Source organism: Legionella maceachernii (assembly GCF_900167045.1).
GTDB lineage: Bacteria > Pseudomonadota > Gammaproteobacteria > Legionellales > Legionellaceae > Tatlockia > Tatlockia maceachernii.
The window spans coordinates 84,249-141,919 of the sequence record NZ_FUXJ01000003.1; the positions used below are offsets into that span (position 1 = coordinate 84,249).

The following is a 57,671-nucleotide window of genomic DNA, read 5'->3' on the forward strand; positions in this document are numbered from 1 at the left end:
CGAACAAGCGATCATGATTATCCTGAATGTCTTTTTGCGTCCAGCGATGATGATTATCGGATATATCGCTGCAATAGCGCTGTCTTATGTGTCGGTATGGATTATTAATGCTGGGTTTGCCAACGCAGCAGCCTTTATTCAAGGTACCGCGTCAGGAACGCAATGGAATTATAGCGCCCAAAACAATATGCAATCCCCTTCAAGTTGGTGGCAAGATACGAAATCTGCTGGTCAAGGGGTAGCTAATTCTGTGCCTACCAGTGGTAATAATTGGACGGGAGGCACTACATCAACAGGTGGGGCTGCTGGTCAATCGGCTGCACAGGCTGCTGCGCAAGCTGCAGCTAATAACTTTAGCTCGATGAATACGGGTTACAGTGGCTGGGCAGGCATTTATGGCTTTTTCTTCGCGGTTCTAATCTACACAACAATGTACCTTATTGTCGTGCAGAAAGCTTTCACCTTGATCACTATTTTGCCCGACAGGGTGTTACGTTGGATTGGAGGACAGCCTGAAAGTTATGGCGGTGAGGCTGCTCAATGGGGTGAAAAAGCAGAAGGTAAGGTAGAGGCAGGTGGTAAGGAAACAAGTAAGGCAGCCTCTTCTAGGGATTCACAATTGCAAGGTTATGCTGAAAAAGGCGTTGCAAAACTTAAAGGCGGCTCATCTAAAGGTAAAACCGATGTTGGGCTTGGACCTGATGCTGGTGCAAGTTAAGATTAGCAAAGTGAAAGAAGGCCTGGATACACAGGCCTTTCTTTTAGATGGGGTAGTCCCAAGCCTCTAATAGCGCAATGCCTTTCGTGCTTAGGTACCTCGCCGTTAATTGGGTAGAAGTGATTCCAGCTCTTTTCGTATTTTTTTAAATGAGGTGGTAGGTAAATAACGCTTTAAAACTCTTCCCTGCTGATCAACTAGAATTTTAGTAAAATTCCAAGGAATGAATTTCAAAGGCTTTTTTTCGATATGTTTAGCAAGATAAGCATACAAGGGTGCTTGATTTTTCCCTTTTACATCAATTTTGGCAAATAATGGAAAAGTAATATGAAAGCAACTTTCTGCAAAATGTTGAATTTCTTTATTGGAACCAGGTTCTTGATGTAAAAATTGATCACAAGGGAAACCCAATATGGTCAATCCTCGTTCTTTAAATTCACGGTAAAGGATTTCAAGTTCACTGTATTGAGGAGTAAAGCCACATCGGCTTGCTACATTCACGATAAGCAATACCTTTCCTCTATAAAGTTCTAGGGTGGTGTTTTGTCCATCAATAGTGGTTACTTCGGTGGTATAAAACGCTTGAGGATTTTTATTCATATTTTTCCTGATCAATAAGGTTTAACATCGATAGAACTTCAGCATATCTTGCAATCCGTAAAAAGCGAAGATGACGCTGTTGAATGAAACTACCGGTCCACGGCAGGTAGGCAAATCAAGTCTCCTAGTGCTCAAAATTAGAGGGGGGTTAAGCGGTGAAAAATTATTTTTTCTTCTCATTTTCTGATAAATAGTTATTAACATAGGTGGGTAAATGAGTTTGATTCGCTTCATTGCCGTAGTACAAAGGTAATGAATGAAGTAATTCGGGAGTACAGTAGGTGTGTTGTCTGGGAAAATATTCGAAAAGTAATTGCACTTTTCCGGCCATTTCCTCTCCAGCGATTTCTTTAATGAATTCAAAGGCTAAATCAATGCCGCTTGAGATACCCCCTGCTAGCCAAATCTTGTCATTCTTAACAATACGTTCCTCCACAATGTGTATATCCGGAAGTAAAACGGCTTCAGGGAGGGCGCGCCAATAAGTGGTGATGGATTGATGATTAAGAAGACCTGCTTTGTGAAGAAGGAACATACCTGTACACACTGAGAGAATATACTCAGCATTTTGCGCTTGCTGTTGTAGAAAAGAAATCATTCGTTTATTTTCAATTTCTTTAAGCCTTCCGGTTCCTCCCGGGACAAGCAGGTAATCAATTTGAGGCGAATTGGTAAAAAGATAATGCGTTTTTAAGCTAATGTCATTCATGCACTGGACATAATTCCCTTGCTCAGAAATGAGGAACATTTCAATAGGCGCTTTTAATGTATTTCGCCAACAAGCAAAGACCTCCCAAGGACCAATAATATCCATTGCTTGCGCATTCTCATAAACAACCACACCCAGTGTTTTCATCCATTTCTGCCTTTAGAGGTTCCATAAAAAATGCTTGCGTTGGGTCAGTTCACCCTAGTTAACTTGAACTATTTTTCTGCAAGCGGAATTTTTCACGCGATCAGTTTTTACGCTGTAATAATTGCCTTTTTCAATATCCGCACAAATCAATTCTGGACTGAGTGAATTTAAGCACCCTGCTAAATGACGTCCCTCGCATTCTGGAAAAATACCTTCCCGATGAATAGCCGTATATTTTTCGTCCTCCCATCGCTCAACAGATGAGGTGTAGTAAGTGGTAAAATTACTAAGGAGTTCACTTTTATCCAATGTAAAGAGTTTAATTGCTGAATTATTATGGTGAATTCGGCTAATAGAAGGGGTCGAAAAAGCATAGATCGTTTGTACTTGATCGAGGTTAAGCTTTCGTATTTCGTCCATATGCGAATGAGAGGTAAGTAAGGTAATCTGTTGGTAATTTGCTTGATTGCGCTTTAAGATCTGTACAAATCGATTTAAATAAGTTTCTTCCCAGTAAGGGTTTCCCTGATAGTCTTTTCCGGGCGGCATGTGCATGGCAATAAGAAGCTGTTTTGCTTGATGGTGTAACAATTGGCCTTGAAGCCAAGATAATTGTGCTGAGGCCTCTTCTGCTTGATTAGGGTATTTATGCTGATGTGCGGAAAAATCGGCAAATTGTATTGAATTTAACGCGATGAACAGGATGTCGTGATTGTCAAGGATAACATAACTGGAATAATATCCTCCATCGTACATGTGATCTTTGTTAATGAGTAGATTTTCACAATAGGCGCAAGCTCCATTCCAATTTTCTGCAAGATTCAGGGGCGAATAGCCATTATCTGAAAAAGGTTGATAGTTACCCAATAAAGAGTCGTTATTGCCCACCACATAAAATAGAGGTTTAGCCGTGGTATTGGCTTGATATAAGCTTTGAAAAACTCTCTTTTCATAAATCTCTTTTTCAGAGGCTGGGTAATTACCATGCGTTGGCATATCACCTAAATGAATGACAAAATCCACTTTTTTCGTCAGTTGGCTAAACTTGTTCATTGCCAGTTGCAATAAATGATCATCGGTGTCATAGCCTTCGCCTGAGGGATTTTGGCTACTGTAATGAATATCAGAAATGGTTAAAAAATGAGTGGATGCATAGTTAGTATGGACTATGAAAAGAAGGCCTATTATACGAAAAATGAAAGAGAGCATAGGAACTTATCAGAATTTAAGGGGGCAAAAAAATCCTAAACGATTTATTGTATTTAAGCAAGGAAGATGCTTGGCTAGCTATTACGTGCGGCTACCTGCTCTGACAAAAAATTTTTAATCCCTTGAATTAATAATCTATACTTTATAAGGCAAATTTAGGGATAAGGAAGCCACCATGAAACAGCAATCGCTTCTCGACTACCAAACATTAGCAGCGGATAGCTTTAAAGCAATGGCAGCACTCTATCAAACCATCGTCAATTCTGGATTAGAACAACGGTTACTCAGCCTAATATTTTTACGTGCCTCTCAGATTAATGGTTGTGCGTATTGCTGTGATATGCATTCGCAGGAGGCGCTAAAAAGAGGAGAAAATGAACGACGTCTACACACATTGACTGCCTGGCGCGAAACGGCTCTTTTCAGTGAGCGAGAACGAGCTGCTTTGGCATGGACAGAGTCAGTCACTTTGGTGCATCAAACTCATGTTCCCGAACACGAATTTAAAGCATTGGAGGCCCATTTTTCTTCTAAGGAAATTGCGTATCTTACTTTTGCTATTGGCTTAATTAATGCCTATAACCGCCTGGCAATTAGTTTTCATAACGTGGTGGAATGAGGTTATCGTTGGTACTCTTTAGTGCCAGCGATAATCAGTTTATAAACACGCTCAGAAATAACGCCTTGTTCGAATTTATTTTTAGCATCAACCGTCATAAGCTGCCCACGTTGCCGTACTAATTTTCGTGTCATTGAAGTGACTTCATTGGGATCGCCTTCTAGCAAAGCATCGCGTACTTCTTCATCAAACACAAGGTATTCACGCAAGGCAACGCGTTTGCCATCCACCGTGGGGACTAATTTCTGCCAAATACAAAGTCGAATTGTCTCCAAAATATCAATAGTCCGGCCAAGTCGCTCTTCACCCGCAAATGAAGTCACTAAACGGCGCATCGTCTCAGCCACTCCCGAAGTGTGTAGAGTGGTGTAAACGGGATGGCCTGTTAATGCGGCTTCGAGTGCAGCGCTGATCGTCTCAGCATCTCGACATTCTCCAACCATGATTAAGCGGGGTTTTCGACGAAGCGCATTACGCACCCCATCGGCAAAGTCTGGCAAATGGCGGGGAATTTCTGATTGACTTACGACTGCTGAAATGGTTTCAATTTCATCGTAAACGAATTCAATGGGTGACTCGTAGGTTAAGACTTTGCGATGCGAGTCTTCGGTCTCAATCAGTTCGCGAATGATGGAAGCTAAAAGGGTAGATTTACCAGAGCCGGTTGCACCTGTAATAAAGACAATTCCTTCCTGGGGTGCAATAGCTTCGAGAATATTTTGCGGTAAATTCATTGTCTCTAACCGGGGAGGCGTCGTAGGAATGGTTCTTAAGGTAATTTGTATCGCATCATGGCCTTCAACCAAGCAGGCAGTGGCGTTCACGCGATAGCGATAACGTACGCCACGATTCGGGCGGAATTCATAGTGGGTATCGATATCCTTACCTGAAAGCAACTGGGTAGTGGCATTAGGTCCGTAAATTGAATTAATCAAATCCCCAAGCTCAGTATTTGAAAGCCGGCGGTTGGTGATTTGCAACAATCTTCCATAGACCTCGGCATAGATAGGCTCGCCTGTCTGAATGGTGATATCAGAGGCACTGAGATTCTCTGCGTGCTGTAGCATTTTATCCATGAAAACAGGAGAAAAACGCGTCGGCTCGTCTGGCATTAAATTAGTGTTAGTCATATCAAATTAATATTTGTCACGATCAGTTGTGTTTACAGGCGCTATGACCGGCTGCCATGCTTTGCTAGTAATTATAATTTTAGTGTTTTGTGCTAATTTTTCCATGTTTTTGAACTTTTCTAGTGCATTTTCGTCTTTAGCAACCGGAGCAATCCATTCTTTAGCATTAACATTAAGCAGAGGAAGGGCAGTAATTCGTAACACTCTGTCGTCAATATGCAATTCATTGGTATCCCCTGTGACTCCTAAATCAGTGTGAGAAACATAGGGAGGAGAAACCATGTTCATCGCGAGTAATTTTCGATATAAAATCATTCCAGTATAGTCTTCTTTGATACGGGCAATGCTCTCTTCGAGGATAGTGGCTGCTTGTTCAATACCGTTTTTCCAACCTTTTTCAACGTAATAATCCCAAACCTGTTTTTCTCTTCTTGTTTTAGGAAGTAAAGCCGCATTGGGGTATTCAGGTTGTTGGTAATCCATCCATAAATATTGTCGCCAGTTGGGAGCAGTGGTGACGAAGCGTGCCTGTTTAGCGATTTTATAGGTGCGATTAGAAATACGAATAGTTTGTGTATCGGCTAAATTAAAGGCATTACGCCCCTCAAGCAATACGGGGGGCAAAATATTATGCTCGAGCAAGAGCGCATTAAAATCATATATGGCGTCGAGTCTACGTGCTAACCGAGTTAATTGATCATCAATCATTCTGGCGCGCCAGGCTAGCCCGGATTGCGCCCCTATGCTCAGGGCCGTTTCTTTTAAAGCGGTTTCCCTAATTTTGTTATTTCTTTTCTTTTTACGCGTCTTTTTCTTCTTATGCTGGACATTTCCCATGGCTTGTAATCCAGCGAGTGAGGCAGTGTTGCCCGGGAGCTGATCAGTATTGTTGCGACTACAGGCAACTAATAATAAGGCCAAGCAAATGATAAAGAGGTTACGAATAAATTTTGGCATAGCGTAATTCAACAACTTGACTATTTGGATAAACATGGATGTTGGCTTTCTTTCCAGCTTGATAGTCAATATCACGCAAGATTTCAGCTAAGCTTTCATCCTTAACATTAAGATCAATTAAAACAGGGACCGCAGGCTCTTTTCCTAAAACACGAAAACGAAAATGTGCCGCTTTGGCGATTCGTGCGGTTAATTCTTCAATGGGACCAGACCAATCGACCGAAGCTCTGGCTTGCAAATTATAAGCATTGGGAATGGTCAAAACGTTGTCTCGTTTAGGAGGAGTAATCACTTTTTCCACTTTGGCCATTTCTAACATGGAATCGCTTACCGATACGGCAGCTTCTGCAAGTTTAATCGTTGCATCATCGCTAGGCGCATTCATTGGCGGTTTCTTAAAAATCTTTATGCCACCACATCCATTGAGCATAATTACCGCAAAAATAAGTATGAAAAACTTGTTGATCATCTTATGAGCTTGAAATCGAGAAGTACTGCACTGATTGAAACAGGAGCATGGTTTATTGTCAAGCAGAATAAGGTTTAGAGATAACTGACCTGGGACAAAACAAAAAAATAACGGTCATCATTCAGTGATTTTTTCATAAAGCCCGTAATGAACATTCCCGGCTTGTTTTGCTTTTTTCTCTCGCCAAACAAGAGGATCGAGATGCGGTTTTTCGGCGGATTCAAGATAAACTAAACCGCCATGGACCAACAAATTGGAATGCGCTAAGAAATTGAGGCATTGGGGTAGGTAGTTTGATGTAAAAGGAGGATCAAGGAAAACAAGGTCAAAACGCTCTGTTGTTTGTTGAAAATAATCCTCTGCCTTAGCATGAACGACCCATAGGCAATGGGTGTTGAATGATAAGGCTATTTGTTTAAGGTTATTGTAGACTTGAGAAGAAGATTCAACGAGTACCACTCGCTTTGCTCCGCGTGAAAACGCTTCAAAACCGAGGGCTCCACTGCCAGCAAATGCATCGAGGCAGCGGGCATCGCGAATGTCGTGCATGAGCCAATTAAATAAAGTTTCTTTGACACGATCGGGGGTTGGCCTTAGCCCATCGATTGGAGGGAAATGCAATTTTTTCCCTCGATATTGGCCGCCAATGATACGAACTGTTTGCTTCACATTTTACCTACTGCGATAACGAGCATCTTGTTGGGATGAATATTTCTTTGCAGCGCCTGTTTTATTTGCGTGGTGGTGACGGCATTAATACGCGCGACATAGGTATTCAAATAATCGTTGGGTAAATGATAGAAGGCAATGCGTAGCAGCATGTTTGCGATGCTGGCACTGCTTGATAAGGATAAGGGAAAACTACCCATTAAATATTGTTTAGCATCAGCAAGTTCTTTTTCAGTCGGCCCTTCCTTGAGGTAAGTGGCTAAGATGTCTTGCGTTACTTTTAATGCAGTAGCCGCTTCTTTGTTTTCAGTGGATAAGCTAATGATAAAAGGGCCGTTACCTGGCATAGGCATGAATTGGCTTGTAACACCATAGGTTAACCCCCGTTTTTCTCTTACTTCATGGGAAAGTATGGAAACTAAAGCCCCTCCACCCAAAATATAATTGCCTACAGTGAGTGGAAAATAATCGGGATCATGATGATCAATGCCAATTTCGCTTAGCCGAAGCATCGTTTGTGAAGAAGGAAAATCAATGGTTATATTTTCCCCTGTTTTAAGTGCTGGGGCTTTAGGGATTGTGGATGCAGGCTGTCCTTTGGGCAATCCTGTTGTTATTTGCTCAGCAAATTGATGGGCTGTCGCCGAATCAATTGCGCCAACAATGACGACTACCGCATTTTTTCCAACAAAATATTGTTTGTAAAAATTTCGTACATCTGTCGTACTCATTGCGAGCACAGTGTTTTTAGTACCGCTAATGGGGTGGGCATAAGGATGATTTAAGTAGAGTTTTTCAAAAAGAATTTGATTAGCAACATCCTCAGGAGATTCTTGTGTTTGAGCAATCGCTAATAGTTGTTGGCTTTTTTCTCGCTCGAATGCTTCTTTGGGGAAATCAGGCTTAGTGATAATTGCGGTGAAAATGCCCAATGCCTTTTTCATCGCGTCAGGGTTGGTGAGTGTTTTGAGATTTAAAACAGCCATATCGCGGCTGTTCTCACTGATAAACTGAGCTCCTGTATCGGCCAAATGTTCTGCAATTTGCGTGGCATCCATTCCTGCATTGCCTTGATTGATCAGATTGGTAGTCAAGGTGCTAAGCCCGAACTGGTTACCATCGTAAGCAGAGCCTGCTGCAAAGGCAATACTGATATTTAGCATAGGGACTTCATCGGCTCGATAAAAAACAACGCGCGCTCCGTTAGTCGTTTGCCATTGTTCTGTTTGAAAGGTATTTGCATAGAGCGGTTGCGCTAGAGCAAATGCGAGCCCTGCTACTAGAATGTGTTTTAAAACGCGTAATTGGGATGATAACTTCATTCTTGTTCCTCAGGCGGTAAAGGAATTAATTGTGCTTCAGTCATTGCATCATCTTTGAAATAACGTTGGGCAACTTGTTGCACTTGCTCAGGGGTAACGTTGTTAATGAAAGTAGTGTAAGTGTCAGCTCCTTTCCAGCCAAGACCAATGGTCTCCAACAAACCCAGCTCCATGGCTTGGCCAAAAATAGAGTCTTTTTCATAGGTCTTTTGTGCAATGAGTTGTGTTTTAATCCGCTGCAATTCAGCGGGTTTGACGAGCTCAGTCTGTAGTTGCTTAATCTCTTTTAGGATAGCCGTTTTCACATCATCCAGCGTATGAGATTGCGAAGGGGTACCTAAAAAAATAAATTGCGTGGGGTAGCGAGTATACAGATTGTAATAAGTATTTGCATCGCTAGCGACATGTGTACCACGAATAAGATTTTTAGCAAATCGTGCACTTTCACCCGCACTTAGAATACTTGCGATCACCTCTAACGCGTAAGGTTCCCAAGCCGTTTTTGCTGTTTTTGTGCTAGGGACAGAATAGCCAAACATCATTAAAGGGAGTTGGGCGGGGGCATAAATTTGTACTGTTTTAGGACCTAATGCAGGTGGTTCAACTTGAGGTTTGCGTTCATAGTGGGTTTGTTTGCTGATGGGACCAAAATACTGTTTGGCTAACTGATAGACGTTATCTGGATTAACATCACCCACTACAACCAAGGTGGCATTATTGGGAGCATAGAATCGCTGATACCAAGATTTTACGTCTTGAATAGTCATTTGGTGTAAATCGCTCATCCAACCAATCACTGGATGATGATACGGTGCTGTTAAATGAGCAGCGGCCAAGTAACGCTCAAAAGCAAGTGCTTGCGGGTTGTCATCGGTGCGTAGGCGCCGCTCTTCACGTATGACTTTAATTTCTTTTGCAAATTCGGCTTCGTTTAACAGTAGATTTTGCATGCGGTCTGCTTCCAATTCGAAACTAATCGGCAATTGATCAGCCGCTGTCTTTTCAAAATAAGCCGTATAATCATAATTAGTAAAGGCATTTTCTTGACCGCCAACAGCAGCAATGGTCTTTGAAAAGGCGCCTAGAGGGTATTTTTCAGTCCCTTTAAACATAATATGCTCTAAGGCATGAGAAATACCCGTTATGCCACCAGGTTCATCAGCAGATCCTACGTTATACCACACCATGGATACGGCAACAGGGGCACGATGATCTTCCTTTACCAGCACTTTTAAGCCATTATCCAAGGTAAATTCTTTTACTTGGCTGTATGATGCGCAAGAGAAGACGGCTAGAAACAGGAACAGGTATTTTCGGTGAAAAATAGAGAAGTGACGTTTTCGTTCAAAAAACGCACGAAACTTCCCTGTCGCTCGCGAAAGCCTTCCAGGGCTTTCGGGGTTTTTGGCCAAAAACCTAACTTCTCTATTTTTCATTGAGGGGTTCTGAATGAATAATAGAATGCGCACAGATTAACTCCAAAGCAAAAAAAGTGATAGAATTCCATATTTCCTTCGTTTTGTATACCTTATGATTAAATGGTTTAAAAGAAATCAGGGTGAGAGCACCCCAGAAGAACCGCCTGTTGAGGTTTCACCCGTACTTACTGAAGAGCAGCATTATGAGGATAAATTGGCTCATGCTCCCAGTTCTCCTAGCGATGAAGCGCCAAAACAAGGCTTCTTTGCGCGTATTAAACGCGGATTGACTAAAACACGTCAACAATTTGGCGATGGAATTGGTCGATTATTGCTTGGGAAAAAAGAGATTGATGCTTCTTTACTGGAAGAGCTAGAGCTTATCTTGCTGGGTGCAGACTTAGGCGTTGAGACGTCGCAGTCCATTTTAAAGCAGCTGAGTGAGGGGTTGGCAAGAAAACAATTGGCTGATGGCAATGCTGTTTTTCAAGAGCTGAAAAAGCGTTTGGAGACCATCTTATTAACCAGCGAAAAGCCTTTGGAACTAGAGACCCCCGATAAATCACCGTTTGTTATCTTATTCGTGGGTGTGAACGGAGCCGGTAAAACAACCTCCATTGGTAAAATGGCTAAACAATTTCAGCAACAAGGCAAGAAGGTGATGCTGGCAGCTGGAGATACTTTTCGTGCCGCTGCTGTTGAGCAACTGCAAGTTTGGGGTGAGCGTAATCAGATACCCGTCATTGCTCAACATACAGGAGCAGACAGTGCCTCAGTGATTTACGATGCTTTGCAAGCAGCGAAGGCAAGAAATATTGACATTTTAATTGCCGATACTGCTGGTCGCTTGCATACTCAAGGCAACTTAATGGAAGAGTTGAAAAAGGTGAAGCGAGTGCTGCATAAGCTCGATGCCAGTGCGCCACACGAAACCATGTTAATTTTAGATGCAAGCATAGGACAAAATGCACTTAATCAAGCGCGTCAGTTTCATCAAGCTATTGGGGTTACAGGTATTACCATGACAAAGCTTGATGGAACTGCAAAAGGTGGAATTTTGTTTGCTATCGCGAATGAATTAGGGATACCATTTCGTTACTTAGGTGTCGGTGAAGGAATTGACGATTTGCGTCCCTTTGATGCCCAGCAATTTGTCAGAGCAATTTTTAATGATGATTAGATTTGACCAAGTGAGTAAACGCTATCCAGGAGGCTTCGAAGCATTAAGCCAGGTTAATTTTTGCTTACAAAAAGGAGAAATGGTCTTTTTAACAGGTCATTCCGGGGCAGGCAAAACAACTTTCCTAAAATTAATTGCTATGCTTGAGCTTCCCTCTTCCGGTCAACTGATAGTCAATAATGTCCGTTTAAATCAATTAAAAAAACACGACATTGCTGTTCACCGAAGCAGCTTAGGCATTACATTCCAATCGCCTCACTTATTAAATGATAGAACGGTGTTTGATAATGTTGCATTACCCCTGCAGATTCAAGGGATGACCCCAGTAATGCTCGCTAAGCGAGTCCATGCTGCACTTGATATGGTGGGTTTATTAGCGAAAGAAAAAATGCTGCCTGCGCATTTATCGGCGGGTGAACAGCAACGGGTAGGCATTGCTCGTGCAGTAGTGCATAAACCTTCCTTATTATTGGCTGATGAACCTACGGGTAATTTAGATCCTAGCCTTTCAACTGAAATCATGAAGCTTTTTGAGCAATTTAACCAAGTCGGAGTGAGTATCCTTATTGCTACTCATGATCTTGCCTTAATCGCTCGCATGAAACACCGTATTGTGATGTTAAAGGGAGGCCGGGTATGTTAAATAATCTGCGCGCTTTGCTTTCTTATCATTTGCAAGCAGCCAGCAGTAGCCTTAATCTTCTCTGTCGCCAACCTCTAGCCACAACAATGACTGTGGTAGTGATTGCTATTGCATTGACTCTGCCTACACTGTTTTGGGTCTTTACTGATAATCTTGCTCAATTAACTGGCAGCTGGCAGCGGGGTGGTCATATTTCGTTGTACCTTAAATCGCCTCTTTCAGCAGAAGAGGAGTCAGCATTATTAGAGCGTGTGCAGGCCACGGCAGGGGTTGGTCATGCCAGCCTAAAATCTGCCGTCGATGGACTTGCTGAATTACAACAGCAAGAGGGGATGCATGATATCATGCGCTATTTACCCGAAAACCCGCTACCGGCTGTTATTGATGTGGTCCCCTCCCTTTCTATGAATTCACCGGCGCAGATGGAGCAATTATTTCTTCGTTTGAAAAATTTTTCTCAAGTAGAACAGGCTAAGCTTGATATGCAATGGATCAATCGATTACATGCCATTTTAAGTTTTATCAGTAAAACTGCGCATGCTCTTATTGCTTTACTGGCTTCTGCCGTAGTGCTTATTGTGGGTAATACCTTGCGGCTAGCAATTCATAATCGTCACGAAGAGATTCAAGTTTTAAAATTAATTGGTGCGACAGACCCATACATTGCTCGGCCTTTCTTGTATTCGGGAATATGGTATAGCTTAGCAGGTGCAATTCTTGCCGTGCTTTTTGTTAACATCTTTATGCTAAGTCTTGCCGTCGCAGTAAAACAATTAGCATCTGCGTATCAGATGCATTACCCTATAACCAGTTTATCTGTTAAACAGGCTTATTTACTGGTGTTTATCTCTACTTTGTTGGGTTGGCTAGGAGCTAGATTATCTGTAAAAAGACAACTTGCTTCTATTGAACCCTATAACTGATCTATAATAAATTGATCAGTTATTAATGTGCTATGGTTTTTACTTATTACGGAGGTAATAGCATGAATCAGCAGTTACAGCTGGCGTCATTAAATTTGCCCATAGGCAGTTTAGATGCTTACATCCATCGGGTTAATCAGATTCCGATGCTCTCTGCTGAAGAAGAATATGAATGCGCAGAGCGCTTTCATAATCAAGGTGATTTGGAGGCGGCTCGTCGCTTAGTCCTTGCGCATTTACGCTATGTTGTGCGCGTAGCGCGAGGTTACTTAGGCTATGGTTTGCCGCTGAATGATTTAATTCAAGAAGGCAATATCGGTTTAATGAAGGCAGTAAAACGCTTCGATCCCACAATGGGGGTGCGATTAGTTTCTTTTGCCGTCCATTGGATAAAAGCGGAAATCCATGAATTCGTCCTAAAAAACTGGCGAATTGTCAAAGTGGCTACGACAAAAACGCAACGCAAGCTATTCTTTAACCTTCGTCAAATGAAAAATCGCTTAGGCTGGTTTAATACGGAGGAAGTCAATGCAGTGGCCCGCGATTTAGGCGTAAGCCCTGAGGATGTATTGATCATGGAGCAACGACTGAATGCCATGGACACTTCTTTTGACGCGCCTGTCTCAGATGATGAGGACGAAAGCTTTAAAGCGCCTGTTCATTATTTACATGATACCAATAGTGATCCTGCCCATTTAATTGAACAAGAGACAAGCGATGAACATGGCCGTGAGCAATTATTCTCGGCTTTGGAGCGTCTCGATGAACGCAGTCAGGATATTTTGCAGCAACGTTGGTTGGCAGACGAAAAAGCGACTTTACACGATTTAGCAGATAAATACGGTGTTTCTGCAGAACGGGTACGTCAATTAGAAAAAAATGCCATGAAAAAACTTCGCCAGTACATGGAAGCGGTTGCATAAGAATAAAAACTGACTAAAAAAGGTTAGGGTCTGTCAACAGACCCTAACCTACTCTCCAAAAAAGCAATGTCACTGATTACCAATACCCATATCGAAACCAAAAATGAGTAGGTCTGTTGTGCACGACTACGTAGTTACGCGGTGGAGCCCAGCGGTGAAATTTGGGGTATCGCCATGGATTTCCATAATAATGGTTGACTCTCACTTCCTGAACGACAGGATAAGTGTGGTGATAAGCAAAGGACGAACTGGAGAATAGGGCAGATAAGCCTAAAGTACCGCACAAAAGCCATTTCTTAGTTCTCATTGTTACATCTCCTCGATTGCAATTAATATCAGACTAGTCTAGGAAATGAATGTAATAGGAATATAACAAGAGCAACAATAATTGTAACAAGCTTGTTACATGTTGGAGTCCAAATGATTTAGCCCAATAAACGAGTGAGTTTGAGTTTCGTTGCTTCATCAGCAAAAGAGGATTTAATTGCCATTGAGGTGAAATCACTCATTTTGCTATCAGAGTATTGATAAGTTTGCTGTACTCTTTTGTATTCTTCGGCCAGATTGGTATGAAAAAAAGGCGGATCATCTGAACCTAAACTTACCGAGATACCTGAGGCCATCAGTTGAGTTAAGGGGTGCTCCAACATATCTTTAAATAGCCCCAAGGCAATATTGCTGGATGGACAAATTTCGAGTGCAATACCGCGCTCTTTTAATTGGGTGAGTGTTTCTACCGAATGCATTGCTTGGACACCATGGCCGATACGCTTGATGGGGAGATGCTTGATTGCTTCAAGCATCCCACTAGCTGGAGCAAATTCACCCGCGTGAACGGTACAGAGAAGACCTCCTTCAGCGGCAATTTTAAAAGCTTTTTGAAATAGTTTGGGTGGATAATTGATTTCATCTCCTCCTAGACCGAAACCCACAATATATGGCATTGTTTCTTTAATCGCTTGTTTTGCAACTTTAGTCACTGCCTCCGCGCCGAAATGACGGACAGCAACAATTATAATTCGACCTATGATATTAAATTGCGCTTCGGCATCATCAATTGCTTGTTGAATCGCTTGTAAATGCTCAGTGGAGGGAATGCCACTTGAACGTTCAGCGTGATCTGGAGAGTACATCATTTCCACATAAATTGTATTTTGTAAGGCATTCTCTTTAAGGTAATCAAAGGTAATGTCGTAATAATCACGTGGTTGTTTTATCACTGCGGCCACTTCATCGAATGCTTTAAGAAAGCCAAGAAAATCGGGATAAGAATAACTTTGGCCATCAGAAGCAATTAACGCTTTTGGAAAAGAAATCTGATTTCGTTTAGCCAATTTTTGGGCTAAATCTGGCTTAATAGTTCCCTCTAGATGGACGTGTAGCTCAGCTTTCTTTATTGTCATGATGCCCTTCCTAGATGCTATAATTCCAATATAATGAAGATGGCATCTTCCGCTAAAAACCGATAAAATTGCCATCTTGTATTTAGTATATGCTATTTAGGATAGATCATGCGTAATAACGATATCGATAAGGCTTATGTGAGCCCATACGACCAATTCCTTTTCGAGTTTGATGCTAAACATGAAAAGTCAGCGTCTCAAGAACAGGAAATTAAAAAGCATGCACGCATTTCCTATCTTCGTGATCATGCTCAATCAAAAGATGCTAAAGGCGAAATCTGGGAGTCTTTTTAGTCGCGCTGGAATTAAATATGCGTCCTGGGCCGTCTATGGGCAGCAGTTCCTTGCATCGTTGGGTCACCTGGTGGGTAAGAACCGCATTACTCATAAAAACAATGATCAATGAATTTGGGAAAAACAAACAATGTCTTCAGAAATGGTTCACACAAACCAAGCATTACAAGATATTGTAGCGACAGATGGCGTTTGTTTTGGTTGTGGCGCCACAAACAAACAAGGATTGCAAATTAAAAGCCATTGGGATATCGATGGTGAGCATGTGATTATGAAATATACGCCAGATGAACGTTATGTTGGCTGGCCATCACTGGTTTATGGTGGTTTAATCAGCTGCCTTATCGATTGTCATTCGAATTGGACCGCCATGGCAAATCATTATCGGGCTGAAAATCGAGAGCCAGGGACTTTACCGCGTATTGATTGCGTAACAGGCTCATTAGGAATCAAGTATATTAAGCCAACACCTATGGGTGTGCCGCTGTTCCTTAAAGCACGCGTCGAAGGAGAAATTGGGCGTAAAACACGAATCCTTTGTGAGGTTTATGCAAACGATGTATTGACTGTTTTGGGAGACTCTATTTTTGTTAAAGTCGATATTGGTCATTTAGCAAAAAGTGCGTACTCAATTTAATCATTACCTATTCAAAGAGCAGAACTTGACTTTTAATGCCCTATTTAGCGCAGGAATTTTACTTATCTTAAAAAGCGATGAAACCTCTGTGCTGACTCAAGAGGCTGATAAAGCCCTTTATCAGCCTAAAAAATAGGGTAGAAACCGCATTGTCCATGTGCAACAAATAGACATTATTAGCCAATAAGATAATGCAACACTTTAAAAGCCAAGATCGTTAATAACGAGGCCACCGGTAGTGTTAATATCCAGGACATGAAAATATTTCGAATGACGCGCAGGTTCAACGCACCAATACCACGCGCTAATCCGACGCCTAATACCGCTCCCACGAGGGTCTGGGTTGCTGAGACAGGAATACCTGTGCTAGTAGCCACTACCACTGTTGTTGCTGCAGCCAAAGTGGCGGCAAAAGCGCGGCTTGGGGTTAAGGCAGTAATGGAGCTACCTACGGTTTCAATGACCCTTCTGCCGTAAATTAAAAAGCCTGCTATTACCCCTATACAACCCAATAAAATAATCCATGCCGGATAACTGGCGGCACCAATGGGTTGGTTGGCATGTATGACCAAACTATGAACAATCGTAAGCGGGCCCACTGCCAAGGCAACATCGTTTGAACCATGGGCAAAAACCATGGCACAGGCAGTTAATGCCATCAATACCGCAAAATACTTTTCAACCTGAATGAAGCGCTCTCGCCGTCTAATCCTTGGCATTTCTGGAATACGTCGGATAAAACTCATACCAATAATGGTGATAGAAATGCTTGTTGCTAAAGTTACTGCTAAATCTTGCTTCAAATTCAAGTGAATATGAAAATGATTCAACCCTTTAAATACAGTAATAAAAGAGAGAATAGTACCGACTAAAAAGAGATAGATTGGTACGTATAATTTGGCTTTTTCAAGAGGGTCACTTTTAATGAAGATGACTTGTTGAATGCTGACAAAAAGAGCGTAAGCTGTGATTCCCGCAATAAGTGGAGAGGTTATCCAGCCTATAGCGATGTGAGAGACCTGTTGCCAGTGAATGGCATTCGGGCCTAAAACAACAGAACCAAAACCTACCATTGAGCCTACCAACGCATTGGTAATGGAAACCGGCACTCCTAAGTAGCTTGCGAGATTCATCCACACTGTACAAGCCACCAAAACGCCCAGCATGCCTTCAATCAAAATTAAGGGCTGGTTGGATAATTCGCTGCTATTGATAATGCCATCTCGCATTGTCTCGGTAACACCGCTTCCACCAAGAAAAGCACCCGCAAATTCAAAAACAATGGCAATGATCATCGCCTGTTGAACAGTAATCGCTTTTGAGCCCATTGTTGTGCTCATGACATTAGCCAAGTCATTTGCACCCACTCCCCAAGTCATGAAGAAGCAGAAACCAATAGCGATAAAAAGCAAAATAAGAGAATAATCCATGGGAATTTACTACCTAGCAATGAGAATTTGCAGCCGACCGCCCACTGTTTGGGCATGATCGGCCAAGTCACCAATCCATTGAACTAGCTTGTAGAGAAAAACTATTTCAATTGCAGGTAAATCCTTTTCCAGCTCAAAAATACGATGTCTAATGTCAGCTAGCTTCTCGTCACTGTCGTGTTCTATTTCATCAAGAGTCATGATCATTTCTTCAACGATTTTCACTTCATTACCGCGAAAACCACTTTCGAGCAACTCATCTAGCTCATTAATCGCTTTACACGCTTGTTTAGAAGCATCTAAGCAACGGTGTAAAAAGGGAATAAAAACAGAAGCCAGATTATCGGGAATGATCATTCGCCTACTTACGATAAGACCAGCGATGTCTTGCGCTTTGTTAGCAATACGATCTTGAGCGCTTAATAACTCGAGCAAATCAGTACGAGAGACTGGAAGGAAAAGCCCGGTGGGCAAATGCAATCGGAGATCACGCTTAATTACATCCGCTTCTTTCTCAAGAGCGGATATCTTCTTCTTTATACTTTCAGCCGTTTGCCAATCTTGATTGAGTACGGCTTCAAAAAAAGGATCCAGTTGTTTGGCACATTGGTGTGCTTTACGCATGTGTTGTTCAATGGGCCTAATAGGCGATGGCCCGAACATATTAAATATGCTACCCATTATAAATACACATCGGTAAGAAGATTTCGGCGATTATAACTAAACTTTGATCAGAACAAAACAATTTCTGCTACACTTGAAAAGGAGTTTGTATTCCGAGGTCTGAGCAGGAGAAGCATATTTATTATGAAGAAAAGGATCTTCCTCTGGATGTTTATTGCCATTACTGCGTTTGCACAACCGACCATGATGACTAAAGTCATGCAACTGAATTATCAAAATGCGGATCATATCATTCAACTCATTCAACCTCTGCTTGAAGAGGGTGAGCAAATTAGTGGTTCAGGCCAAACGTTAGTCGTAAAAGTCTCTCCAGATACAATGACGCAATTGCGTGCGGTACTTCATAAACTTGATCAGCCTCCTGTTACTTTTCAAATCAGCATTTACCAAGGTGATCCCGATTGGTTAAGTCAAAATGGCGATAATGCCATTACTATTACTACTCCTTCTCATTCGGATCAGTTGCAACATCAAACAGTAACAGTAATGAATGGGGAATCCGCTTTTGTAAGCACTGGCGAGGATCAACCTGTCTTGAGCTCTGCCGGTATTGGTTTTTGGGGGGCGGGCGTATCTTATGATAGGCGATTAAAGCAAAATGGCTTATTGGTAGAGCCTACTTTACACAGGCAGCAAGTGAAGCTTAAAGTCCGTCGTATCCGTGAACAAAATAGTCCTGTGGTTAACCAACAGTTTGACAGCCAACAAATGGTGACTACGGTGATGGTGCCTTTAAACAAATGGATGCCATTATTCAGTCCACAAGGGAGCGAGCCTGTGGATTCGTCAACAATAATTATCCGAGCAGGTAACCAATTTATCCAAAACTCCACCCTCTATATTAAAGTAAATCCCGTACAACAACCGGTTTCTAATAATAATTGAGCATTGACAGAGGTACTCTATGGCAAAGGAAAAAGATAAACTTGTTGAGCAAAGTGAATCAGAATCTGTGACCTCCGCATTCTCAGTGGAGAGGGATCTGGCTAATTTGCTCACGGGCACACAAAAATTAAGCGATTTATTTAATTTTCTTGACCGTTTTTTTCAAAGCAATCTTGCGAAAGTAACTGCTGGCATAAGCCCTGCTGCATTAATCAGTGCTTATGGCTCTTGGCTTTCTCAATTAGCCATAAGCCCGGGACGACTATTAGAATTGGCGCTTTACCCAATTGTCCACTCTCAAGATTGCACGAATAAAATTTACTGTGAGGAGCGAGCAAGCGATGGTAAAGATGTGCGCTTTCATACGGAGAATTGGCAATATTTACCCTGGCGCTTTTTAGCAGAAAGTTTTTTACAAACGGAAGACTGGTGGAAAAGAGCCACCTCAAAATTGCCTGGAGTACCTGTACCTGCTTCACGTGTCGTTGCCTTTTGTACGAGGCAAATTTTAGATGCTTTATCGCCTTCAAATTTTGTGCTCACAAATCCTGATTTATTGAATGAGACAATAAAATCTCATGGCTTTAATCTCATCCATGGGACCAAGCTCGCTATGGAAGATATACTCGGAAAGCTAGCCGGTGTTCCTCCTGCCGGTGTAGAAAATTTTATTCCTGGTAAACAGGTGGCGATTACACCGGGTAAAGTAATTTTTAAAAATCGACTTATTGAGCTGATTCAATATGAACCTCAGACGAAAACGGTTTACAAAGAACCTGTATTGATGTTACCTGCTTGGATTATGAAATATTATATTCTTGATCTTTCTCCTCACAATTCCCTGGTGAAATGGCTTGTTGAACAGGGGCATACGGTGTTTATCATCTCATGGCTTAATCCAACCTCAAAAGATCGTAATTTAAGCATGGATGACTATTATCGACTCGGTGCTATGGCAGCTATTGATAAGGTTTCTTCCCTGTTGCCAAGAAGAAAAATACATTTGATGGGATATTGCCTTGGAGGAACGTTAGCGATTATTACGGCAGCAGCCATGGCGAGAAATAAGGATAACCGCTTAAAAAGCCTCTCCTTATTAGCAGCTCAAGGGGATTTTACCAATGCCGGCGAGTTGATGTTATTTATTACTCAAGGAGAAATCGCCTTTCTTAAAAACATGATGTGGGAGCAAGGTTATTTGGATACCAAGCAAATGGCCGGCTCATTCCAAATGCTTCGTTCTTACGACCTCATTTGGTCTAAAATGATTCATGATTACATGAACGGTCAGCAAAGAGGGATGATTGATTTACTGGCTTGGAATGCGGATGCGACACGTATGCCGAGTAGAATGCATAGCGAATACCTTGAAAAGCTTTTTTTGCATAATGATCTTGCGGGAGGACGCTATAAGGTTGAAGGAAGGACGATTGCTCCCGAAAATATTCACCTTCCAGCTTTTGTAGTCAGTACAGAAAAAGATCACGTTGCTCCTTGGAAGTCGGTGTATAAACTCCATTTAATGTTAAATAGCGTCATGACTTTTGTTTTAACAAATGGCGGCCATAACGCGGGAATTGTGAGTGAGCCCGGGCACAAAGGACGCGGTTATCGCATTCATACACGAAAAAAAGAAGAACCTTATGTTGATCCTGAAACTTGGTTTGAAATTGCGCAAACAAAAAAGGGATCATGGTGGTTTTCTTGGCATAAATGGCTAGTTAAACAATCTTCTCCTAAACGTGTGGCTCCACCTAAGCTGGATCCTTCCTTACCTCCTGCGCCTGGAACTTATGTATTGCAAAAGTAATTCTAATCATCAACAGTTTATGCATGAGTAAATTTAAAGGGATGGGTTTCTCATTGCTTGACATTACTCCTTGATAGAAAAACAATAGCCCCTCAGATCACTTGCTGAGGATAAATAATGCAAATAGCCAGTATTAAAGGACGTGAAATCCTTGATTCACGAGGTAATCCAACAGTAGAAGCCGATGTTATTTTAACGAATGGGGAAATGGGGAGAGCCAGTGTTCCCTCAGGTGCTTCGACGGGAAGCCGTGAAGCTTGCGAGCTGCGTGATAAAGACATGTCCCGTTATGCTGGAAAGGGAGTACGCCAAGCAGTTGAACACATTAACCATGAGATTAACCAAGCCCTCACAGGATTTTCAGTTAAAGACCAACAGCAAATCGATGAGTGCCTATGCCGTTTAGACGGTAGCGAAAATAAATCTCGTTTAGGAGCGAATGCGCTTCTTGCTGTTTCTCTAGCCAGTGCTCGTGCTCAAGCGAATGCGGCGAGATTGCCGTTATTCCAGGCTCTCAATCAGGGCGAGTCTATGTCAATGCCCGTGCCCATGATGAATGTACTCAATGGCGGTGCGCATGCTGATAATAATGTGGATATTCAAGAGTTCATGTTAATGCCGGTAGGGGCTCCCGATTTTTCGACGGCATTGCAAATGGGGGCGGAAATTTTTCATGTGCTGAAATCAGTGCTCAAAAAACAAGGATTAAGCACAGCAGTAGGTGATGAAGGGGGTTTTGCACCGGATTTAAAATCCAATCGCCATGCTTTGGATATGTTAGCGGAGGCAGTAGAGCAATCGGATTATAAATTAGGTCAAGACGTGGTGTTTGCCTTGGACGTCGCCGCTTCTGAGTTATTTCGTGATGATTTTTATCACCTCTCTTCTGAAAATAAAAAGCTCAGTAGCAGTGAGTTAATTGATTATTATAGTGATTTACTCTCCAGCTATCCTATTGTTAGTATCGAAGACGGTTTGGATGAGCACGATTGGCAAGGCTGGCAACAGCTAACTGCTCGTTTTGGTGCTAAATTGCAACTAGTGGGCGATGATTTATTTGTAACGAATGCGCGTATTTTACAAGAAGGCATTACCCAGAAAATGGCAAACGCCATCCTAATCAAACCGAATCAAATTGGCACCTTAACGGAGACCCGACAAGCAATTGCGCTTGCTCATAATAATGGTTATCGCTGTGTCATGTCTCATCGTTCTGGAGAAACAGAGGATGCGTTCATTGCCGATTTAGCGGTAGCAACTGGATGCGGCCAAATAAAAACAGGGTCTTTGTGCCGTACCGATCGTATCGCTAAATATAATCAGTTATTGCGTATTAATGAATCAGCTTCTATTGCTTATGCAGGACGTAAGGTTTTAATAGGTCAATAAGATATCGACTAGGTGAAATCAAAGTGTTAAAGAGGTATATTACACTTTGATTTCGTATGTTACTGTATAGCATGATCTTTTTTCGGGTTTTATATGCGCTCCATTCTTATCATCCTGGTATTAGCCCTCATTGGCTTACAATATAAATTGTGGCTTGGTGATGGGGGAATATTCCAGTGGATTGAGCTTGAGAAAAAATTGACTGTTCAGGAGAGTGAAAATGAAAAGCTCTTGGCCCGTAATCGCGCTATTGAGGCCGACATTATTGAGCTTAAAAGTGGTGATCAGGCTTTAGAAGAGCAAGCGCGTTATGAGTTAGGAATGATAAAAAGCGATGAGGTTTATTATCAATTTATTGATAACTGAACTAAGAGCCTATTCATTACCAAAATAAATTTTATATAAATTAACATAGGAATTATCTTCTTCCATTGTTTGTAATTGCTGATTAATTCGTTGAATCAAAGATGCCTTAGCCGGCAGGGCCATAATGCCTATGCCATCTCCGTAAGTCAATGGAGTACTCAATGTTTGAAATTGATTACCTCCATTTTGCACCCAATAATTGGCTGCTGAGCGATGAATAAATGCCGCGGAAATATCCCCATCATTTACGGCTGTGATTAAATCTTCCATGTCATTAAATTGTACGACTTGAAATAGATCACTAAAGTTATGTATTAAAAAATTGTAAATAGCGCTTCCTTCCAGTTCTCCCTTAATCACACCGACTTTTTTATTTTTTAAATCTTCAATCGAGTGGATATTACTGCTTTTTAAAGTCAGGAATTGACCTTTACTGAGCATATAAGGCAGGCTAAAAGTATATTTTGTTAGTCGTTCTGGAGAGATTGCAATCCCGGCGATAGCGATATCGACTTTTCCCATGTCTATAGAGGTAAATAATTGGTTGTAATTCATGGGATAAAATTCACAGGTTTCTTGTAAACGTTGGCAGATTGTTCGTATTAAATCAATATCGAATCCATCACCTGTCGACATGACAAAAGGGGGATAGAAAAATACAGTACCTACTTTGATGTTCGCATAAACAGGCGTGTGAAGAGAAAAAGAAAGGAGCAATCCTAATAAATGAATGTTAACTTTCATTCTATCAATCCCTTGCATTCACTGCAAAGTGGCTTGCGAGACCTCAAGATACAGTGAGATATTACTGCTTTTGTTTTAAACTTTAGACAGTTCTTTGAGTTTTGTAAAATCGCTCAGTAAGATAAAAGTACTCTAAATGGCAATAAACTCTTTAGGCAGGGTAGCAGGTGGATTGTCCCATAGACTGACCACATATCCTCCGCCTCCGGAACCCGTTGGCTTAACTGCCAAAGCCCCTAAATCAAGTAACATTTGCATATGTTGTTGTAAGGTCTCGCTAATGAGGCCCCATTCTTTAAAGCAGTGAGCAGCTTGCTGCATCGCTGCAGCCAATTCACTCAAAGAATGGGGTGTGTTTTTTTCTAAAGCAAATTTTGCTTTGATGGCGCTTTCATGCATCATTTGATCGATTAAAGCCGCCTTAATAGGATCTGCTTGCCATAATTGGCGAACTTGGTGAATGCAATGTGAAGTGATTCCGATTTGTCCACAAGAAGATAAAAACCAATGAGGAGACCAGGTAGGCTTTAGAGGGGTTATCTGACCTTGCTGAAAATACATACCTGTCTTAGCAGCTACACCTGCAATATCGAGACCGCTGCTTTTGCCATGAAATAAATCCTCTAAATTCTTAGCAAATGAAAAAACGGATTCATTTCCCAAGACATTTTGTGCTTCGAACCATCGTGCCACCGCCACACACAGGGCTGCAGATGCGCCTAAGCCCACGCCAATAGGGATATCATTGTAAAGATGAAAGTGCCCGCTTAAGCCATTGAGCGATTTCCCTAGCAATTGTTGGCCTTGCTCCAATACGCTCCAGAATAATAGGTGCATGTCTGAACCATGGGTGCCTTCATAATCTGCACTTAATTCGGAGCCTAAATTGCGATAGCTTAAATGTAGTTTTTTTTCTTCAATAGGAAAAACGAGAGCTCCGTGTTTGCGAAGAACAGCGTGCTCACCCGCAAGAATCCATTTGCCATAAGTCGTTGTTTGAAAATCATAGGACATCATAATTGCCAATTAAATAATCTTGTTTAAATCGAAGTGCCAATTCTGCTTGTTCAGGGCGGTAGAGTAAATGGATATTAGGACCGGCATCCATGGTGATAATGGGCCCATCGCCTTCGCGACCCCATAAGTTATGTAAAACTTGCAGTGCTTCTTCTACTTTTTCATTGATATAGGTAAAAGGTGGGACGCTGGTTGCAAATAAATTATGCATATCATGAAACTCGAGCCAGCAAATATGGTAAGCACTTGGCCAATCTTTTTCTTTCAGGGCTCTTAGCAGATTTTTTAGATTTTCAGATGCCCGTTGGCTACGGCCTTGATAATGACTTGAGTTTTTTACTCGTCTATGGGCTTCACTGGAGGGCACATGCTTTTCTAAATGACTGATCACAATGACTTCATGATGCAATTGCGTATAAGGAAGATCTATTGCTTTAACTGTTTCATCTTGCCAAAGTGCCCAGGGAGAGAAAAAAGAACGACACGATGAACCCGAACCTAACATACTTAGCCGTGCCTGCTCCTCAATTGCAGGAAGAGGTTGAGAAGTCAGTTCACTAAGAGCCAGTGCTGCGCACTTGGTCAAGGCGGCAAAACTAGATGCCGAACTGGCTAGGCCACTGCTTGTCGGGAAATTATTGCTCGAACGGACAACAAAAGATCCTGAGTAATTAAAATAAGCCTTGATGCGAGCTAAATGTTGAAGAAAACGCTCCTGAGCCTGAGAGGATAACACAAAGGGAGGAGCTCCTGGGATTTCTAAAGGCTCCCAAAAATCTTTTTTTCCTGCATGACTTTCAAGCAAGACGCTAGTTAAAAGATTATTTAACGTATAAGACAAGGATGGATTATCCGGACTATTGTTTTTATCATCTTTTTTACCCATATATTTTATAAGGGCAATATTAGCGGGTGCTTGGGCAAACCATTGCATGCCGACTTCTCCTTCTCAACTGATTCATTTCCACATTCCGCGGACAAATTCTAGAAACGTTCGTCAATAGGATCCCATACAAGGCATGGGACGCATAAAGGAAGGCTTACTAATGTCCGGGGGCATCATTCCAAAGAATTTTATGCAATTGTAATTGAAAGCGCACGGGCAATTTATCGTTTACTATCCAGTCAGCAAGTGTGGTTGGATTTAATTCATTCCAGCTAGGAGAAAAAAGTATTTGTGCGCGCCCTGATAAACGGTATTCTTTCATCATTTGGCAAGCCCATTCGTAATCTCCTCGACTACACAATACAAACTTGATTTGATCGCTTTGTTTCAGGTGATCCAAATTGGATAATAAATTTTTTGCACTTTCACCTGAGTCCGGTGTTTTTAAATCCATCACAACCATGACGCGTTTATCCACCTGAGAAATATCACGCGCTCCACTTGTTTCTAATGAAACTTGATAGCCTTTATCACACAACTGTTGTAAAAGAGGGATACAGCCTGGTTGTGCGAGAGGCTCTCCTCCGGTTACACAGACATATGAACATTCATAAGCCGCAATTTTAGTTAAAACGTCGCTGACCTGAGTGAGTTCTCCGCCATTAAAAGCATAGGCTGTATCGCAATATTGGCAGCGTAGTGGACAGCCTGTTAAACGAATAAAAACCGTGGGAAGACCCACGGTAGTTGATTCGCCTTGTAAAGAATGAAAAATTTCAGTAATACGTAGTTGGTTACTAACTTGCTTCATGAGACGCCTAAAGACTCCAATTTTGTTGCTGCTAATTGTGCAGTAGGTGTATCAGGATAGTTTTTTAACACCTGTTGAAGACGAAGCCTTGCTTCCCTTTCTTTCCCTGAGGCTGCAAGTGCATAACCGATTTTTAGGGTACTTGCTGCTGCTTTACTGGACGAAGGAAATTGCTTTAACACCGTTTCAAAATGGTCGATTGCTTTCGGGTAATTATTTTTAACCATGTAAAGTTCACCCAGCCAATACTGAGCATTTGCTGTGTAACCCCCTTGAGGGTATTGGGCTATGAATGCTTGCATGGCAACGAGAGCATCGTCAAAGCGCTTATTTTTCACCAATTCGTAAGCTGCTAGATAACTTATTTGCTCATTTGCGGGATTACTGTGCGAAGAATTAACTACCCCTGCAGTAATTTGTTTTTCTTGTGGTTGCGATGCAGGTTGGGTCGAAGAGACCGCAGGTACCGCAGGAGTTGCTGCTGCCGCTACTTTAGGTCCTAGAGTTAATTCTTGAGGTTGCTCCATCGGTGTGGATTGTGCGGATTGAATGGGCTTCGTCGCATCAGGGCGGAGGCGTGCATCCAAATCTTTATAGAAAGCTAATTGTTGCTGTTGCAGTGATTTTAAATCGTGCGCTTGGACTTCTAATTGGCCGCGTAACTCTTGAATATCTTGTTGTAAACCTTGTAGTTTATTGAGTAATTCAGCGTTATCGTTCGTGTGATCGCTATCATGATTATCGTGCGCAAGCGCAACTTCATCACCGGTATCAGTGTATTCATCAAGTTGTGCTTTGGCAACAGGCTGCTCTACAGCAGCCTGTTGATCGTCAAGGATAGCAAAATTTTCACTGTCATCAACTACAGGCGCTTCAGCAAAACCTTGCAAAGGAAAAACGCAGGTAATGCATAGGCTGAGTAGAAGTCGATGGAGCTTAATCATCGTGTTGCCTCATAAGTTAACTCAACACGACGATTCATTTTATGCGCTTCTTCGTCGTGACCAGTGTAAAGAGGGCGCTCCTTACCATAGCTCACTACACGAATTTGTTCTCGAGAAACGCCTGCCATGCGCAGTAAATTAGCCACTGTGTTAGCACGACGTTCACCCAGAGCAACGTTGTATTCGCGGCTACCTCGTTCATCCGTATGGCCTGCCAGTAGAACACGTGCGCCTGGATGTGATTGTAAATAGTCTGCTTGTGCCATTAGCGAGGGCTTGTATTTGGGCGCAAATGAAGCATCGTCATAAGCGAAGAGATAACGTTGATTGTGTGGTGCTTGCGTAGTGTAGGATTCACCAGGAGCTTGACCCGCAAATTGAGTAAATTGACCTAAACCGTGAGCGGAAGCCCCACCTTCACCATAACCAACGTCAGCGTTACCATGGTGCTTGGAACAGGATGCAAGCAGCACGACGCCTGCAACAACAAGTCCTAGCTTAAACGATCTGGCTTTCATCCGTTTTTCTCCTTCTTATTCATAATTACAAATCGATATAAAGAGCCACAATAGGAAATCAACCCACTCCGCTCAAAAATGTTCCCATTTTTTGCATACGTAATGGCGGCTAAGTCTGAACGGTTTATGCAAATAAATTGCCCTTCCTATTTTGAGCTATTACCCAATGGCGGCTCATTGTACAATTGTTTTATCCATTTCGCCATTATCCCAATGCGAATAAGTCAAACTCTGTTAGCTGCGATGAGAGTCAAGTTTGACCTGTGATACCACAAAAGTAGTTGCCTCAGCCGTAAAGTTTTTTGCGGCGATATTTGCAGCAGTTACACCACCATAAGGCGTATCGGTTGGGCATTTTACCTGTTGGCTAATTAATCGCGAAGCAACAACACGGTTATCATTGACATTCGACAAGACCACTTTAACAACCAAATCGACATGGCTGGGTTTTGTTAAAAAATTTTGTTGCAATTCAATAAGTTGGGTATCTAAACGATAATCAGTAGACTCCGAATGAGGGCTGGAGGTTACTGCATAAAAATAGCCGCTATGCTGTAAGCTTTGCGCAATGAGGGGTAACAACATTGCCGCTGGCGGGTCAACCCATGCATTGTTAACGAATGAACTTAGCTCAAAGGGTTTGTTAACGTATAACATGTCTTCATTGCCATAACCAGCGACCGCTTCTGGCGTAGCAACAAAAATGGATAATTTTGAAGGAGAAGAAGCCAGTCGTTTGTTACTGTATTCGCCTAGTTTGTATTCATTAGAAACAGGTGTTTTAATTGGGGAGCAACCTGCTAAAAACAAAAGCAGAACCCAGATAGTCAATTTATTCACAATTATTCTCCTGGTCCTGGTCGTGGGGGCGTAGTGCCTCGGATAATCACTGCAGGATTTTGCCGCATTTGTTTACTTATTTTCTCAAGATTAGCTGCGATAACATCCAGACGACGCACTAAAGTAATCACAGGAGGAACAGTCTGTTGAGAGATTTTGTCAATTGCTGTCTTGCCTGATTCCATAGTTGTAGAGACTTTATCGCCGGCAGTAGCGAGTGAAGTAGCCATCTTACTGAATTTTTTCAGGCCTGATTTAAGATCGGTCACAATTTCGGGAAAGTCATCACTCACATCTGCTGAATTATGGAGAAAAATTTCTGCACTCTTTATGGAGTGGTTAATGCTTGAACCGTTTTTAGCAAGAACATCGGTAAATGATCTTATATTCGCAAGTGTTCTATGTAAATTGTCTACATTTTCTTTGCTAAAGACCTGGCTGATTTTTAGGCTCACCTTGTTAACGTTAACAGAAACCTCTTTAAGGACTTTATCCAGCTGATTAAATAGAGAGGGTTTTGCGGGAATAATAGGGTATGGCTGATTAGGTGCAGCTCTTAATGGCGTCAGATCGGAGGATGTTGCTGATAGTCCTACATAAGTATTGCCAGTAATTCCTTGTGAAATCAAGGTGGCCATGGTACTTACTGTGATGGGGGTTCCTTCTTCAATATTCAGAAGAATTTCAACTTGTCGTGGGTCCTGGCGATTGAGCTCAATTTTGCTAACAAAACCCACTTTAACGCCGTTGTACTTAACAGGAGATTGTTCACTTAAACCTGATACGGCTTCACGCATAAATACGGCATAGGTATAGTACTTCTTTTGGTTGAAGCCAACGGACAGCCACAGTCCTGCAGCCACTAACGCGCCTGCAAGAATCAATACTGCTAAGCCAACCATTGTGTAATTGGTTTTTGCTTCCAAAAAAAGTGCTCCCGTTATTTTTATTTTTTCCACAGAATATAACCAAGATACTCTAAAGTATTCTGGGTATATACCAGTTTAAAGTCTACTGAAATAATCAGCAATCAATGGATGCGGATTTTTTATAAGTTCATCAAAAGGGGCGGCGCATAATATTTTCCCCTCTCCAATAAAGGCAATTCGATCTGCTATTTTTAATGACTCTAAATCATGACTTACCATCACAATGGTAAGGTTTAGCGCATCTCGTAAGAAGAGTATGAGCTGATCGAATTGCCTTGCACTGCGTGGGTCAAGTCCGGTGGTCGGCTCATCTAAAAACAGTAATTCAGGATCCATTGCTAATGCACGTGCTGCTGCGGCTCGTCGTTGCATACCTCCACTTAATTCAGCAGGGTATTTTCCTGCCGATTCTTTAGGTAGGCCGACTAAAGCAATTTTAAGCATGGCGAGTTCTTCCATGAAGCTTTTTTTCAATGCAGTAAATTCGTGCATCGGAAACATGATGTTTTCGAGTACATTCATTGCAGAAAAAAGCGCACTATGTTGAAACATCATACCCCAACGCCGGCGAAGCGCGTTAGCTTGATGTGCACTGAGATTTTGTATGTCTTCCCCAAAAATTTTTAAAGAACCCGCAGTTGGTTTTAAAAGCATCAGCAAGCTGCGAAGAATAGTTGTCTTACCGCTGCCGCTTCCGCCAATAATGGCAACAATCTCGTTTTTTTCCACAGTGAGATTAACATCAGAATGCACCCATTGCCCACCCAGGTAATTTTTTAATCCGGAAATTTCAATGACTGGTTCACTCATTAAATACCCATCCAGCTGTACACAACCGAATATATGGCATCGGCAACAATAATTAAAAATAAAGCCTGGACTACGCTTTTAGTGGTCTGAGGACCAATGGTATCACCGCTTGGTTGAACTCTGAAACCCTGAAAGCAACCAACCAGTGCAATGAGAATAGCAAAGGCCGGTGCCTTGTATAAGCCCAAAAGTAATTGATCCAACCCCACGGAATCTTTAAGGCGCGCTAAAAAGTCGAGATACCCCACATTAAGCATCCATTTAGACATTAAGAGGGCGCCGATAATGCTAAAAACATCTGACCAGAAGATGATCAGTGGAAAGATAAGTAATAAACCAATGACCTTCGGCATGACCAGTAGCTCAGTGGGAGAAAGTCCCATGGTTAAAAGGGCATCGACTTCTTCGTTTATTTTCATGCTACCCAATTGGGCAGTGAAGGCAGAGCTGGTTCTTCCAGCAACAATAATGGCAGTAATTAGTGGCGAGAATTCGCGGAATATAGCCATCCCTGATAAGTAAGCGATAAAAATATTGGCGCCGTACGTTTGCAATTGTAAACCCATTTGGTAGGCAAGCACGACACCAATAAGAAAAGACAGAAGCGCAATAATGGGTAAGGCTTGAATACCAGCTGAATGAATATTAGACACAATGCTTGGAAATTGGAATCGTCGCCAATAGCCTATTGCCTCGACAAATTTAGTGCTTAAATCCCCAATTAAAATAATCAAACCATCCATTTGTCTTATTTTATGAATGGTTTCTTCACCAATTCGATCAAGTATATTGCGCTGCTTGATTGGAGGAGGTCTATATTCCAGTACTTCTTTTTTTTCATCGACGAGGTTTAATAAAGCTTGCTGCTCCTCAGAGAAATGAATTAATTCAATTTCTTTATCTTGGTCTTTTAATAGTGCAATACAATGCATCAATGCTAAAGCACCGGAGCTATCAAATCGAGTAATAGAAGCACCGCTAATTTTTACTGTTTTTTCGGCGGGAATTGAAGTGAGATCAATTTGATTTAGCAAATCATTCAGTTTTAAAACAGACCAAGGTCCTTCACATTGATAGCAGTGATTTTCCTTATCAAAAATAAAATGCGTTTGCGTTTTTGCTTTAAGCATGGTCACTCAATTGAGCGGAAAAGCTTAGCATAATACGAATGAGTAGTTTACACAAAGGCCTAGAGTTACTTGAAGTTATTTTTGCAAAAATAAGTAGGTCATCCTTCGCGCAGCGAAGGAACTCCTTACTCTTGTAACCACTCTCTTCGGGGATTCGTCCATTCCGAACAACACTTCATGAACAACACTTCCGTCTAGTTGAAAAAATTAATATGTGTTAAAATCCAGGCCATTTTTCCTGATGCAGTAGACGGGTATGCAAGACGACTATAGCCAATTTGAAAAGCGCAAACAGGATCATATTGAGTTGGCTTTGATGAAAGCAAATCAAGCGAGCGAATTAAATGTTTTGGATAATTTAACATTAATCCATGAAGCACTTCCTGATCTTGATTTTGTAGAAATTACACTTACAAGCCACCGTTTTGGCAAACAAGTGGCTAAGCCTTTTTTTGTGAGCTCAATGACCGCTGGGCATCGTGGTTCGGTCAACATTAATCGTAATCTTGTCGAAGCCTGTGCAAAGAATGATTGGGCAATGGGTGTTGGTTCTCAGCGACGTGAGCTCACTGATAATCAAGCAGCTAGCGAATGGGCTAGTTTGCGTCGTGACTTCCCTCAAGTTAATCTTTTCAGTAACTTAGGAATCGCTCAGTTAATCCATACTCCTTTGGTACAAATTGAAGGCCTCACTGAGGCTTTACAAGCTGAGGCGCTGATTATTCATTGCAATCCCCTACAAGAAGCGATTCAACCTGAGGGTACTCCCCAATTTAAAGGTTGTTGGGATGCATTAGCTAATTTAGTCAAAAACCTGGCTGTACCTGTGATTGTGAAAGAAACAGGTTGTGGTTTTTCCTTAGAAACGTTAAAGCGTTTAAATGACATTGGTGTGGCAGCAGTGGATGTAAGTGGTCTCGGTGGTACCCATTGGGGAAGAATCGAAGGACATCGTGCCAGTGAGGGCAGTATCAAACAGAAAACAGCGGTTACTTTTCGCAATTGGGGTATTGATTCGGTGCAAACGGTTATTCAGGCTGCATCTTTAAACCCACGCTTTGAAATTTGGGGATCAGGCGGTGTCCGTAATGGTTTGGACGCAGCAAAATTAATTGCACTTGGGGCGACATCCGTGGGTTTTGCGAAACCAATGCTGGATGCGGCATTGGAGAGCGCTTCATCCGTCAATGAGCTTATGCAGTTAATCGAATATGAATTAAAGGTTGCTATGTTTTGTACTGGTAGCCGCGTACTCAGTGAGCTGAAGGAGAAGGCATGCCGTTAAGCAATCAAGCAGGTCAGTTATTTCAGGGGTTTTCTAAATTAACTCGTGAGGAAAGATTTCAACGTCTATTGGAGCTAGGCGCTTTGACTACGGAAGATGTCTATTATTTAAGCAACGGTGGTGTACAAGACACTGTTCTCGCGGATAAACTCATAGAGAATGTCATTGGCTATTTTCAACTTCCCTTAGGCGTCGCCACTAATTTTTCAATCGATGGTAGAGATTATGTGATTCCTTTAGCAGTGGAAGAAACATCAATCATCGCCGCCCTGTCAAAAACAGCCAAATGGATTAGGCAACAGGGTGAGATCACTACGCAAGTCGAGGGTGAATGCATTATTGGCCAAATACAATTAGCAAAAGTAAATGACTTACCGCGTTTTGAAGCCATTTTCCACGAAAATAAGCAGTTTTTAATAGAAAAAGCAAATGAAGAAGTCGCTGCTAGCATGGTAAAACGAGGTGGAGGCGTCGTTGATCTCCAGCTTCGTCGTCTTAAACGAGAAGACGAAGGTGAAATGATTGTTATTCATCTAATGATGAATAGTTGTGATGCCATGGGAGCGAACATCATCAACCAGGCTTTAGAATATTTAAAAGAACCTTTGGAGAAATTAACGGGTGAGCAAGTCACCATGTGTATTTTATCCAATTTAAATGATCAAAAATTAACAACAGCTAAAGTTGCCATTTATGATGTTGAGCCAGAGCTTGGTGAGCGTATTCAGGAAGCGTCGTTATTTGCTGAAATGGATCCCTATCGGGCAGCTACACACAATAAAGGGGTTATGAATGGCATCGATCCTGTTCTCATTGCTACGGGTAATGATTGGCGTGCTGTTGAGGCAGGTGTTCACGCCTATGCAACGCGCAACGGCCGTTATCAGGCAATTACTTGCTGGCGGTACGCGCAAGGTACCTTAACGGGTCATCTTACTGCCCCTATTATTGTTGGCACCGTCGGGGGAGTAACTGCTTTGCACCCGACGGCGAAACTGTGTTTACGCATGATGGGGATTGAATCGGCTAATCATTTATCCCGGGTAATTGCTGCTGTTGGCCTGGTACAGAATTTAGGTGCGCTTAGAGCCTTGTGTACTGAGGGCATCATCCAGGGGCATATGAAATTGCATATCGATAATCTGTTATTAGTTGCTGGAGCAACAGATAGCGAAATGCCCGTGTTAAAAGAGCAGTTGCAAAGATGGTTAACCACAAATAAGCGAATCAGCGTAAATAACGCATGTGCTCTCCTTACTGAAATTCGACAAGTACAGACTGCAACATGAAATGGCGTATCCCGGCAAAAACATTTTTACTCGGTGAATATGCAGCGGTAGCGGGAGGCCCTGCTATCCTTTTAACCACGTCGCCTTGCTTCGAGTTATCTCTTACTAATGATAATAGAATCCAGGGAATTCATCCGGATTCACCCGCAGGGCTTTGGTGGGCACATCATCGCCTTCCAGCACAAGGCGTGGTCTGGTGTGACCCTTATCAAGGTAAAGGCGGTCTTGGTGCGTCCAGTGCCCAATTTCTTGGTGCTTATTTGGCAAGCTGTCGCTCACTCCATATCGAACCTAGTCATAGGGCTTTATTGGATGCTTATTATCAGTGTGCTTGGCGAGGAGATGGATTAAAGCCCAGTGGTTATGATGTATTAGCTCAATCACAAAATCGTTGTGTCTATATTAATCGCGAACAGAAAACCATACAGTCTTATGATTGGCTTTTTAAGGATATTTCGTTTTTACTCTTGCATAGCGGTCAGAAGCTAGCCACTCATTATCATTTGAGAAGCATGAGTCTTCCACCTAAAATGAATCAATTATCAGCGACCGTAGAACTTGCTCAAGCCGCATTTGAACAAGCCAATAGCGAAGAATTGGTCAAGGCGGTAAACACTTATCAGCAGCAGTTAGCCGATTTGCATTTGGTGGCTCCGCATAGCTTAGAGTATATTGAAATTTTCAGATCCCAACCTGAGGTGTTAGCAGCGAAAGGGTGTGGCGCTTTAGGTGCTGATGTTTTATTGTTAATAGTGCCTAGTAATTATTTAAAATTAAAAGCAAAAAGTCTTGCCGTTGAAGGGTGGACCATTTTAGCCACGAGCGAGAATCTGTATACTGGGCGTGCTTTAATGAAAAATAAACCATATAAAACACTTGAAATTTTGCCTTAATCCGGTATGATTCCAGCCTCTTTAGGGCCGTTAGCTCAGGTGGTAGAGCAGGAGGCTTTTAACCTCTGTGTCATAGGTTCGAATCCTATACGGCCCACCATTTTGACCAACACTTTGTAATAGCTCAGCTTAACTGTTGGATTTGAAAAATCAGCTGAGCAATAAAATGTTTTGTCAAAATAAAGCGTTAAAAAAATGTTCTATAAGGGCCGTTAGCTCAGGTGGTAGAGCAGGAGGCTTTTAACCTCTGTGTCATAGGTTCGAATCCTATACGGCCCACCATTCGTGACAGAATATTTCTTAAAATATCACCATAATGCGCTCGTAGCTCAGCTGGATAGAGTACTTGGCTTCGAACCAAGGTGTCGGGGGTTCGAGTCCCTCCGAGCGCGCCATTTAACTGTTTTAAATCAATGAGTTATGTAATATTTTTATATCTCTCAATTGTATATTTTTAGTCACTGTGACTAAAACGTGCCTTAAAGTCGGGTCTTTCCCATTTCCGGGGGCATCTTTAATCAGCCACAGAGCACCCTAACACGCGTTCTATAATTTTCAAAGTTTTTAAATCCATAGGCTCTACGTTGAATGAGTTTCATTTTTCGATGAAAGCCTTCAGTTATTCCATTATTTTTAGTAAACCGCAGCATTCTAGCGACTTCCTCTCTCCATTTAAACAAGGTATTTCCCAAGGTTTGTAACGGTTGAAAAGGGCTTTGTCGCAGGTCATTAATCATTTCCAGGAAACGAGGTAATAATCGTTTGCACTCTTTAGCGGTGCAATGCTTTTTGGACAATAGCTGATGTAATTCTTGTTTAAAATCATAAATTGCGGCAATAGCTGGCTGATGCTCAAGATAGTTATTACGCAGAGCCACTCGTTTAGCAGTTAAGTTCTCTGAGTTGGTTTTAAGCGCTGCTAATAAACCTCGCTGATATTCTAGAGTGGGGTCAATTTGATGATAGGTTTGTAAGGTAAACTGATTAATAAGCCTTATCACATGGAACCTATCCGCTACGATGTGGGCATTGGGAAAGTGTTGTTTCACGAGTGCTCGATAGCTCGTGCTTAAATCAATACAAACGACTTTCACTCGCTCTTTGCCCTCTAAGTTTTTAAAATAGTCCTTTAAGTCTGCCGAAGAGCGCCCTTTAACAATATCGTATACTTTATGTTTTTTAAGGTCGCAAAGTGTCGTGGCATAGCCTTGTTTACGGCTAAAGGAATGCTCATCTATCCCAAGGACAATCGGGCAAGGTGTATTTTTTAGTTCGCCTTCTTGTTCGCGATAATGTTGCTGATACCAACGTTCAATCGTTGCTTTACCTTTGTTGTATTGCAAAGCCAAATCTTTCTGCGATATTCCACGAGTATGGTCGTGGAAAACCGCAGCCTGCAAACGCCAGGTCGAGCGTTGATACTTTTTTATTCCGGGAAATTGCTGGTTCCCATAACGCTTACAGCGATTGCAATACACTTTATACGCTTTAAAGTGTAACTCGCTTCGACGATGGCCAATTAATTCATGTGCTACACGTCTTATGTACGATGCTTTTTTACGAACCTCCTTACTTGCGCAATGGCTACAAAGTGCTTTGCGATTATAAGATAACTCCAAAATTTAGGGCTGATAACCACTTATTTTTTGATAGTAAATCCAGGTAAATTTAGGATAAGATCATTTTTCGGCACTTTAATCTCCTTTTGAATGCGAAATCAAAGGGTTAGTCTATACTAACTCGATTAAAGTGCCCCTTTTTTGAGAATGAACCATGTATTTTAATGTTGCAATATATGTTAATTTTGATAAAATTGGACTTTTTATGAGTTACGGTATTTATGTCGGGTAAAGGTAAGCGTAGTGCGGATTCATTAGAGGAATCTGTTAAGACAAGTCATCCACCTCAAGGAAGAAAAAATTTAGCAGCACAAAGTGAGACTGCATCCTCCTCATCCAAATCTGATAATAATTCCGGCTTAGATGAAAGACCCAAGGCAACAAAATGTCCACGAAATGGAAGGCCTCCAGCTACCAAAACACCGCAAAAAGCGCCCCGTTACAGCGTTGCGAGTTTGCCGAATTCTCTCTTTTTTTCTTCCTTGAGTGAAGAGTTACAATCCTCTTCAACGACTAGTTCTTTGGTAAGAAGTAGCAGCTCAACAACTATACCGCCACAAGAAGCAACCGCTCCATCGAAAAGAACTCATCTGGTTACTGAAGAGGTAGTATGTAGCGCAAAAAGTATTTTGGATAATAAATATGCAAACAAGGAAAAAACAAAACACTCCTGGAATGTAGACGGGGCATTATTAATTAGTGGTTTTATCAATAGCTTACATCGTAAACCGAGGAGCAAACTGTATTTAATACCTCACGCTGGAAATAGATTTCGTATTTTTGGTGAACTATCAGATGTAAATGCATTTACAACTCAATTAAACGACTGGGTAAATGACTATTTTAAGATGGGTAGAAAGCTATTCTATGTTGAAGATAATCGTATATCCACAAAGATATTCATCAAGGAAAAAGATTTTAAAGACCTAGCTTATCGCTTAGAAATTGCTACGCTATTTAATTTATTTGATTCTAATGCATTTCTTACTCTATTTGCTATGCGGATAATAAATAATAAAAATGTCGAGAAAAATTTTTCCTATTTATTTCATTTCATATTTGATCAAAATTGGGAAAAAGCAATTAAAAAAAACTATAAAAATATAAATGTTCACTTAACAGAAGAGCGGGAAAAATTTTCCTATTGTTTTTTTATTCATGATAGCTATGAAAATTGGAAAGAAGCCCATACCAAGTTTTATGGAAAAAATAAAATTAATCATACCGAGTTTCGCTATTTTGCGCAGTTATATCAACGCTTAGAAACGGTATTAAAGCTACCTAAAGTGGATTTTTGTCGCTTAGAAAATGAGATGATAGATGCTATTCCCGTGTTTGCTCCATAAATGAATTAAAAAAAGATAAAGATCATGCCTCACAATTCTCGATCTCATTTTCTCGAACTTAAATTTTCCGATGAGCCCGAAGAAAACGGAAAATATCGCGTTTATTCTGAAAATTTTCAAATTAATGATGTTGCCTCACGCGTGTTTGGGTTACCGGATAATTGTTTTGAAGTAGAGGGATTAAGTTATTATAGTCTTACAGGTATCTGGATTTCAGAGAAGAATAAAAAAAAGTATGATGAAGTTAAGCAATTATCGTTAATTATACCTGGATTTTTTGATCGTCAGCCTGTATACATGCGTCGTTTTGTGAAGGTTCTGGGTAACCAAGGCCAAGAATGGTTTTTAAGTTTTCATTTTCGTGAATTACCGCAAGTGGGTTCAGTTAATAGTTGGATCAAAGAGTTTTCTGACTCTCAGATAAAGCTAATATTTCAAGAATCTCGAGAATATCGTTGTTTATTTTTGAGTAAAGCAAATTATGAGCTTTTCAGCAAATACATCAATGAAAAATTGTCTTTTCTACCTGAGTTGCTCAGTCTTGATGACTTAATTACTACCGTAACAAAATACCCTTATAGGTTAAGCCAAGAAATACTACCGAAATTGATGGAGCTCAAAGAGGGTAAGCGGGTATTTGATCCGGTCAAGAAAGTTTATACTCCGTTATCTGCTGCTTGGCTGGTCTTTGAGAAGCATTCTGAGGATAAATATTTTGTCGATAAGCATTGTGATAATCCAGTATATAGAATTAAAAGTATTAAAAGAAAATTTAGTAAATGGGGGATCAACCTAACTACCTTACGTCTGGAAGATTATACCGATGAAAATAATAATGTTAGAACTGCCATTTTTGTAAGCAAAAAAGAAAAACGTATTATTAAAGATAAGTCAGAAGAAGTTGATTTATTTGGCTTAGAAAAAGCATCCAATTATGCATCTCGTTTTTTTGTTAAACACAATTCTGGTGGCAAAACTCAATATATTAGTTTCCTCTTAGGCAACCAGGAAGTTCAAAACTGTAAACCGTTTCTCAGAAAGATAGTAATGCCTGAAATCAATATTGAGGATAACTCATTTATTTATTCAGAAGAGCAATATGCACGCTATGTGAATTATTTTGCAGATAAAGATCAAAGAGTGCGTGAGCCGGTTTCTATTCGCGAATTTGCAAAACTAATTCAAGTTAAACATAGTCGCTCAATCCCTCATCCAGTAAGTAAACTATTAAAAGGTTCTCTATCCTTAGAAAGTAATTTTCAACATGGCAGCCGATCTAAAAAAAGATACTTAGCGCTACTAGAAGCAAAGCAAGATTTGGCTTCAGCACTTAATCAATCAGCTACACCCAGTACAGCGCCAATTGCTATTGAAGAGGTGAAGCAAAAAGCAGCTTTACTGCCATCTCCCGCGCTTAATAAAACAGATTTCGCACAGAATAAAAAGTTAAAGACGGATACTTCGTCGCGAGTTAAAAGTAAACGTCTAATAGAAAGCCCTCCCGATTCACCTGTATTCAAGCAGCAAATTTCAATGCCATCAGCACAGCAGATGAATCCACCTGCTCTTCGACAGCCAAGAAAAAGGTTTATAGAGTCTCCTCCCTCATCTCCTGAATTCCAACATAATGCTAATGGCGAGTTTTCACAAGTCGATCAGTCAAATGAATTAGCCGTGGCTGCTAGATTATTAACAACCTTTTCTGGATCATTTCATAACACCTCCAATAAGCGATTTAAGCAAGAACTAGAAATACAATCTTCTTCGGAACCATTTGTTCCTCGGCCAATTAAACAAGAAATATTTAAATTGAATACCGATAATATAATAGCTCAAATGCGAAAATTACTTTTGCCTTATATAAAAGATAAAACCGCTAAGAGAAATTGTGGAAATGTGACTTACCAATGCATTCTTACCTTAGAAAAGCTAATTAAGGGAGAATCGGTTGAGAAGCTTAGTATTAGTCGGAGGGACACCGGCAAAGATCAATCAACACAAAGCATTCAATATCTCACTGCGATTAAGCAAGAGCAAACGAATCATTTACGTATTAATGCAGTCGCTATGAGATGTACTAAAGGATTACATTCGGCTTTGCCATTTTTTCAGGAATATGAAGTTTGCGATATTGATAACCCTAAAGAGGATGCAAAAACCGAAATTCATATTGATCCGGATCAAGTGCCGTTTCAACGCGTTCGATATGATCAAGTGAATACTGAATTAAAAGATAAAGCCGCGCAAAATCAAATGGCATTGATTGGTCAATTAGATTTTATCGATTGCTATAATAGTAAAGAAGGGCATGTTATTGCCTTTTTAGCGACGGCCGAAAATGTTTTTTATTTCGAAATTGATCGATTATATAGTACGGATCCTATTTTAACTGACATTGGAGCGGAATATTTGTTTGATGATCTAAATGGTGAATACCTGACTGAGTGCCATTATATAATTCATAATCGATTCAAAGTCGAACTTGAAAATCAACCCACTATATCTTTTGCATGTCGTTAAGCCTTTAAGAACTCCCTTTCACGCTAGTTTGAATGTTTGGGATAGGCGTAAATTGCGAAACCCTTGGTCTATTAGTTTTAAGATACCATTTTATTAGTGAACAAATTATTCAATTACGATTCAATTAGTTGAATTTTTATTTTGCATTTTCGGACCAGATGCGGCGCGTAATGAACTTGTTGAGAAAAACTTTGAGAAGCTTACTTTTACAAAAGCATCTAATGTGGTTTTAAGTTTATCAATATCAATTAGATCAGCCATCAAATTACTCCGCTAATTAGTTTTTTATCTAACAAAAAGAAAAGCAAACTTACTTTTGTTCTACAACCGGTTTTCCATTTACTTTTTGTAATAGTTTCTACGATTTTAGGTGAAAGGTTTAAGCTTTTTGCTATTGATTTCATGCTTTTTCCTTCTAGCATGAGTAGCAAAAACGTTGTTTCTCTAAGGAAAGATGTATTTTTTGTTCATAGTGCTGAATAACCAATTATCTTGGGAGAATTTCTTCTCTGAAACGACTTAACTTTTCGGTAAACAATCCGCATGGCTACTACAAAAAGTTAATTTTTCTTTTAATATTATCAGATTATTACAGCATAAGTCATGAATAAATTTCTTTGCTTGCATTCTAAAATAAATAACGAACCTCTTTAGTAACTGAATATGATTGATATAAAAATTTTTCATCCCATGATTATCAAGATCTGCTCCAAAAGAGACGATCTCAATGTAGTCGCCAAAATGAAGAGATAAACTGATCCCATTGCCAATCCCTAGTTTATAAAGTTTATTGAGCAATGTATCTTGACGGCTAGTTGGCCATAGATTTATCGAGATTTTTCCCTGCATACCATTCCTTATGATACTTCTGAAATAGGAACCTAACTCTTGGAGTGGTCACTGTTTTAGCTTACATTTATAAGCAATCTAGTTCTTGTTCAAAATCATTGTTATCAATAGTGTCCTTATTATCTAAAACCCCATAACTGAGGTTCTATTAGAAACTATATCAGTCTCCTCGCTGTTACTTGGATTAGTTTTAAATAAAAGAGGGGAATAAAGATTTATAGTTGTTTTTTCATTCGTAACTTCTTGTCGATCACTTTTAATGAATAAATCTTTCTGCTCTTTGTAATCTAATTTTAAATCCCCTGTGTACTTGAGCCGAAATCTGGGATTTGTATCTAATGTGTCAAAAATATACTCATATAATTCTTTATCACCACAGAGCTGGCATCTTTCCATCTTAGAATCATCCAAGATGGTATTCCTAGGAGCCTCAAACGAAACGACATATCCCGAATAGGATTGAGATGATTTGGGTATAGGCTGAATAGATGCATAACGATATGGTAACTCGCATTCCTTATTATCCTTTCTTCTAATCATAAATTGATCTAAAGAGCCACCTATATCATAGGGACGAATTAAAAAAGGTACTTCTAACTCAATAAGCAAATGTGCCATATCTTCAGGAACATATTCTGAAGGTTTCTTATTATTGCGTAGATAATAGCAGGCATCAGCTAATAAAATTCCTGTAAAAGGTTTTAAAAGATTGTAGGCTTGTAACAAAGTTCCTATACCGTCTACTAAATGAATGAAAGTCCATCGAGATAAAATTATATCTATTTCCTGAATCAAGTTGAGGTTTCTTAAATTAAATTCATCAATCAAATTTTCTATTTGAAAGCGGCCAAATTTATATAGGTTACATATACCTATTTTTTCTATTTCTGGGCCTTCATAACTTTCCCCGCGGATACCAATAATATTAATTTCGATATCTTTTGAAATTTCTTGGGATTCGTTAATTTCCCTAGTTAAATGAGAGCAAAGTGAAAAATCCCCAGCACCAATATCTAAAATATAGAACAGTTTCCTTTCACGATTATTTTCTATAATCTTTTTTATTAGCAAAAACTCATCTACACCACATAAATCGTAATTAGATTTTCCGGAATATACCCACAAGTCATTAGAGTGCTTTGCTAAATTATCCCATGCTTCTTTTATCTTGGTTTTTATTTCTTGAGGCCTATCTTTCCATTCTAATTTAGTTTTCATATAGTTTCACATTAAATTGGATATTATATTTGTAAAAAATTAATAAATTATTAAGGAAAAAAATTAAAAAGAATAGACATTATAACTCAGAGTAAACGCGTGTTTTAAATCATGAACTCTCAAAGAATAAGAAAGACAACCAAGAAATAATTTTGGACTTTTAATAATAGCCTTATTCGGAGTAAGGTCCAGAAGCTATTTAATGATGCCTATCTATAGCTGATTCTTAATTCCCACATTTTCGTGGTGCATCGAACTGTTACTTCAAGTATATTTTTTTGAAATTAGCAGCTCAAAGAGTGATTCGGGTGCTCGATAATATCGCTTTAATTAGAGGTTATCCAATGAAATTTCGCCTGGATAACAGTCGTGAATTTATTTCCTTGGCACTAGCAGAATTGGCTGAACTTCATGAAATAATCTTAGAATTTATTTAGCCTGGAAAACTAACCAAAAACTCATTCATCGAGTGATTTAATCGGACTTATCGAGAAGAACTATTAGATTTTTATTTGTTTAGAAACATTAATGCTTTATCCGCTGATCAGGTGGGGCTTTATACTGCGGTTGTGGTGGGGGCATTATCGGCGGTTGGAATGGAGGCATTAGTGCGCTGATTAACAGCATATTTTTGTTAATAAAGTAATTATCGATCATTACATGAAACTAGGACAAGCCTAGTTGAGTTCATATTTAGATGGTAACTTATTGATTTTAAATTTATTTGCCATCTATTTGTTATCTAAGAGCATAATACGCACTTGCAAAGAGTCAATGGAATTGACGTGATGTACAGCGAACAGCCGCCAGCTAATGGAGAATTCGGGTAACTTATTGGGGTTAGCAATAGATTTTGAGATATAATGCGGGCTTATTACTAGTTTCGTAAGGATAATTTTATGTGGTCACTCCTGCTAGAGTATGAGTTTTCAGCAACTGATTCCCAATTCATTAAACGCATCGAAACTATACAACCCCAATTATGTATTGATACATTGTATATTAATGGAAAAGAGGATAGCACTTATAACAAACTACCAATCACTCAGTTACAAACAGTCTTAGATAAAAGAAAAGAGATAATGGAGCCAGCAGAGTTTGAGAAAGCAAAAATAAAGATATCATCAAGGATGCCTGCATTTCGCACAATTCAAAATATTTTACCAAGATTTCAATCACAGGTTGATAACATTTCAGAAGAGGACCAAAAAAGATTAGAGAAAGATGTTGGTTTTCTAGTCGATAATCTAGTAGATTCAACTTTTGCTTCTGCGTGGTCTCCTGATAATAGATACTTACCTAACGTTCATAGTAAGGAAGATCTTTGGAAGGTAATCCATTTAGCACATGCAAAAATGCAAGTATATGCAAAAAATGACATCCCTCCCTTTTTTTCAGTCTGTGATTCTCCATCTCGGAAAGAAATCACCATCTATTCGATACTCTATACCTTCCATCTTACTTATGATGATAAGAAACAAAATCTAATCGGGAAAGGTGAATACCCTGGGCTGCATTTAGAATCAGGTCTTCATACTAATTATGGCTGTGTTGTCATTAGAGATGAACTCAAGACTGCCTTTGAGAAATGGAAACAGAATGGTCAACATGGGACCCTTATATTCTCTTCTCACGCGGGTTCACCGCAGACAGAGGCTCAACCTAAAATTGCCGAAACAATAACGCAATTCTCACCACTCTATGCCACAGCAATTAAATCAGAAGATCCTGCAGATCTATCTAAATTATCTACTAAAGGGCTTTCATTTTAAGTCTCTAAGCAAGGCCAAAACCGATGATGAGCCCTTTAAAAAGGCTTTTATTTAGTTATTTAGGGGTCTGACCCAAAAATTAAATTAATAAACAATGGATTAATATAAAAAGCACTTTATTATTCACCTTTAAAATCTATTTTCAAGCTATAAAATAAGGATTACAAAATCCTAATAGTCTTAACTTGTTTTTTAAAAACGGATCAATAATAATTCCCGTTTCAAGTCCTTAATTTTTATTTTTGTCTATAACTAGTGGACCGGTTTAATTGGGGAGCATTACAGCATAGATGATCGAGTTTCTGTAGGATTTTTATGAATATATTTTTAGATAACTTGCACCGAGCAGGCAAGAAAGTTATTTATGAGCGCCAATGCATGCTAACGAATTGACCCCGGCTGGCACACGCAAGTTTTTCGCTCACCTACATGCCCAATAAAAATATTTTTTAAACAAAAAAGGACATTTTAATTTTGATTGGACACTTTAAAATCTTTTTGAAAAAAAATTAGAAATAGTTACAATAGAATTTTTATAATTTATTCTTAAAATGCACAAATTAGCTTCATATAGACTGGCCATTCCTCTAATTTTGAATGTATTCTGCATATCAACAGCCTCGGCTGCTAGCGATGTGTGTGAGGATAATTCTCTTCATCAACGTACCATTTATAATTATTCTACACAAAAGTGGTTTATTAATGGAAAAGGGAATTCAATACCTGGGGCAGGTTATAGTTCAGTTTGGTTTACTCCTTGTAATGAAAAAACAAGTTTTGGTTGTACTATTCATCCTAAGAGTCAAATAAGCATTTCATATGCGGGTGTCGGCGGATTGGTCCCTCGTCCTCCTTCAGGATACATTACGCTCACGGATATGAATGGAATTGCTCTTGATTTTAGGTTTGGATGTCATAATAGGGAAATTTATCTTAGCGGCTCTGTTGCTTCTACGGTGATGTTACTTAATCAGCCTAAGGGTGGAGATATGAGCATCAATTCTGGGTCTTGGAATTGATTTCTGATTTTTAATCGCTGTCTTTCCATCGAGGATTATCTATCATGTTCTGCTGCTTTGGAGATCTATGTGTTGAGGCAGAAATTCGGACGAGCGCGAAATCATCGAGTATGATCGGTGAGTGCTTCGAAGGCTGAAAATGGTAATTCATAATGAAAGTGATTATAAAATCACTTTAGCACGCGTTGATTCTCTTTGTGGGCCAAGGATGGGAGCTTATGAAGTATTGCGTAATATACTGTCGGGATTTTGTCGGTCTCAGTCCTGCTTTGTTATGCTTTGTCGTGCCTTTGTAGGGGGCGACTACATTGTTTAATAATAAAATCAATAAGTTAATTTTTAATGGCCGGACTGCGAACCAAGGTGTCGGCGGGTCGAGTCCTTCCAAGCACGCCATTTAATTCAGGCATAAAAAGGCGAAATTTAGATTTGCAATTCTTTTAATTGAAAATGATCATCATCGTCAAATATTGAAGATGATAAATCGTTTACCCCTTAACTGTCATACTCTCCACTAAAATAATCCCCCGCTTATTAACACAAACAAGCAGGGGTAGGGGGAAGGGATTCTAAATCTTAGACAGTCGATAATTGAGCTCGATAGTGTATTTTTATCGTATGTCGGAAGATATTGATATGAAACTGGTGCTCGAGCTCATTATCTAATGCATTAAGGGAAAAAAAGAAGGCAAAAAAGACGAGTGGTTCAGCAACATAACCATCACAATTTAGAAGACCAGGCATAAATGACGAGGCTACAAACAACGCTGATTGACCTAAAATTAATAACAAAGTAAAGTAATCGACCTTTGTGCTTATATTAAGGCAGCTAAACAGGCCTGTCCATAGAAAAGCTCCATTACGGCTCTATCATAATCGAGAGCAAATAATCGACGCAGCCATTCTTACCACCCACAGCAAGAAAGGCAAAGGGCCTAGCAGCAAACATTTTATTGTCATCAATGGCATCAAGACAGAAGTGTTCAACAAAAACCAATTAAAGCGGCGGCAGCTTCTATCGCAACAACCGGAAGAAGAGGAGAGGGGTGTTAAACGTGCTCGCCTACAAATCACTGTGAAGGAGAGTGCATTGACAGAATACTATGATCATCTTGCTGAGTTAGAGGGCTTTAGCACCAACCAAAGCATTGATGCCCTGCCGCAAGTTTGGCAAACGCAATTGACACCGGAAGCGGCACAATCCGATGAGTCTGTTAACCACGTTTGCCTGCAAACCACAGGGCAGCGAAGTGCTTTAACAAGCTCCTATGATCGAATCCTTGCTGAGTTAGAGGATGGCCTTAGCAGCACCCAAAGTACTGATGCCTTGCCGGAAGTGCGGCAAACACGATTGACGCAAGACGTTGCGCAGGCTAATTCACTGGATTGGGTACACGCTCTTTCAACCCCCAAATCAGCACGCAAACCCTAGGGAGCTTCCTGCCGGAGAAAGTCGCTTGTTGCAGCAAGACGATTTGCTGAGCTGTCGTTTGGTAGAAGCCTATGATGTCCTTGAACGAATTTTGTTCGATAATAGCGAATCCGATAACGATGCGAGTTTTACTTGCTAACGTTAGCCTTGCGTTTGAGTAATGAGTTAAGTCTCAAAAAATAGATCTTAATCTGGGCAGTCGCGTATGATAATACGTTTCTTATTCGCGTTTCGGAAAAAATAGCAGCATACCATCAAAAATTTAGAACGTAGGCATAAAAGGATAGATTATAAAAAATACTAATTGATCTAAAATTATTGATTAAGTAAAATAATCGGCCTTTAATGCTTGTATTAAGGGGTTGCTAACTATGCCTGTCAATAGAAAAGTTCCATTACGGCTCTTTCATAATGGAGAAGAAATAATCAACGCGGTCATTCTTGCCACCCACAGCAAAGAGGGCACAGGACCTAGCACCAAACATTTTGTAGTCATCAATGGCGTTAAAACTGAGGTGATGACAATAGAGCAACGCTCCAAAAACCGCTTATTCCATCAGGGAAAGGAAATCACTGATGCGACCATTCTTGCCACCCACCGCAAGGAGGGCAAAGGCCCTGGTAGCAAGCATTTTGTAGTTATCAATGGCATTAAAACGGAGGTTATCACTGCAGCTCAACGCACCCAAAACCGTTTATTTTACCAGGACAGGGAAATTACTGATGCAGCTATTCTTGCCACTCACAGCAAGGAAAGCAAAGGGTCTAGCAGCAAACATTTTGTAGTCATCAATGGCGTTAAAACGGAGGTTATCACTGCAGCTCAACGTACTCAAAACCGCTTATCCAACAAGGGTAAGAAAATCCTTGTGCGGCCATTCTTGCCACCTACAGCAAAGAGGGAAAGGGAAACAACACCAAACATTTTGTAGTCATCAATGGCGTTAAAACGGAGGTTATGAATGCCAATCAACGCACTAAAAACCGTTTATTTCATCAGGGCAAAGAAATCACTGATGCAGCCATTCTTGCCACCCACAGCAAGGAAGGCAAAGCGAACAGCACCAAACATTTTGTTGTCATCAATGGCATCAAGACAGAAGTGTTCAACAGAAACCAATTAAAGCGACGGCAGCCTGCATTACAACAACCGGAAGAAGAGGAGAGGGGTGTTAAACGTGCTTGCCTGCAAACCATTGGGGAAGAAAATGCATTAACAGAATACTATAATCATCTTGCTGAGTTAGAGAGCTTTAGCACCAACCAAAGCACTGATAATTTGCAGCAAGCTGGGGAAATACAATTGATGCAGGAAGTTCCGCAGTCTAATGGAAGTGTTAACTCCGCTTGCGTGAAAACCACAGGACAGAGAAGTACATTAGCATACTCCTATGATCGAATTCTTGCTGAGTTAGAGGGTGGCTTTAGCAGCACCCAAAGTACTGATGCCCTGCCGGAAGCGCGGCAAACACGATTGATGCAAGATGTTGCGCAGGCTAATTCATTGGGTTGTTCTGGATACACGCTCTTTCAACCACCAAATCAGCACGCAAACCCTATGGGGCTTCCTGCCGGAGAAAGTCGCTTGTTGCAGCAAGGCGATTTGCTGAGTCGTCAGTTGGTAGCAGCCTATGATGTGCTTGAGCAAGTTTTGTTCGGTGATAGCGAATCCGATAACGATGCGAGTTTCACTTGTTAACAGCTGTATTTTTGAAGAGTAAAATAGCCATAGAAATCACTCTACTTATTTACTTGAAAAAAATTAAAAGATAAAAAACTTCTATCACACTGGGATAACTGATAATGAATTTATGGTGATATATTGGTGGAAGCCATCCTAATTTTTGGGGTGAGTCAAAGAAGTTAATTTGTCGGCTTTCGCTAGCCCCCAATTTCTTTAAATATTGCTAGAAGTGTTATCACAATCAGGTTTGCTAAACGCATGATGTTTTTTGTTCCTGATCCAGGTAATCTGAATCCATAGCGCTTATTTTTTATGTTCTTAAAGCACCTTTTTCTAATCTTTTTTCGTGAACCGAATTAGATCACGAACTGATGCATGTCCATTCTTTGTTTTTTATAATCCTAGCTCAGGACCTGACCTTGTTATTCGCTACAAGCAATTTCCATAGCTCGACTTTGAAATTTATTTCGTGACATAATGCCAACTTGTAGTTTTTTCATTTTTATCTTCGTTCATATTTAAAGAGCTAGCTAGAACTTTTATCTATTTCTCAATCCTCTTTTAATGTGAAAGTATACGACATAAGGTTATTAGGAAAAATATTCTTAAATTCAGAATGTTTTAATTAAATCGATATCATTTTTTTCAAATAACCGCTGTAAAAATCACGTCATCCAAAACCTAGCATTTTGAAGGTATGAAGCAGATTATTAACGACGAGAAATCTTTTTATTTTTATAGGTTTTTTTAAGTTTATAAAAAAAAGGGATAAAAAGGGGTATAAGAAGCAATCCCATGATAACTTTAGCTGGATTTGGAGAATATCTCCATTGATAGTAATTTAGGTTAGGCTCTCCTTGAGGATTAAAAGCTTCATAGTAAAGCATTGTTACGAGGGCGGTGAATTCTGAATAAATATAATCCCAATTTTTCCATAAAATAATTAACGAAATGCAGACTAAGATCCCAATTAAAAACAAAATAGTATTTGTATGTTTTAATAACCCAGGATCTAATGTCTTGAGACTAGAGAAAACATACATAAAACCTCCTAGCATAATGATTAAAGAAAGACAGAAGAGTAACTGAATGATCGAATTTCTTAACAAACCAATGTAACCAATCTGATTAGGATCAATCTGGCCAATAACATCTTGTGATGGAGTAATGATGAATAAAGGAATAATGCGAATAAGCACAAAAACTAGAATTAAAAAAACTAAAATTAATTGTTTCTTTTTCATAAAAACTCTCACAATTAGAGATAATTAAAGTATAAGCAAAATAGGGAATTTTTTGATGTTAAATATGAGAGAAGTGATAGGGGTAATTTTAATTGATTATACGTAATCGCTCATAAAAATACTTTATTAACTTGTAGTAGGCCCCTGTAATAAATCATGTTTTTTTTGATGTTTGGTTGCTTCTCTGAGGGTTAATGATGAAAACTGATTTTTATGTATTTTAACAAACTCATATACCCTTATAGGATCATATTTTGCATAATCGCGTAATGACCATCCTATGGCTTTACGAATAAAAAAATTTTTATTATTTGCATTTTGTAATGCAAAAGCAAAAAGACGTTTAACATCAGTCAGTTCCTTCCAACCTAGCTGATGCAATAGAGCAATTCTTCTAATCCATAAATTCTCTGATGTTATTGCATGCTCCAATATTTGCTGAAATTCATCTGTAGATGAGCGATGGCATTTCAATATTTTACTAACAACCGCTGCCAGCCCATCTATCGAATCCCACCAAGCTTTTTGTATGGCAATATCAAAAAGTTGAGGAATATCATTCAATGTAAATTTTGTATTATTCTTCATCATCAAATCGATTGCAATATATTGAAATTCTCGATAAGGGATCTCCCACAATGAATTAACTAAATTTAAGAGTTGAGATGCGTTGTAATCACTAGTGATTTTAATGAATTCATTTGATAGTTTGCGTCTCATAGGAGTTTGGATACCTAAAAAATCGAACTGATTGAGCATGTAAGCAGACATTTTGAAGGCTAATTCTTTATTCGCTAATTCCAAAAAAGTTTGTTTTAAATTAAGTAAATTTTTATCCATTTTATTGCTCAGGCACCGACAATTGATTCAGTTTTATTTTGATTAAAATATAAGTGACTTTTCTATCTTTTATGTTTATCAAATAAGATGAAGCACCAGCAGATGTCATCCCATGAACCCATTCCTTAAACCTAGTTTCACCTTGCCGATGAAGTCACTTTTTTTCGCAGTAATGGAAGACATCATAGGGCCAAGAACTGGTGGTTCAGATTCAATAAAACGGGTTTTGTAGGCGTAGTTAATTTGCGCATAATAACCATCTGCCCACGTCACTTAACTCATTACATTCGCATCTCGTAATGTATAGAATGTTTTAGAAAAGGCCGTTTCTCATTGTTTGCTTTTTTTAGGAATGGATCTAACACACTATCTTGGCAGGTATTCTATAAAATAGAAATACATTGAGAAAAATTTTCAATAGGAAGAGGATTGCCAAGCATACAGCACGAAGCTCCAAATATAGCAATTGTTTCTTTTATCTAAGGCTTAATTTGCTTCAAAGACCATTAAGAACAAGGCCGCGCATGGTGTGTAAAGCCGAAACAACACATAACCTTATACGTGAACGAAATAAATTCAATGTCAAGACTACTGGAGAGCTGCTTGACATCGAAAGAGTTGAGGGCATTTCAAAGAGGCTGCTGGAAAAGCGCTTTACCGAAAGTAACTCGTTGGTTGCCTACCGTATGGATAGAGTAAAGCACTTTTTAGAATCTTCAGAAAGTAGAGCGTCTAGTTGCTACTTTTTAGCGAAAAATGGGCAGGTACTGAGTGTTACGCCGTCTGGTATATTTGCTGGGTTATAGACTGAAATATTATAATCACTGTTCGCTTGATTGTCGGAAAATAAATTGGAGGCGATACAAGCATGAGCTAGATTCATAATCAGGGGGGTTCCGATGCCGCCACCAACTAATAGTGCTCCCCCTCGACTGTATTCTTCCAGCGGACTACTCAAGGCAATATTCTGTGTGAAAGTATTGCCAAAAATCTGAGCGTTTCCTAAAAACTCAACAGCAATTGCGCCCCCTCCAGGCGCCATAGAGATAACTGAAGATGCGTTATGACTAAAGGTATTGGCTATAAAGTTAAAGAAAGCGAGAGGAGGAAAGATTCCCCCTGGAACACCCACAATGGTATTATTTAAAAATCGGTTATTTGAAATTTGCGCTAGTGTGGGTATGGCAGAATTAAATATGGCATTTCCAAAATTAGAAGAAAAAATTGCCCCACCTTGCACTTGCGCTTTATTGGCCACAAAAGTAGAGTTTGTTATTTTTGTGGCTATTGAGTCCAGGTAAATGGCTCCCCCAACACCGCCAATATTGTTAGTAAATTCACAATTGCTGATCATGGCTTGCGAGCCTGAATTGGGGAGGATTCCAAACACATTAATGCCTCCCCCTCCAAATGCCGCAGCAAAATTAGTTATGAACGTGGATAGAGTAACATTTAAAAAATGAGGGTTGCCATCGTTAAAAGGGATATGGAAAAAAATAGCGCCTCCACCAAAACCGGTAGAAGCAGTTGAGTTTTCTGCAAAAGTGGAATTGTATACGGATAAATTGGAATTGATAATACCAATAGCACCACCGCTAGCATCGGGAACAGGGCCTACCACGTTATTGTTGAAGTAACAGGACAATACATTAATATCACCAGCATCCTTACTTCGAATAGCGCCTCCATTACGAGAGGAAGAGTTTTGATCAAATTGGCTTAAACTAATAGAGTATGAAGCGCCCATCAGATTTTCCAAAGCACCGCCACTCCCGCCAGGGAATAGTGCTGTATTATTTGTAAATCTGGATTTGGTAATAGAAATGAAGGAGTTAGGATCGATTGCTGCGACAGCGCCCCCTCCCGATGCTAATACAAGCAACCCTCCCTCCAAGATCTCTGACACTGTTGCAGTCGAACCATCACTGCTATTCTGATCAAAAAGCATTCCATTGAGTTCGATGGTTGAGCCATAACGCGCCAAAAGACCTCCTCCAGCAGCATGCTCATAGGACAAACTCTGGAGCACATTGTGAGCGCCTAAAATGCCATTATCTGGACCGTTTGCATAACCTCCTCTAACAATCAGATTATCAAGTCTAACATTCTTAACTCCTGTGCCGGGAAAGAGATCACTTCCGGCCGTAAGCACATGCCAAACCCGATCATTGTTACTGTTAGGTATATAGGGAGTCAGACAGCTGGAGGTCATATCCCCACATAAAATGGTTGGGTAAAGTACACCGTTTCTTTCTTCACGGCTAATTTCATTGCCGGAAAAACCCCCGAAGATGGCCGTGTCACTCGGTAAATTAAATGTTCTTAGCTTAGGGGTATTCACCCCATAAGCACCACCAATAACCCCCTGCGGCGCATAGACTTGAGAAGGCTTATACACGCCGGTTGCGACCCAGATTTCCACAGGATGTGGATAGATTGCAGCCGCTTCCAGTGCAGAATCTAAATTATTAAACGCATTTAACCAACTGCTGCCATTACCATTCTCTGGTCTATTACCATTCACATAAAGTGTTGTTGCATAGTCATTAATAATGGGCAAACTCGGTTGAGAACACTGTGAGAGGTTATCTTGATTGCAAACCGCAGTGTTGGGTAGTTTATCTACAAATCCGCTACCTGCCGCTTGCACTAAGGTGAGGAAGCCAAAAATAATTAAACTAAGACTTAATCGAGGCAGTAAATTCAATAATTGCATTATTTTCCCTAGAGAATAGTTAGCTTCCCGCTTATTTTTGGTTTTTACAGAATGACAAAGTTTGTTAAATCTAACCATAGAATGTTGTATGTCAGCAAGTTTATGTTTTACAGTAGAGTAGAATGACAGTTTTCAGCCTTATTAACAGATTACTGGAGTCATTAAAGAAAAAGGAGGCATGGATATTTTAGGAAAGAAAGAAAAATCTTTCTCGATTATCTGTGAAATCAATGTGATACTAGTTACTGATGTTGATTCAACATCAAAGATGCATTTATTAACTAAACTTTAATTAAAAATGATGCAATGAAATGAGTTAAGAATTGTAAGCGAGGCTCTTATGTTTTTTGGTATTTTAAATCTATCACTTTGGGGATATATTTTAGCAACCCTTTTTCTAACTCAAATCACCATTGCGTCAGTCACGCTTTATCTACACCGTTACCAAACCCATAGAGCTTTACACTTGCATCCGGTGGTAAGTCATTTTTTTCGATTCTGGATTTGGTTAACAACTGGGATGATGACAAAAGTATGGGTTGCTATTCATCGGAAACATCATGCAATGACAGATGTTGAAGGGGATCCGCATAGTCCTCAAGTCTTTAGTATAAAAAAGGTTTTTTGGCAGGTTCCTGAATTATATCGCGAAGCAGCAAAAGACAAAGAGATGATAGAAAAATACTCTCATGGCACTCCAAATGATTGGATTGAACGCAATCTGTACTCTCGCTGTTCTGACAAAGGTATACTGCTAATGTTTCTAATTAATTTACTGCTGTTTGGATGTCCTGGAATTACTATTTGGGCAATACAAATGATTTGGATTCCGTTGTCAGCAGGTGTGGTAAATGGTGTAGGTCATTATTGGGGATATCGTAATTTTGAATGTGCGGATAGGTCAACTAATGTATTTCCTTTGGGTTTTTTAATAGGTGGCGAAGAGCTTCATAATAATCATCACACCTATGCTTCTTCTGCTAAGTTTTCTGTCAAATGGTGGGAATTTGATTTGGGCTGGTTTTATATCCGTTGCCTAACCTTTTTAAGACTTGCAAAAGTAAAAAAATTACCACCCAAATTGGTCAGAGACAATACCAAACTGAATGTTGACTTAAACACCATAAAAGCCGTTATTAATAACCGCTTTCAAATTATGTCCGATTACTATAAAAGAGTAACTGTCCCTGTTTTGAAAAATGAAAAGCGCAACCCAAAAAATAAAAAAGAATGGCATTTATTCAAGTATGCTAAACGGGTATTACGTCAAGAAAGCTCAAATGCTAGCATCCATTTGCCAGCCTTACTCAACCGTTTTGAACAATTACAACTTGTTTATAGTTATCGCCAATCATTACAACAAATTTGGCTAAAGAAAGTGTCTTCTCAAAATGAGTTAATTGACTCTTTAAGTCAATGGTGCAAAAACGCAGAAGAATCAGGACTTGATGTATTGCATCAATTTTCTCTTCGATTAAAAAGCTATGTTTTAATTGGCCAGGGTCATTAAGACATAAAAGGTGATTCATCCTGGTAAACGCTATTGAAGTAACAGTGCATTTTTAAGCGAATCATCGCGTGGAGGTTTTCGCTTTTTTTAGTTTACAAGTCGCTGCTCGGCAAAATTCTTGCGAATTTCTCAAAACGATATTTACCCTCACAGGGTCTATAATGAACAAATACTGCGCATATTTATCTAAGAGGATCTGAAAATTAATCCGTTTACGCTGGTTTTAATTCAGGACGAAACCCATTTCAAGGAGAAGAGAATAGAACGAATTAACTTTAGTTGTGTGTATGAAAAAGCAATATATTATCGTATTGATGATTCTTTTTTTTGTTCCATTGCTGGGATTTACTTCTCCAAATTTTGAAGAAAACGCCCCGCCTTCGATTGCAGACCATCTCCACTTATCAAAATCACAAGATCCTATAGATGGCGGCTGGCTTCCTGATCTCACTGGTTTGCCTGATGAAGCTCAGATTGCTCGTCTCACTCAGCATATCGTTGACATCATAACAGCAGAAAACGATAGTCAGTGTAAAGCAATAGACCCGCGCTTAAGAATGTTGATTTTCCAACATTTTGCTATTTACCAACAGATGGCAAATGCGCAAAATATTTATTTTAATGAGCAAACCGCGCATCAATGGGCGCATATGCTTGCCATGATTCTTAAAGAAAGCAGCGGTGATTCGAGTAATATCACTGATATGAGTGGCAATACAGTGTCCACTTATGAACCTAAAACCGATTTAGATCACTGGAAAAATATATTAGATCTTACGATCCAAAGTCGAATTAAACTGAATTATCAAACGAATTTTGGACTAACTCAAACCTCTGCCGATCGGTTATTTAATGCATTTCATTTAGCTCAAAATCAGAGTTATGATACGGAGTTTTTAGAGGGGCAAGAGGGCGAATTAACGCCAGGAAAAGTAAACTTAAATACCGCCATTGCAATAAGACGATTAATTTGGTTTTACCAAGATTTTGCTCAAGGTCGCATATCCCAATCGGATGAGCGTATTCATCAAGAAGAGATTAACAATCCTGAATTGTTTAATCGATATCAAGCTGGTTTAAAGACAGCCCTTCTCTTTTGTGGTACACATTTGATGTTTTACCAAAAGGACCAAGTTCCTATTACTACGGAAGCGGGACCAAAACTTATCAATGCAATGGCTTCTATCGCCTATTGCAAGTTGGGGAATTCACAAGAGGGCTATGGTGTTAATGAGTTTGATGAGCAGTGTTTTGCAGAATGGGTCACTTTGTGTCCTGCATTGAATATAGATATTGCACTGCTTACCCCCTTAAGCTATTTTGAAACAAGAGGAACGGCACCAGTCTGTGAAGAGACATTTAACCGCCTGATTAATAAGCAACCCACGGTGAGTACGGAGCAATAAACTGAGATTGGCCTATTTTGGGTTGTGAATCATAGAAAAAGCAAGCGAATAAGTGCAGACAGGCCTATCCTTGTCGAGTACTAAAGGAGCTGCTGATGTGGTCCCAGATAAATCCTAAGGCAGCTAGTGAATGGGGATAATACCTTATAAAAAATCGAGTTTTTGGATAATTAAGTAGCGCGAATCTTACTTCAACTTCTTGAAGAAAAAGTAATTTATCAAATCAGTGGGTATAATTCATATGAGGTTGTACCATTAAAAATCCAAGAGGGAGTGCCTGAGGTAAATCGCTGGTAATCATGAAACCATTGTTTAATAAAAATTTTAGTTAGCTGCATCAGATTGAAGAATCGTAGGAAAAGTAAATTCTGATTTTGGCTTAATCCCTTAAAGGTATTCTGTAATATCAATACTTGTTTTTTTTCCGATATGGCGAAAATTTTGTTGCAACCATTTCTCGGCCTCGTTCCGTCCCGCTTCAAATAATCGTCTGATAAAAGACCAAGAGGGGCTTAATTTGCTTGCAACAGAATAATCCTCCATGCTGACATCGGTTCGAATGGCGTGGATAAGCATGCGCTTCATTCTTTTTTTATAGGCATCTTTAAACCATCCTTCGTCAAGCAATTTACTTACAAATGCCACCGCCCGCATTTCTCGCATTAGTGAAGAATTAAAACTAATTTCATTCATGCGATTTAAAATTTCCGTAGCAGTTTCAGGCACTTTCTCACGGTAAATGGGGTTGATGTGGAGAATGAGAATATCTGTGCATTGAGCATTATAAATCAGCGGAAAAAGAGCTGGATTCCCCATAAATCCGCCGTCCCAATAATAGTCATCCTCTATTTTGACCGATTGGAACAAGAAAGGAAGGCATGCTGAAGCCATGATGGCCTCAACGGAGAATTCTTTGTTATCGAAAATCTTGATTTTCCCTGTTCTAATATTGGTTGCCGAGATAAAAATCTTTACTTTATTGGATGATTTAATTTTATCGAAATCCACTTGCTCATTTAATATAGTCATCAAAGGATTAATATTAAAAGGGTTTAATTGCGCGGGAGAGAAGATCTTCGTAAGTATATTGAAGAATAAATAGGTGAAAGAATTTTCAGGTTTTATTCCTAATAACTCTTCTAAAGGAGTAATTTGAATTGGGCTGTAAATTTGTCCCACATCACTGATGGCTTTCCAAAACTTATACAAAGATGCCCGGGCGCCATCATTGCCGCCAGTGACTAGTCCATGAGCAAGAATAGCTGCGTTTGTTGCACCAGCACTGGTTGCTGAGATCCCCTCAAATTGCACCCTACCATCTTCTAATAGTTTATCCAGTACTCCCCATGCCAGAGCACCATGGGTTCCTCCACCTTGTAGCGCAAGATTAATCGTTTTATGTTTACTGCTCATGATATCAGTTCCCTTCCATAGCGGCTTACGGCCTGATTCCTTTAGTATACTATGTTTCTGCTTCTCCTGAGGTCCGTGAGGGCAGAGTTACTGTGGTTGACAGGTTCAGTGTGCTATGCCAGTCTTATTTTAGTCAGTGGATAAAAACTGATTAAAAACGTATGATAGCCAGCTCAAGGAAGATCTTTATGACAAAAGTTCATGCTTATGCAACCCATGAAAAGTCCGGTCGCCTTACCCCTTTTGAGTATACTCTAGGTGAAATTGGCCCACAGGAGGTCGATATTCAAGTCGAGTCGTGTGGTATCTGCCACTCCGATCTTTCCATGATCGATAATGAATGGGGGTTTAGTCGTTATCCTGTTGTACCTGGTCATGAGATAGTGGGGACGATTACTGCCATCGGAGAGCATGTTAAAAATGTCAAGGTTGGCCAGCGAGTTGGCCTTGGAT

Annotated in this window: 55 protein-coding genes, 3 tRNA genes and 3 pseudogenes (2 of these 61 cut by a window edge); 29 read left to right on the forward strand and 32 right to left on the reverse strand. The window is 40.1% G+C overall.

All coding sequences use genetic code 11. The features are described from left to right. Positions 1–718, forward strand: partial view of a type IVB secretion system protein DotA gene (gene dotA, locus B5D33_RS02080; RefSeq protein ID WP_058452684.1) — the end only. The gene continues 2,327 nt to the left of window position 1, outside the view; 718 of the gene's 3,045 nt are visible here — the last part of the coding sequence; its start codon lies off the left edge, out of view; the stop codon is at positions 716–718. Between the two features lie 105 nt (positions 719–823). Here the strand turns inward: dotA and B5D33_RS02085 are convergent, their stop codons facing one another. The 3 genes from B5D33_RS02085 to B5D33_RS02095 all read right to left on the reverse strand — a co-directional run bounded on the left by B5D33_RS02085 (position 824) and on the right by B5D33_RS02095 (position 3,383). Next, positions 824–1,318: a glutathione peroxidase gene (locus tag B5D33_RS02085; protein ID WP_058452685.1), complete on the reverse strand. Its 495-nt coding sequence runs from the start codon at positions 1,316–1,318 to the stop codon at positions 824–826. Positions 1,319–1,481: 163 nt separating this feature from the next. Beyond that, entirely contained in the window at positions 1,482–2,174 is a 693-nt protein-coding gene (locus tag B5D33_RS02090; protein WP_058452686.1) for a DJ-1/PfpI family protein, read from the reverse strand. A 54-nt stretch (positions 2,175–2,228) separates the two neighbouring features. Next, the gene (locus B5D33_RS02095; protein ID WP_058452687.1) at positions 2,229–3,383 is read right to left on the reverse strand and encodes a metallophosphoesterase; all 1,155 of its coding nucleotides are present in this window, start codon (positions 3,381–3,383) and stop codon (positions 2,229–2,231) included. A 175-nt stretch (positions 3,384–3,558) separates the two neighbouring features. On the opposite strand from B5D33_RS02095, the gene B5D33_RS02100 reads away from it, so the two are divergent. Further along, a complete protein-coding gene (locus tag B5D33_RS02100; protein WP_058452688.1) occupies positions 3,559–4,002 on the forward strand; it encodes a carboxymuconolactone decarboxylase family protein in 444 nt (147 codons plus the stop codon). A gap of 2 nt (positions 4,003–4,004) precedes the next feature. Here the strand turns inward: B5D33_RS02100 and dotB are convergent, their stop codons facing one another. From dotB to B5D33_RS02130, 6 genes are all read right to left on the reverse strand, one after another. Beyond that, positions 4,005–5,114 (reverse strand): Dot/Icm type IV secretion system ATPase DotB, encoded by a 1,110-nt coding sequence (gene dotB, locus B5D33_RS02105; RefSeq protein WP_058452689.1) that lies wholly within the window; start codon positions 5,112–5,114, stop codon positions 4,005–4,007. Between the two features lie 24 nt (positions 5,115–5,138). After that, positions 5,139–6,089, reverse strand: a complete 951-nt coding sequence (locus B5D33_RS02110) for a type IV secretion system DotC family protein (RefSeq protein WP_058452690.1) — start codon at positions 6,087–6,089, stop codon at positions 5,139–5,141. Next, a complete protein-coding gene (gene dotD, locus B5D33_RS02115; protein ID WP_058452691.1) occupies positions 6,070–6,558 on the reverse strand; it encodes a type IVB secretion system lipoprotein DotD in 489 nt (162 codons plus the stop codon). Before dotD ends, B5D33_RS02110 begins: the two co-directional genes overlap by 20 nt. Before the next feature lie 117 nt (positions 6,559–6,675). Further along, positions 6,676–7,227, reverse strand: a complete 552-nt coding sequence (gene rsmD, locus B5D33_RS02120; protein WP_058452692.1) for a 16S rRNA (guanine(966)-N(2))-methyltransferase RsmD — start codon at positions 7,225–7,227, stop codon at positions 6,676–6,678. Next, positions 7,224–8,549 carry a M16 family metallopeptidase gene (locus B5D33_RS02125; RefSeq protein WP_058452693.1) on the reverse strand — a complete coding sequence of 442 codons (1,326 nt, stop codon included), beginning with the start codon at positions 8,547–8,549 and terminating at the stop codon, positions 7,224–7,226. Before B5D33_RS02125 ends, rsmD begins: the two co-directional genes overlap by 4 nt. After that, on the reverse strand, positions 8,546–9,796 hold the full coding sequence (locus B5D33_RS02130) for a M16 family metallopeptidase (protein WP_234802443.1): 1,251 nt from the start codon (positions 9,794–9,796) through the stop codon (positions 8,546–8,548). The genes B5D33_RS02125 and B5D33_RS02130 overlap by 4 nt, the downstream gene beginning before the upstream one ends. Before the next feature lie 283 nt (positions 9,797–10,079). Here B5D33_RS02130 and ftsY point away from each other — a divergent pair, with 283 nt between their 5' ends. From ftsY to rpoH, 4 genes are all read left to right on the forward strand, one after another. Then, entirely contained in the window at positions 10,080–11,147 is a 1,068-nt protein-coding gene (gene ftsY, locus B5D33_RS02135) for a signal recognition particle-docking protein FtsY (protein WP_058452694.1), read from the forward strand. Next, positions 11,140–11,790: a cell division ATP-binding protein FtsE gene (ftsE, locus tag B5D33_RS02140; protein WP_058452782.1), complete on the forward strand. Its 651-nt coding sequence runs from the start codon at positions 11,140–11,142 to the stop codon at positions 11,788–11,790. The genes ftsY and ftsE overlap by 8 nt, the downstream gene beginning before the upstream one ends. Further along, positions 11,784–12,713, forward strand: a complete 930-nt coding sequence (ftsX, locus tag B5D33_RS02145) for a permease-like cell division protein FtsX (RefSeq protein WP_058452695.1) — start codon at positions 11,784–11,786, stop codon at positions 12,711–12,713. The genes ftsE and ftsX overlap by 7 nt, the downstream gene beginning before the upstream one ends. Before the next feature lie 62 nt (positions 12,714–12,775). Continuing rightward, on the forward strand, positions 12,776–13,636 hold the full coding sequence (rpoH, locus tag B5D33_RS02150) for an RNA polymerase sigma factor RpoH (RefSeq protein ID WP_058452696.1): 861 nt from the start codon (positions 12,776–12,778) through the stop codon (positions 13,634–13,636). 76 nt (positions 13,637–13,712) lie between these two features. Here the strand turns inward: rpoH and B5D33_RS02155 are convergent, their stop codons facing one another. Next, positions 13,713–13,943 (reverse strand): hypothetical protein, encoded by a 231-nt coding sequence (locus tag B5D33_RS02155; protein ID WP_078767302.1) that lies wholly within the window; start codon positions 13,941–13,943, stop codon positions 13,713–13,715. A gap of 118 nt (positions 13,944–14,061) precedes the next feature. Beyond that, positions 14,062–15,039: an adenosine deaminase gene (locus B5D33_RS02160; RefSeq protein WP_058452697.1), complete on the reverse strand. Its 978-nt coding sequence runs from the start codon at positions 15,037–15,039 to the stop codon at positions 14,062–14,064. A gap of 108 nt (positions 15,040–15,147) precedes the next feature. On the opposite strand from B5D33_RS02160, the gene B5D33_RS02165 reads away from it, so the two are divergent. After that, positions 15,148–15,333, forward strand: a complete 186-nt coding sequence (locus B5D33_RS02165) for a CBU_0585 family protein (RefSeq protein ID WP_058452698.1) — start codon at positions 15,148–15,150, stop codon at positions 15,331–15,333. 130 nt (positions 15,334–15,463) lie between these two features. Continuing rightward, positions 15,464–15,970 carry a PaaI family thioesterase gene (locus B5D33_RS02170; RefSeq protein ID WP_234802437.1) on the forward strand — a complete coding sequence of 169 codons (507 nt, stop codon included), beginning with the start codon at positions 15,464–15,466 and terminating at the stop codon, positions 15,968–15,970. Between the two features lie 176 nt (positions 15,971–16,146). Here the strand turns inward: B5D33_RS02170 and B5D33_RS02175 are convergent, their stop codons facing one another. Continuing rightward, complete coding sequence (locus tag B5D33_RS02175) at positions 16,147–17,400, reverse strand: inorganic phosphate transporter (RefSeq protein ID WP_058452699.1); 1,254 nt, start codon at positions 17,398–17,400, stop codon at positions 16,147–16,149. Between the two features lie 9 nt (positions 17,401–17,409). Next, complete coding sequence (locus B5D33_RS02180; protein WP_058452700.1) at positions 17,410–18,081, reverse strand: TIGR00153 family protein; 672 nt, start codon at positions 18,079–18,081, stop codon at positions 17,410–17,412. A gap of 126 nt (positions 18,082–18,207) precedes the next feature. Here B5D33_RS02180 and B5D33_RS02185 point away from each other — a divergent pair, with 126 nt between their 5' ends. The 4 genes from B5D33_RS02185 to ftsB all read left to right on the forward strand — a co-directional run bounded on the left by B5D33_RS02185 (position 18,208) and on the right by ftsB (position 22,534). Then, on the forward strand, positions 18,208–18,969 hold the full coding sequence (locus B5D33_RS02185; protein WP_115304869.1) for a type II/III secretion system protein: 762 nt from the start codon (positions 18,208–18,210) through the stop codon (positions 18,967–18,969). Positions 18,970–18,988: 19 nt separating this feature from the next. Further along, positions 18,989–20,779, forward strand: coding sequence for a PHA/PHB synthase family protein (locus B5D33_RS02190; RefSeq protein WP_078767303.1), 1,791 nt, complete (start codon positions 18,989–18,991; stop codon positions 20,777–20,779). Between the two features lie 117 nt (positions 20,780–20,896). Then, positions 20,897–22,168: a phosphopyruvate hydratase gene (eno, locus tag B5D33_RS02195; RefSeq protein WP_058452702.1), complete on the forward strand. Its 1,272-nt coding sequence runs from the start codon at positions 20,897–20,899 to the stop codon at positions 22,166–22,168. A gap of 93 nt (positions 22,169–22,261) precedes the next feature. Then, entirely contained in the window at positions 22,262–22,534 is a 273-nt protein-coding gene (gene ftsB / locus B5D33_RS02200) for a cell division protein FtsB (protein ID WP_058452703.1), read from the forward strand. Between the two features lie 9 nt (positions 22,535–22,543). On the opposite strand, the gene B5D33_RS02205 is transcribed toward ftsB, so the two are convergent. The 10 genes from B5D33_RS02205 to B5D33_RS02250 all read right to left on the reverse strand — a co-directional run bounded on the left by B5D33_RS02205 (position 22,544) and on the right by B5D33_RS02250 (position 31,163). Further along, positions 22,544–23,278: a transporter substrate-binding domain-containing protein gene (locus tag B5D33_RS02205; protein WP_058452704.1), complete on the reverse strand. Its 735-nt coding sequence runs from the start codon at positions 23,276–23,278 to the stop codon at positions 22,544–22,546. Between the two features lie 132 nt (positions 23,279–23,410). Continuing rightward, the gene (locus B5D33_RS02210) at positions 23,411–24,292 is read right to left on the reverse strand and encodes a mevalonate kinase family protein (protein ID WP_058452705.1); all 882 of its coding nucleotides are present in this window, start codon (positions 24,290–24,292) and stop codon (positions 23,411–23,413) included. Continuing rightward, positions 24,282–25,229 carry a diphosphomevalonate decarboxylase gene (locus tag B5D33_RS02215; protein ID WP_058452706.1) on the reverse strand — a complete coding sequence of 316 codons (948 nt, stop codon included), beginning with the start codon at positions 25,227–25,229 and terminating at the stop codon, positions 24,282–24,284. Before B5D33_RS02215 ends, B5D33_RS02210 begins: the two co-directional genes overlap by 11 nt. Positions 25,230–25,338: 109 nt before the next feature. Further along, entirely contained in the window at positions 25,339–25,992 is a 654-nt protein-coding gene (gene queE / locus B5D33_RS02220) for a 7-carboxy-7-deazaguanine synthase QueE (RefSeq protein WP_058452707.1), read from the reverse strand. Then, positions 25,989–26,936, reverse strand: coding sequence for a tol-pal system protein YbgF (ybgF, locus tag B5D33_RS02225; RefSeq protein ID WP_058452708.1), 948 nt, complete (start codon positions 26,934–26,936; stop codon positions 25,989–25,991). Before ybgF ends, queE begins: the two co-directional genes overlap by 4 nt. After that, a complete protein-coding gene (gene pal / locus B5D33_RS16940; protein WP_058452709.1) occupies positions 26,933–27,454 on the reverse strand; it encodes a peptidoglycan-associated lipoprotein Pal in 522 nt (173 codons plus the stop codon). Before pal ends, ybgF begins: the two co-directional genes overlap by 4 nt. A gap of 234 nt (positions 27,455–27,688) precedes the next feature. Then, the gene (locus B5D33_RS02235; RefSeq protein WP_115304870.1) at positions 27,689–28,294 is read right to left on the reverse strand and encodes an ABC-type transport auxiliary lipoprotein family protein; all 606 of its coding nucleotides are present in this window, start codon (positions 28,292–28,294) and stop codon (positions 27,689–27,691) included. 2 nt (positions 28,295–28,296) lie between these two features. Continuing rightward, complete coding sequence (locus B5D33_RS02240; protein ID WP_115304956.1) at positions 28,297–29,220, reverse strand: MlaD family protein; 924 nt, start codon at positions 29,218–29,220, stop codon at positions 28,297–28,299. Between the two features lie 78 nt (positions 29,221–29,298). Further along, entirely contained in the window at positions 29,299–30,033 is a 735-nt protein-coding gene (locus tag B5D33_RS02245; protein WP_058452711.1) for an ABC transporter ATP-binding protein, read from the reverse strand. Next, the gene (locus B5D33_RS02250; RefSeq protein WP_058452712.1) at positions 30,033–31,163 is read right to left on the reverse strand and encodes an ABC transporter permease; all 1,131 of its coding nucleotides are present in this window, start codon (positions 31,161–31,163) and stop codon (positions 30,033–30,035) included. Before B5D33_RS02250 ends, B5D33_RS02245 begins: the two co-directional genes overlap by 1 nt. A 256-nt stretch (positions 31,164–31,419) precedes the next feature. On the opposite strand from B5D33_RS02250, the gene fni reads away from it, so the two are divergent. From fni to B5D33_RS02280, 6 genes are all read left to right on the forward strand, one after another. Further along, positions 31,420–32,448, forward strand: a complete 1,029-nt coding sequence (gene fni, locus B5D33_RS02255; protein WP_058452713.1) for a type 2 isopentenyl-diphosphate Delta-isomerase — start codon at positions 31,420–31,422, stop codon at positions 32,446–32,448. After that, complete coding sequence (locus tag B5D33_RS02260; RefSeq protein WP_058452714.1) at positions 32,439–33,737, forward strand: hydroxymethylglutaryl-CoA reductase, degradative; 1,299 nt, start codon at positions 32,439–32,441, stop codon at positions 33,735–33,737. Before fni ends, B5D33_RS02260 begins: the two co-directional genes overlap by 10 nt. Next, entirely contained in the window at positions 33,734–34,630 is an 897-nt protein-coding gene (locus B5D33_RS02265; protein WP_058452715.1) for a mevalonate kinase family protein, read from the forward strand. Before B5D33_RS02260 ends, B5D33_RS02265 begins: the two co-directional genes overlap by 4 nt. A gap of 24 nt (positions 34,631–34,654) precedes the next feature. Further along, a tRNA-Lys gene (locus tag B5D33_RS02270) sits at positions 34,655–34,730 on the forward strand. A gap of 106 nt (positions 34,731–34,836) precedes the next feature. Further along, positions 34,837–34,912 (forward strand) — tRNA-Lys (locus tag B5D33_RS02275). Positions 34,913–34,948: 36 nt separating this feature from the next. Next, positions 34,949–35,025: transfer RNA gene (locus B5D33_RS02280), tRNA-Arg, on the forward strand. Between the two features lie 123 nt (positions 35,026–35,148). Here the strand turns inward: B5D33_RS02280 and B5D33_RS02285 are convergent. Further along, positions 35,149–36,323, reverse strand: a pseudogene (locus tag B5D33_RS02285) (ISL3 family transposase). Between the two features lie 147 nt (positions 36,324–36,470). On the opposite strand from B5D33_RS02285, the gene B5D33_RS02290 reads away from it, so the two are divergent. Together B5D33_RS02290 and B5D33_RS02295 are read left to right on the forward strand one after the other, a co-directional pair. After that, complete coding sequence (locus B5D33_RS02290; protein ID WP_058452717.1) at positions 36,471–37,595, forward strand: hypothetical protein; 1,125 nt, start codon at positions 36,471–36,473, stop codon at positions 37,593–37,595. Positions 37,596–37,736: 141 nt separating this feature from the next. Beyond that, positions 37,737–40,115 carry a hypothetical protein gene (locus tag B5D33_RS02295; RefSeq protein ID WP_133140946.1) on the forward strand — a complete coding sequence of 793 codons (2,379 nt, stop codon included), beginning with the start codon at positions 37,737–37,739 and terminating at the stop codon, positions 40,113–40,115. A gap of 120 nt (positions 40,116–40,235) precedes the next feature. On the opposite strand, the gene B5D33_RS16520 is transcribed toward B5D33_RS02295, so the two are convergent. The 4 genes and pseudogenes from B5D33_RS16520 to B5D33_RS02310 all read right to left on the reverse strand — a co-directional run bounded on the left by B5D33_RS16520 (position 40,236) and on the right by B5D33_RS02310 (position 42,182). Further along, positions 40,236–40,376, reverse strand: coding sequence for a hypothetical protein (locus tag B5D33_RS16520; protein WP_156415013.1), 141 nt, complete (start codon positions 40,374–40,376; stop codon positions 40,236–40,238). Continuing rightward, positions 40,376–40,549 (reverse strand): annotated as a pseudogene (locus B5D33_RS02300) (helix-turn-helix transcriptional regulator); the annotation flags it as partial. The gene B5D33_RS16520 and the pseudogene B5D33_RS02300, both read right to left, overlap by 1 nt. An 85-nt stretch (positions 40,550–40,634) precedes the next feature. Continuing rightward, positions 40,635–40,964 carry a hypothetical protein gene (locus tag B5D33_RS02305; protein WP_058452719.1) on the reverse strand — a complete coding sequence of 110 codons (330 nt, stop codon included), beginning with the start codon at positions 40,962–40,964 and terminating at the stop codon, positions 40,635–40,637. Positions 40,965–41,087: 123 nt separating this feature from the next. Continuing rightward, positions 41,088–42,182 (reverse strand): hypothetical protein, encoded by a 1,095-nt coding sequence (locus tag B5D33_RS02310; protein WP_058452720.1) that lies wholly within the window; start codon positions 42,180–42,182, stop codon positions 41,088–41,090. A 278-nt stretch (positions 42,183–42,460) separates the two neighbouring features. On the opposite strand from B5D33_RS02310, the pseudogene B5D33_RS16795 reads away from it, so the two are divergent. From B5D33_RS16795 to B5D33_RS02335, 6 genes and pseudogenes are all read left to right on the forward strand, one after another. Continuing rightward, positions 42,461–42,652 (forward strand): annotated as a pseudogene (locus tag B5D33_RS16795) (IS3 family transposase); the annotation flags it as partial. 429 nt (positions 42,653–43,081) lie between these two features. Then, positions 43,082–43,954, forward strand: coding sequence for a hypothetical protein (locus B5D33_RS02315; RefSeq protein WP_058452721.1), 873 nt, complete (start codon positions 43,082–43,084; stop codon positions 43,952–43,954). 551 nt (positions 43,955–44,505) lie between these two features. Continuing rightward, positions 44,506–44,973 (forward strand): hypothetical protein, encoded by a 468-nt coding sequence (locus tag B5D33_RS02320; protein WP_058452722.1) that lies wholly within the window; start codon positions 44,506–44,508, stop codon positions 44,971–44,973. A gap of 811 nt (positions 44,974–45,784) precedes the next feature. Next, positions 45,785–46,405, forward strand: coding sequence for a hypothetical protein (locus B5D33_RS02325; protein ID WP_058452723.1), 621 nt, complete (start codon positions 45,785–45,787; stop codon positions 46,403–46,405). Between the two features lie 371 nt (positions 46,406–46,776). Continuing rightward, the gene (locus B5D33_RS02330; RefSeq protein ID WP_078767306.1) at positions 46,777–47,337 is read left to right on the forward strand and encodes a hypothetical protein; all 561 of its coding nucleotides are present in this window, start codon (positions 46,777–46,779) and stop codon (positions 47,335–47,337) included. 26 nt (positions 47,338–47,363) lie between these two features. Continuing rightward, on the forward strand, positions 47,364–48,104 hold the full coding sequence (locus B5D33_RS02335) for a hypothetical protein (protein WP_078767307.1): 741 nt from the start codon (positions 47,364–47,366) through the stop codon (positions 48,102–48,104). Between the two features lie 695 nt (positions 48,105–48,799). Here the strand turns inward: B5D33_RS02335 and B5D33_RS02340 are convergent. The 3 genes from B5D33_RS02340 to B5D33_RS02350 form a co-directional block, all read right to left on the reverse strand. Then, positions 48,800–49,333: a hypothetical protein gene (locus B5D33_RS02340; RefSeq protein WP_058452725.1), complete on the reverse strand. Its 534-nt coding sequence runs from the start codon at positions 49,331–49,333 to the stop codon at positions 48,800–48,802. A gap of 126 nt (positions 49,334–49,459) precedes the next feature. Continuing rightward, on the reverse strand, positions 49,460–50,173 hold the full coding sequence (locus B5D33_RS02345; RefSeq protein WP_058452726.1) for a DNA alkylation repair protein: 714 nt from the start codon (positions 50,171–50,173) through the stop codon (positions 49,460–49,462). Between the two features lie 739 nt (positions 50,174–50,912). After that, the gene (locus B5D33_RS02350; RefSeq protein ID WP_058452727.1) at positions 50,913–52,889 is read right to left on the reverse strand and encodes a hypothetical protein; all 1,977 of its coding nucleotides are present in this window, start codon (positions 52,887–52,889) and stop codon (positions 50,913–50,915) included. A gap of 340 nt (positions 52,890–53,229) precedes the next feature. Here B5D33_RS02350 and B5D33_RS02355 point away from each other — a divergent pair, with 340 nt between their 5' ends. Together B5D33_RS02355 and B5D33_RS02360 are read left to right on the forward strand one after the other, a co-directional pair. Further along, positions 53,230–54,399, forward strand: coding sequence for a DesA family fatty acid desaturase (locus tag B5D33_RS02355; protein WP_058452728.1), 1,170 nt, complete (start codon positions 53,230–53,232; stop codon positions 54,397–54,399). Between the two features lie 287 nt (positions 54,400–54,686). Then, positions 54,687–55,805: a hypothetical protein gene (locus B5D33_RS02360; protein WP_115304872.1), complete on the forward strand. Its 1,119-nt coding sequence runs from the start codon at positions 54,687–54,689 to the stop codon at positions 55,803–55,805. A 387-nt stretch (positions 55,806–56,192) separates the two neighbouring features. Here B5D33_RS02360 and B5D33_RS02365 read toward each other — a convergent pair whose 3' ends face one another. Further along, positions 56,193–57,218 carry a patatin-like phospholipase family protein gene (locus B5D33_RS02365; RefSeq protein WP_058452730.1) on the reverse strand — a complete coding sequence of 342 codons (1,026 nt, stop codon included), beginning with the start codon at positions 57,216–57,218 and terminating at the stop codon, positions 56,193–56,195. 188 nt (positions 57,219–57,406) lie between these two features. Between B5D33_RS02365 and ahr the strand changes: the two genes are divergently transcribed. After that, positions 57,407–57,671 carry the 5' end (the start) of an NADPH-dependent aldehyde reductase Ahr gene (gene ahr / locus B5D33_RS02370; protein WP_058452731.1) on the forward strand. Its footprint extends 743 nt past the window's final position, so 265 of the gene's 1,008 nt are visible here — the first part of the coding sequence; the start codon lies at positions 57,407–57,409; its stop codon lies beyond the right edge, outside the window.

What these genes read in the sequence shown, in the direction of transcription:
- B5D33_RS02085 (WP_058452685.1), bottom strand. Translation starts at nt 1,318, where the DNA reads ATGAATAAAAATCCTCAAGCGTTTTATACCACCGAAGTAACCACTATT.
- B5D33_RS02090 (WP_058452686.1), bottom strand. Translation starts at nt 2,174, where the DNA reads ATGAAAACACTGGGTGTGGTTGTTTATGAGAATGCGCAAGCAATGGAT.
- B5D33_RS02095 (WP_058452687.1), bottom strand. Translation starts at nt 3,383, where the DNA reads ATGCTCTCTTTCATTTTTCGTATAATAGGCCTTCTTTTCATAGTCCAT.
- B5D33_RS02100 (WP_058452688.1), top strand. Translation starts at nt 3,559, where the DNA reads ATGAAACAGCAATCGCTTCTCGACTACCAAACATTAGCAGCGGATAGC.
- dotB (WP_058452689.1), bottom strand. Translation starts at nt 5,114, where the DNA reads ATGCCAGACGAGCCGACGCGTTTTTCTCCTGTTTTCATGGATAAAATG.
- B5D33_RS02110 (WP_058452690.1), bottom strand. Translation starts at nt 6,089, where the DNA reads ATGCCAAAATTTATTCGTAACCTCTTTATCATTTGCTTGGCCTTATTA.
- dotD (WP_058452691.1), bottom strand. Translation starts at nt 6,558, where the DNA reads ATGATCAACAAGTTTTTCATACTTATTTTTGCGGTAATTATGCTCAAT.
- B5D33_RS02125 (WP_058452693.1), bottom strand. Translation starts at nt 8,549, where the DNA reads ATGAAGTTATCATCCCAATTACGCGTTTTAAAACACATTCTAGTAGCA.
- ftsY (WP_058452694.1), top strand. Translation starts at nt 10,080, where the DNA reads ATGATTAAATGGTTTAAAAGAAATCAGGGTGAGAGCACCCCAGAAGAA.
- ftsE (WP_058452782.1), top strand. Translation starts at nt 11,140, where the DNA reads ATGATTAGATTTGACCAAGTGAGTAAACGCTATCCAGGAGGCTTCGAA.
- ftsX (WP_058452695.1), top strand. Translation starts at nt 11,784, where the DNA reads ATGTTAAATAATCTGCGCGCTTTGCTTTCTTATCATTTGCAAGCAGCC.
- rpoH (WP_058452696.1), top strand. Translation starts at nt 12,776, where the DNA reads ATGAATCAGCAGTTACAGCTGGCGTCATTAAATTTGCCCATAGGCAGT.
- B5D33_RS02155 (WP_078767302.1), bottom strand. Translation starts at nt 13,943, where the DNA reads ATGAGAACTAAGAAATGGCTTTTGTGCGGTACTTTAGGCTTATCTGCC.
- B5D33_RS02160 (WP_058452697.1), bottom strand. Translation starts at nt 15,039, where the DNA reads ATGACAATAAAGAAAGCTGAGCTACACGTCCATCTAGAGGGAACTATT.
- B5D33_RS02165 (WP_058452698.1), top strand. Translation starts at nt 15,148, where the DNA reads ATGCGTAATAACGATATCGATAAGGCTTATGTGAGCCCATACGACCAA.
- B5D33_RS02170 (WP_234802437.1), top strand. Translation starts at nt 15,464, where the DNA reads ATGTCTTCAGAAATGGTTCACACAAACCAAGCATTACAAGATATTGTA.
- B5D33_RS02175 (WP_058452699.1), bottom strand. Translation starts at nt 17,400, where the DNA reads ATGGATTATTCTCTTATTTTGCTTTTTATCGCTATTGGTTTCTGCTTC.
- B5D33_RS02180 (WP_058452700.1), bottom strand. Translation starts at nt 18,081, where the DNA reads ATGGGTAGCATATTTAATATGTTCGGGCCATCGCCTATTAGGCCCATT.
- B5D33_RS02185 (WP_115304869.1), top strand. Translation starts at nt 18,208, where the DNA reads ATGAAGAAAAGGATCTTCCTCTGGATGTTTATTGCCATTACTGCGTTT.
- B5D33_RS02190 (WP_078767303.1), top strand. Translation starts at nt 18,989, where the DNA reads ATGGCAAAGGAAAAAGATAAACTTGTTGAGCAAAGTGAATCAGAATCT.
- eno (WP_058452702.1), top strand. Translation starts at nt 20,897, where the DNA reads ATGCAAATAGCCAGTATTAAAGGACGTGAAATCCTTGATTCACGAGGT.
- ftsB (WP_058452703.1), top strand. Translation starts at nt 22,262, where the DNA reads ATGCGCTCCATTCTTATCATCCTGGTATTAGCCCTCATTGGCTTACAA.
- B5D33_RS02205 (WP_058452704.1), bottom strand. Translation starts at nt 23,278, where the DNA reads ATGAAAGTTAACATTCATTTATTAGGATTGCTCCTTTCTTTTTCTCTT.
- B5D33_RS02210 (WP_058452705.1), bottom strand. Translation starts at nt 24,292, where the DNA reads ATGTCCTATGATTTTCAAACAACGACTTATGGCAAATGGATTCTTGCG.
- B5D33_RS02215 (WP_058452706.1), bottom strand. Translation starts at nt 25,229, where the DNA reads ATGCAATGGTTTGCCCAAGCACCCGCTAATATTGCCCTTATAAAATAT.
- queE (WP_058452707.1), bottom strand. Translation starts at nt 25,992, where the DNA reads ATGAAGCAAGTTAGTAACCAACTACGTATTACTGAAATTTTTCATTCT.
- ybgF (WP_058452708.1), bottom strand. Translation starts at nt 26,936, where the DNA reads ATGATTAAGCTCCATCGACTTCTACTCAGCCTATGCATTACCTGCGTT.
- pal (WP_058452709.1), bottom strand. Translation starts at nt 27,454, where the DNA reads ATGAAAGCCAGATCGTTTAAGCTAGGACTTGTTGTTGCAGGCGTCGTG.
- B5D33_RS02245 (WP_058452711.1), bottom strand. Translation starts at nt 30,033, where the DNA reads ATGAGTGAACCAGTCATTGAAATTTCCGGATTAAAAAATTACCTGGGT.
- B5D33_RS02250 (WP_058452712.1), bottom strand. Translation starts at nt 31,163, where the DNA reads ATGCTTAAAGCAAAAACGCAAACGCATTTTATTTTTGATAAGGAAAAT.
- fni (WP_058452713.1), top strand. Translation starts at nt 31,420, where the DNA reads ATGCAAGACGACTATAGCCAATTTGAAAAGCGCAAACAGGATCATATT.
- B5D33_RS02260 (WP_058452714.1), top strand. Translation starts at nt 32,439, where the DNA reads ATGCCGTTAAGCAATCAAGCAGGTCAGTTATTTCAGGGGTTTTCTAAA.
- B5D33_RS02265 (WP_058452715.1), top strand. Translation starts at nt 33,734, where the DNA reads ATGAAATGGCGTATCCCGGCAAAAACATTTTTACTCGGTGAATATGCA.
- B5D33_RS02290 (WP_058452717.1), top strand. Translation starts at nt 36,471, where the DNA reads ATGTCGGGTAAAGGTAAGCGTAGTGCGGATTCATTAGAGGAATCTGTT.
- B5D33_RS16520 (WP_156415013.1), bottom strand. Translation starts at nt 40,376, where the DNA reads ATGGCTGATCTAATTGATATTGATAAACTTAAAACCACATTAGATGCT.
- B5D33_RS02305 (WP_058452719.1), bottom strand. Translation starts at nt 40,964, where the DNA reads ATGCAGGGAAAAATCTCGATAAATCTATGGCCAACTAGCCGTCAAGAT.
- B5D33_RS02310 (WP_058452720.1), bottom strand. Translation starts at nt 42,182, where the DNA reads ATGAAAACTAAATTAGAATGGAAAGATAGGCCTCAAGAAATAAAAACC.
- B5D33_RS02315 (WP_058452721.1), top strand. Translation starts at nt 43,082, where the DNA reads ATGTGGTCACTCCTGCTAGAGTATGAGTTTTCAGCAACTGATTCCCAA.
- B5D33_RS02320 (WP_058452722.1), top strand. Translation starts at nt 44,506, where the DNA reads ATGCACAAATTAGCTTCATATAGACTGGCCATTCCTCTAATTTTGAAT.
- B5D33_RS02330 (WP_078767306.1), top strand. Translation starts at nt 46,777, where the DNA reads ATGCCTGTCAATAGAAAAGTTCCATTACGGCTCTTTCATAATGGAGAA.
- B5D33_RS02335 (WP_078767307.1), top strand. Translation starts at nt 47,364, where the DNA reads ATGAATGCCAATCAACGCACTAAAAACCGTTTATTTCATCAGGGCAAA.
- B5D33_RS02340 (WP_058452725.1), bottom strand. Translation starts at nt 49,333, where the DNA reads ATGAAAAAGAAACAATTAATTTTAGTTTTTTTAATTCTAGTTTTTGTG.
- B5D33_RS02345 (WP_058452726.1), bottom strand. Translation starts at nt 50,173, where the DNA reads ATGGATAAAAATTTACTTAATTTAAAACAAACTTTTTTGGAATTAGCG.
- B5D33_RS02350 (WP_058452727.1), bottom strand. Translation starts at nt 52,889, where the DNA reads ATGCAATTATTGAATTTACTGCCTCGATTAAGTCTTAGTTTAATTATT.
- B5D33_RS02355 (WP_058452728.1), top strand. Translation starts at nt 53,230, where the DNA reads ATGTTTTTTGGTATTTTAAATCTATCACTTTGGGGATATATTTTAGCA.
- B5D33_RS02360 (WP_115304872.1), top strand. Translation starts at nt 54,687, where the DNA reads ATGAAAAAGCAATATATTATCGTATTGATGATTCTTTTTTTTGTTCCA.
- B5D33_RS02365 (WP_058452730.1), bottom strand. Translation starts at nt 57,218, where the DNA reads ATGAGCAGTAAACATAAAACGATTAATCTTGCGCTACAAGGTGGAGGA.